Origin of the sequence: Frigidibacter sp. (genome assembly GCF_030695035.1) — a bacterium.
Lineage (GTDB): Bacteria > Pseudomonadota > Alphaproteobacteria > Rhodobacterales > Rhodobacteraceae > Frigidibacter.
In genome coordinates, this window is record NZ_JAUYTT010000001.1 from 167,862 (window position 1) to 218,833 (window position 50,972).

General features: G+C 68.0%; 43 protein-coding genes (1 of these 43 only partly in view). 14 read left to right on the plus strand and 29 right to left on the minus strand.

Translation table 11 applies throughout. The annotated features are described in order from the left end of the window. The 5 genes from fsa to Q8S30_RS00825 form a co-directional block, all read left to right on the plus strand. A protein-coding gene (gene fsa, locus Q8S30_RS00805) for a fructose-6-phosphate aldolase (protein WP_305664144.1) crosses the window boundary here: on the plus strand, positions 1-517 show its 3' portion. 137 nt of this gene lie to the left of the window's left edge; the window shows 517 of its 654 coding nt (coding positions 138-654); the start codon falls outside the window, past its left edge; the stop codon is at positions 515-517. 340 nt (positions 518-857) lie between these two features. Further along, a complete protein-coding gene (locus Q8S30_RS00810) occupies positions 858-1,565 on the plus strand; it encodes a DUF484 family protein (protein WP_305664145.1) in 708 nt (235 codons plus the stop codon). Beyond that, positions 1,562-2,485, plus strand: coding sequence for a tyrosine recombinase XerC (locus Q8S30_RS00815; RefSeq protein ID WP_305664146.1), 924 nt, complete (start codon positions 1,562-1,564; stop codon positions 2,483-2,485). Before Q8S30_RS00810 ends, Q8S30_RS00815 begins: the two co-directional genes overlap by 4 nt. 116 nt (positions 2,486-2,601) lie before the next feature. Further along, the gene (locus tag Q8S30_RS00820; RefSeq protein WP_305664147.1) at positions 2,602-2,901 is read left to right on the plus strand and encodes a hypothetical protein; all 300 of its coding nucleotides are present in this window, start codon (positions 2,602-2,604) and stop codon (positions 2,899-2,901) included. Positions 2,902-3,270: 369 nt separating this feature from the next. Further along, positions 3,271-3,963, plus strand: a complete 693-nt coding sequence (locus Q8S30_RS00825; protein WP_305664148.1) for a phosphatidylcholine/phosphatidylserine synthase — start codon at positions 3,271-3,273, stop codon at positions 3,961-3,963. A 7-nt stretch (positions 3,964-3,970) separates the two neighbouring features. Here Q8S30_RS00825 and Q8S30_RS00830 read toward each other — a convergent pair whose 3' ends face one another. Together Q8S30_RS00830 and ileS are read right to left on the minus strand one after the other, a co-directional pair. Further along, positions 3,971-4,420 carry a methylated-DNA--[protein]-cysteine S-methyltransferase gene (locus Q8S30_RS00830; protein ID WP_305664149.1) on the minus strand — a complete coding sequence of 150 codons (450 nt, stop codon included), beginning with the start codon at positions 4,418-4,420 and terminating at the stop codon, positions 3,971-3,973. Between the two features lie 4 nt (positions 4,421-4,424). Then, positions 4,425-7,433 (minus strand): isoleucine--tRNA ligase, encoded by a 3,009-nt coding sequence (gene ileS, locus Q8S30_RS00835; protein ID WP_305664150.1) that lies wholly within the window; start codon positions 7,431-7,433, stop codon positions 4,425-4,427. Between the two features lie 575 nt (positions 7,434-8,008). Here ileS and Q8S30_RS00840 point away from each other — a divergent pair. Continuing rightward, positions 8,009-8,413: a group III truncated hemoglobin gene (locus Q8S30_RS00840; protein ID WP_305664151.1), complete on the plus strand. Its 405-nt coding sequence runs from the start codon at positions 8,009-8,011 to the stop codon at positions 8,411-8,413. Here Q8S30_RS00840 and Q8S30_RS00845 read toward each other — a convergent pair. After that, on the minus strand, positions 8,410-9,426 hold the full coding sequence (locus Q8S30_RS00845) for a YcjF family protein (RefSeq protein ID WP_305664152.1): 1,017 nt from the start codon (positions 9,424-9,426) through the stop codon (positions 8,410-8,412). The genes Q8S30_RS00840 and Q8S30_RS00845 overlap by 4 nt on opposite strands. Continuing rightward, positions 9,423-10,838: a YcjX family protein gene (locus Q8S30_RS00850; protein ID WP_305664153.1), complete on the minus strand. Its 1,416-nt coding sequence runs from the start codon at positions 10,836-10,838 to the stop codon at positions 9,423-9,425. The genes Q8S30_RS00845 and Q8S30_RS00850 overlap by 4 nt, the downstream gene beginning before the upstream one ends. Before the next feature lie 109 nt (positions 10,839-10,947). Between Q8S30_RS00850 and truA the strand changes: the two genes are divergently transcribed. Further along, positions 10,948-11,715 (plus strand): tRNA pseudouridine(38-40) synthase TruA, encoded by a 768-nt coding sequence (gene truA, locus Q8S30_RS00855; protein ID WP_305664154.1) that lies wholly within the window; start codon positions 10,948-10,950, stop codon positions 11,713-11,715. Between the two features lie 150 nt (positions 11,716-11,865). Here truA and Q8S30_RS00860 read toward each other — a convergent pair whose 3' ends face one another. From Q8S30_RS00860 to Q8S30_RS00900, 9 genes are all read right to left on the minus strand, one after another. Further along, a complete protein-coding gene (locus tag Q8S30_RS00860) occupies positions 11,866-13,947 on the minus strand; it encodes an exonuclease domain-containing protein (RefSeq protein ID WP_305664155.1) in 2,082 nt (693 codons plus the stop codon). After that, on the minus strand, positions 13,947-14,339 hold the full coding sequence (locus Q8S30_RS00865; RefSeq protein WP_305664156.1) for a response regulator transcription factor: 393 nt from the start codon (positions 14,337-14,339) through the stop codon (positions 13,947-13,949). The genes Q8S30_RS00860 and Q8S30_RS00865 overlap by 1 nt, the downstream gene beginning before the upstream one ends. Positions 14,340-14,341: 2 nt before the next feature. Next, complete coding sequence (locus Q8S30_RS00870; RefSeq protein WP_305664157.1) at positions 14,342-14,863, minus strand: hypothetical protein; 522 nt, start codon at positions 14,861-14,863, stop codon at positions 14,342-14,344. A gap of 10 nt (positions 14,864-14,873) precedes the next feature. Beyond that, positions 14,874-16,712: a DUF294 nucleotidyltransferase-like domain-containing protein gene (locus Q8S30_RS00875; RefSeq protein ID WP_305664158.1), complete on the minus strand. Its 1,839-nt coding sequence runs from the start codon at positions 16,710-16,712 to the stop codon at positions 14,874-14,876. A 78-nt stretch (positions 16,713-16,790) separates the two neighbouring features. Further along, positions 16,791-18,593: a sodium:solute symporter family protein gene (locus Q8S30_RS00880; protein ID WP_305664159.1), complete on the minus strand. Its 1,803-nt coding sequence runs from the start codon at positions 18,591-18,593 to the stop codon at positions 16,791-16,793. 13 nt (positions 18,594-18,606) lie between these two features. Further along, complete coding sequence (locus Q8S30_RS00885) at positions 18,607-18,864, minus strand: DUF4212 domain-containing protein (protein WP_305664160.1); 258 nt, start codon at positions 18,862-18,864, stop codon at positions 18,607-18,609. Positions 18,865-18,930: 66 nt separating this feature from the next. Then, the gene (locus Q8S30_RS00890) at positions 18,931-19,623 is read right to left on the minus strand and encodes an adenylate kinase (protein ID WP_305664161.1); all 693 of its coding nucleotides are present in this window, start codon (positions 19,621-19,623) and stop codon (positions 18,931-18,933) included. Between the two features lie 7 nt (positions 19,624-19,630). Further along, positions 19,631-21,568 (minus strand): acetate--CoA ligase, encoded by a 1,938-nt coding sequence (gene acs / locus Q8S30_RS00895; protein WP_305664193.1) that lies wholly within the window; start codon positions 21,566-21,568, stop codon positions 19,631-19,633. A 372-nt stretch (positions 21,569-21,940) separates the two neighbouring features. Beyond that, positions 21,941-23,602 (minus strand): SulP family inorganic anion transporter, encoded by a 1,662-nt coding sequence (locus Q8S30_RS00900; protein WP_305664162.1) that lies wholly within the window; start codon positions 23,600-23,602, stop codon positions 21,941-21,943. Positions 23,603-23,704: 102 nt separating this feature from the next. Here Q8S30_RS00900 and Q8S30_RS00905 point away from each other — a divergent pair, with 102 nt between their 5' ends. Beyond that, complete coding sequence (locus tag Q8S30_RS00905; RefSeq protein WP_305664163.1) at positions 23,705-24,190, plus strand: HugZ family protein; 486 nt, start codon at positions 23,705-23,707, stop codon at positions 24,188-24,190. 50 nt (positions 24,191-24,240) lie between these two features. Here Q8S30_RS00905 and Q8S30_RS00910 read toward each other — a convergent pair whose 3' ends face one another. Beyond that, positions 24,241-26,535, minus strand: coding sequence for a glycosyl hydrolase family 28-related protein (locus Q8S30_RS00910; protein ID WP_305664164.1), 2,295 nt, complete (start codon positions 26,533-26,535; stop codon positions 24,241-24,243). Between the two features lie 191 nt (positions 26,536-26,726). Then, positions 26,727-27,155: a DUF4864 domain-containing protein gene (locus tag Q8S30_RS00915; RefSeq protein WP_305664165.1), complete on the minus strand. Its 429-nt coding sequence runs from the start codon at positions 27,153-27,155 to the stop codon at positions 26,727-26,729. Positions 27,156-27,307: 152 nt separating this feature from the next. On the opposite strand from Q8S30_RS00915, the gene Q8S30_RS00920 reads away from it, so the two are divergent. Continuing rightward, positions 27,308-28,195, plus strand: a complete 888-nt coding sequence (locus Q8S30_RS00920) for a CHAD domain-containing protein (protein ID WP_305664166.1) — start codon at positions 27,308-27,310, stop codon at positions 28,193-28,195. On the opposite strand, the gene Q8S30_RS00925 is transcribed toward Q8S30_RS00920, so the two are convergent. Beyond that, a complete protein-coding gene (locus tag Q8S30_RS00925; protein ID WP_305664167.1) occupies positions 28,192-29,769 on the minus strand; it encodes a lysine--tRNA ligase in 1,578 nt (525 codons plus the stop codon). The two genes, Q8S30_RS00920 and Q8S30_RS00925, sit on opposite strands and share 4 nt — an antisense overlap. 115 nt (positions 29,770-29,884) lie before the next feature. Between Q8S30_RS00925 and Q8S30_RS00930 the strand changes: the two genes are divergently transcribed. Both Q8S30_RS00930 and Q8S30_RS00935 read left to right on the plus strand, forming a co-directional pair. Further along, on the plus strand, positions 29,885-30,337 hold the full coding sequence (locus Q8S30_RS00930) for a tellurite resistance TerB family protein (RefSeq protein WP_305664168.1): 453 nt from the start codon (positions 29,885-29,887) through the stop codon (positions 30,335-30,337). Positions 30,338-30,427: 90 nt separating this feature from the next. Next, a complete protein-coding gene (locus Q8S30_RS00935; protein ID WP_305664169.1) occupies positions 30,428-32,047 on the plus strand; it encodes a glycosyl transferase family 90 in 1,620 nt (539 codons plus the stop codon). Here Q8S30_RS00935 and dacB read toward each other — a convergent pair. Continuing rightward, complete coding sequence (gene dacB, locus Q8S30_RS00940; protein WP_305664170.1) at positions 32,035-33,540, minus strand: D-alanyl-D-alanine carboxypeptidase/D-alanyl-D-alanine-endopeptidase; 1,506 nt, start codon at positions 33,538-33,540, stop codon at positions 32,035-32,037. The genes Q8S30_RS00935 and dacB overlap by 13 nt on opposite strands. A 58-nt stretch (positions 33,541-33,598) precedes the next feature. Next, positions 33,599-34,228 (minus strand): nicotinate-nucleotide adenylyltransferase, encoded by a 630-nt coding sequence (locus Q8S30_RS00945; RefSeq protein WP_305664171.1) that lies wholly within the window; start codon positions 34,226-34,228, stop codon positions 33,599-33,601. Positions 34,229-34,369: 141 nt separating this feature from the next. Here Q8S30_RS00945 and ettA point away from each other — a divergent pair, with 141 nt between their 5' ends. Further along, positions 34,370-36,025 (plus strand): energy-dependent translational throttle protein EttA, encoded by a 1,656-nt coding sequence (gene ettA, locus Q8S30_RS00950; protein WP_305664172.1) that lies wholly within the window; start codon positions 34,370-34,372, stop codon positions 36,023-36,025. Positions 36,026-36,490: 465 nt separating this feature from the next. Beyond that, positions 36,491-36,643, plus strand: a complete 153-nt coding sequence (locus tag Q8S30_RS00955) for a DUF3309 family protein (protein ID WP_371135413.1) — start codon at positions 36,491-36,493, stop codon at positions 36,641-36,643. Between the two features lie 139 nt (positions 36,644-36,782). Here the strand turns inward: Q8S30_RS00955 and Q8S30_RS00960 are convergent, their stop codons facing one another. The 10 genes from Q8S30_RS00960 to Q8S30_RS01005 form a co-directional block, all read right to left on the minus strand. After that, positions 36,783-37,352 carry an alkylphosphonate utilization protein gene (locus Q8S30_RS00960; protein WP_305664174.1) on the minus strand — a complete coding sequence of 190 codons (570 nt, stop codon included), beginning with the start codon at positions 37,350-37,352 and terminating at the stop codon, positions 36,783-36,785. A 210-nt stretch (positions 37,353-37,562) separates the two neighbouring features. Then, the gene (locus Q8S30_RS00965) at positions 37,563-39,737 is read right to left on the minus strand and encodes a hypothetical protein (RefSeq protein ID WP_305664175.1); all 2,175 of its coding nucleotides are present in this window, start codon (positions 39,735-39,737) and stop codon (positions 37,563-37,565) included. Between the two features lies 1 nt (position 39,738). Beyond that, positions 39,739-40,890 carry a hypothetical protein gene (locus Q8S30_RS00970; RefSeq protein ID WP_305664176.1) on the minus strand — a complete coding sequence of 384 codons (1,152 nt, stop codon included), beginning with the start codon at positions 40,888-40,890 and terminating at the stop codon, positions 39,739-39,741. Beyond that, positions 40,887-42,035, minus strand: coding sequence for a glycosyltransferase (locus Q8S30_RS00975; RefSeq protein ID WP_305664177.1), 1,149 nt, complete (start codon positions 42,033-42,035; stop codon positions 40,887-40,889). Before Q8S30_RS00975 ends, Q8S30_RS00970 begins: the two co-directional genes overlap by 4 nt. Then, positions 42,022-43,176, minus strand: coding sequence for a UDP-galactopyranose mutase (locus Q8S30_RS00980; protein WP_305664178.1), 1,155 nt, complete (start codon positions 43,174-43,176; stop codon positions 42,022-42,024). Before Q8S30_RS00980 ends, Q8S30_RS00975 begins: the two co-directional genes overlap by 14 nt. Positions 43,177-43,744: 568 nt before the next feature. After that, complete coding sequence (locus Q8S30_RS00985) at positions 43,745-45,694, minus strand: nucleoside-diphosphate sugar epimerase/dehydratase (RefSeq protein WP_305664179.1); 1,950 nt, start codon at positions 45,692-45,694, stop codon at positions 43,745-43,747. Between the two features lie 301 nt (positions 45,695-45,995). After that, entirely contained in the window at positions 45,996-46,640 is a 645-nt protein-coding gene (locus Q8S30_RS00990; protein ID WP_305664180.1) for a sugar transferase, read from the minus strand. Beyond that, positions 46,637-47,470 (minus strand): NAD(P)-dependent oxidoreductase, encoded by an 834-nt coding sequence (locus Q8S30_RS00995; protein WP_305664181.1) that lies wholly within the window; start codon positions 47,468-47,470, stop codon positions 46,637-46,639. Before Q8S30_RS00995 ends, Q8S30_RS00990 begins: the two co-directional genes overlap by 4 nt. After that, positions 47,467-48,147 (minus strand): ABC transporter ATP-binding protein, encoded by a 681-nt coding sequence (locus Q8S30_RS01000; RefSeq protein WP_305664182.1) that lies wholly within the window; start codon positions 48,145-48,147, stop codon positions 47,467-47,469. Before Q8S30_RS01000 ends, Q8S30_RS00995 begins: the two co-directional genes overlap by 4 nt. 2 nt (positions 48,148-48,149) lie before the next feature. Next, positions 48,150-49,418, minus strand: coding sequence for a sugar transporter (locus Q8S30_RS01005; RefSeq protein ID WP_305664183.1), 1,269 nt, complete (start codon positions 49,416-49,418; stop codon positions 48,150-48,152). 327 nt (positions 49,419-49,745) lie between these two features. On the opposite strand from Q8S30_RS01005, the gene Q8S30_RS01010 reads away from it, so the two are divergent. Beyond that, positions 49,746-50,489 carry an ABC transporter permease gene (locus Q8S30_RS01010; protein WP_371135410.1) on the plus strand — a complete coding sequence of 248 codons (744 nt, stop codon included), beginning with the start codon at positions 49,746-49,748 and terminating at the stop codon, positions 50,487-50,489. Positions 50,490-50,492: 3 nt separating this feature from the next. Here the strand turns inward: Q8S30_RS01010 and Q8S30_RS01015 are convergent. Then, the coding region (locus Q8S30_RS01015; RefSeq protein WP_371135411.1) for a calcium-binding protein at positions 50,493-50,972 on the minus strand (480 nt) is incomplete at its 5' end.

Below are 50,972 nucleotides of genomic sequence, written 5' to 3' on the forward strand. Positions count from 1 at the left end.
CTGCGACATGGTCGAAGGCCCGGTCTCGGCCGAGGTTGTGGCTCTGGAAGCCAAGGACATGATCGCCGAAGGTCTGAAACTCGCCAAGATCGCCCCCAACATCGCGATCAAGGTGCCGCTGACCTGGGCCGGCCTGACCGCCTGCAAGGCTTTCGCATCCGAAGGCCACATGGTCAATGTCACGCTGTGCTTCTCGGCCGCGCAGGCGATCCTGGCCGCCAAGGCCGGCGCGGCATTCATCTCGCCCTTTATCGGCCGTCTGGACGATATCAACCTCGACGGCGTGCAGCTGATCGACGATATCCGCACCATCTATGACAATTACGATTTCGATACCGAGATCCTGGCAGCCTCGATCCGCAACGTGAACCACATCACCGATGTGGCCCTGGTCGGCGCCGACGTGATCACCGCGCCGCCCGCCGTCATCAAGGCGATGGCGAACCATATCCTGACCGACAAGGGGCTGGAGCAGTTCACCGCTGATTGGGCGAAGACCGGGCAGAAGATCCTCTGACCTCTCGCGCTTCGTGAATGACAGGGCCCGTCGCATTGCTTGTGGCGGGCCTTTTGCTTTCTGCTCTTCGCCCGGAATCAAGGCGCTTCAGCGCCACCGGGCAGCGCCCGTCCGCCCCCGCGGGCGGGCGCTACTCAACCGTTCCGCGTAGAACTACGGTGGAGGTAGGCCGCACCATAAACCGCCTAGAACGAGCGTTGCAGCGCCCACCCGGCGGACCGGCGCCGCCCTCTGTCTGTGCAGGCCGAACCAACTTCCTCACGCAACCTTCACAGCATTGTTTCAACGCCCCCCTGCCTGTATGCTCCCCCCAGAAGCCCCGAACGGACGGACCCGAGCCATGGCCGAAAGCGCCCCCATCGACCAGCCGCTGCGCGACAGGATCATCTCGCAACCCGAGGTCATCCTCGAGGACCGCGACCTGATGCGTGCGCTGATCGCCGCCAACGAACGGGCGATGGGCGCCAATATCGTCGATCTGCGCGGCATCGCGATGGAACGGCTCGAGGCGCGGCTGGACCGGCTGGAGGATACCCACCGTTCCGTCATCGCCGCCGCCTACGAGAATCTCGCCGGCACCAACCAGATCCATCGCGCCGTCCTGCGGATGCTGGAGCCGCTGAAGTTCGAGGATTTCCTGCTGGCGCTTGGCACCGACCTGGCCGAGATCCTGCGGCTCGATGCGGTGCGGCTGGTGCTGGAAACCGTGCAGGCCGGCGATGATCCGGCGCTGGCGCGGGTGGGCGCGGTGCTCTGCGTGGCTGAGCCGGGCTTTGTCGAGGCCTACCTCCGCGGCCCCCGCAACGGCGTGATGCGGCCCGTGGTATTGCGCCAGACCCATCCCTCCGCCGACGGCGTCTATGGCGACAAGGCCGGCTGGATCCGCTCCGAAGCCGCGATCCGGCTGGATCTGGGCGACGGGCGCTTGCCGGCGATGCTGGTCCTCGGCTCGGAAGACCCGCACCATTTCAAGCCGACGCAGGGCACCGACCTGCTGGCCTTCTTCGCCGGCGCGTTCGAGCGTGCGATGCGGCGCTGGCTGGCGTGAGCCTGTCGCTGACGCCCGCAGTGCGCGATGCGCTGCAGGCCTGGCTGTCGCATCTGGCCGCGCTGGACGGGGCCGCGGAGAACACCGTCACAGCCTATCGTACCGATGTCGTCGGCTTCCTGAGCTTCCTCGGCCAGCACTGGGACACCGCCCCCGGCACCGCCGCCCTCGCCGCGATCACCCAAGCCGACCTGCGCGCCTGGATGGCGGCAGAGCGCAGCCGCGGCGTCGGCGCGCGCTCCCTCGCCCGCGCCCTCTCCTCGGTCCGCAGTTTCTACCGCTGGCTGTCCGACCGTGAGGGCTTTGACGCCACCGTCGTCCTCGGCGCCCGCAGCCCGCGTTTCAAGCGCCCGCTGCCACGCCCGTTGGCCGAGGATGCGGCCCGCGCCATGATCGGCATGGTCGAGGATCAGGCCCGCGAGCCTTGGACAGCCGCCCGCGACGCCGCGGTGCTGACGCTGCTCTGGGGCTGCGGGCTGCGGATATCGGAAGCGCTTGGCCTGACCGGCGCCGATGCGCCCTTGCCGCCCGTGCTGCGGATCATCGGCAAGGGCGGGCGAGAGCGGATCGTGCCAGTGCTGCCCGCCGCGCGGGATGCGGTCGCCGAATACCTGCGGCTCTGCCCCCATCCCGCCGCCCGCACCGCCGCCCTGTTCCGCGGCGTGCGCGGCGGCGCGCTGAACCCCCGGCAGGTGGCCCGCGCAATGGAACTGGCGCGCATGAGCCTCGGCCTGCCCGCCACCGCCACGCCCCACGCCCTGCGCCACAGCTTCGCGACGCATCTGCTGGCGGCGGGCGGCGATCTGCGGGCGATCCAGGAGCTTCTGGGCCATGCCTCGCTGTCCACGACGCAGGCCTACACGGCGGTGGATTCGGCGCGGCTGATGGAGGTCTATGCGGCGGCCCATCCACGGGCTTGATGGGGCGGGGACTCGGGGCAGCGACTCGGGGCAGCGACTCGGGGCGGGGGCAACGGCTTCTTAACGGGTCGCGATGCACAGTGCGGAGCATGTTCCCAAACCAGAAGGGTTTTCCGATGGACATGAACCAGATTTCCGGCGCCGCACCCAGCCTCGGCAGCGTCGCGCTGAAACGGTTGGACGACGATGCCTCGGGCGGCCTGACCCGCAAGGAAGTGGCCGGCCAACCCCAGTTCGAAGCTGCCTTCCGCCGCGCCGATACCGACAACAATCGCTCGCTCGACGCGGCAGAGATCGACGCGCAGGTTGAAACCCACCGCCGCCGCGACGCCCGCCCCGAGTCGATGAACCAGGCGATCTTCGCGGCCGTACTGGACGGGCGCCGCGATGGGTCCGGGAGGGCGACGCGGGCGTGACACCCGCGCAGGCGGCGCGCGGCGCAGCACGAGAGCTGGCAGGAAGGCAGCGTGCGAGAGCTCACGCCCGCCGCTCCCATCAGCACGGCGGCGCCCGGCGCTGCCGCGCGGCAGAGAGCCCCAGCGCGGTACAGGGGCCCCTGCGCCAAAGGAGGCTCACGCGACCAGAGGACTCATCTCCACAAAGGAGTGAGGACGACAGAAGGAGTCCGGCGCGGCAATGCGGCCACGCGCGACACGAAGACCCCCGCGACCGAAGACCCCGCGCGTGAATGAGTGGCAGCGCACCGCACCGAGCCCGCCCCCCACACACACCTTTCCGCGCCCGCCCCCGTTGCGCCCTTGCGCAAATTCCTTCATGACGGTTGGATGACTCTCCGCTTCAAAGCCCTCTTCGTCCATCTGCTCACCGCCACTGGCGCCGTGCTGTCCATGCTCGCCATGCTCGCCGCGGTCGAGGAGCAGTGGAGCCTGATGTTCCTGTGGCTGGTCGTGGCGTTGGTCGTGGACGGGATCGATGGCCCGCTGGCCCGGCGCTATCAGGTCACCGTCAACTGGCCCACCTATGACGGGGTGCTGCTGGACCTGATCATCGACTACCTGACCTATGTGTTCATCCCGGCCTATGCGCTGTTCAAGTCCGGCATCCTGCCCGGCTGGACCGGATGGATCGCCATCATCCTCATCGTCTATGGCTCGGTGATCTACTTCGCCGATACGCGGATGAAAACGAAGGACAATTCCTTCTCGGGCTTCCCCGCCTGCTGGAACATGGTGGTGCTGGTCCTGTTCGCGCTGAAGCCGAATTTCGAGCTGACGCTGGCGATCGTGGTCGCCTTGGCAGTGGCGATGTTCCTGAACATCAAGTTCATCCACCCGGTGCGCACCGACCGCTGGCGCGCGATTTCCCTGCCGATGGCACTGGCTTGGACCGGCTTTGCCGGCTGGGCCGCCTGGGTCGATTTCGATCCGCAAAGCTGGGCGCATTGGGGGCTGATCGTGACCTCGCTCTACCTGCTGCTGGCGGGTGTCGTGCAGCAGCTGATCCCGGCCCGGAACTGACGCGCAGCTAGATCAGCAGCCCCGCTGCGCCTTCCAGCCGCAGCAGTGCCACCTTCGTCTCCACCCCGCCCGGCGCGGAAAAGCCGCCAAGGCCGGCCGCGCCGAGAACCCGGTGGCAGGGCACGATCACCGGAATCGGGTTGGCGCCGCAGGCCTGACCAATCGCCTGCGCCGAGACCCCCAGCACCCCCGCCAGTTCGCCATAGCGCCGAGTCTCGCCAAAGGGGATGTCGCAGAGCGCTTGCAGGAACCGCCCGCGGAACCCATCGCCAAGCGCCAACGGCAGGTCGAACCTTGTCAGCCGGCCGGCAAAATAGGCGGCCAGCTGCGCCCCGGCTTCCGCCAGCAGCGGCGAGCCTGCGCCCGCCGCCTCCTCTCCCCATCGCAAACGGGTGATCGCGCCGGCCTCTTCGGTCAGCACCAGCCGGCCGAAGGGGCTGTCGAACCCCGCCTGCACGGGCCTACTGGCCCGCCGAGGTCAGCGCGGCATCGCAGCGCGCGCAGGTGCCAGCGTGCGCGTGTTCGCCCACATCGGGCAGGATCTGCCAGCAGCGCTGGCATTTCTCGCCCTCGGCCAGTTCGAACACCACGCCGACGCCCGGAACCTCGGGCAGGCGGAACGCCTCGGTCGGGGCCGGATCGCCGGTCAGCACCATGCCCGAGGTGATGCAGATCTCGGCGAAATCCACCGATTTCAGCGCCGCCAGCGCCGCCGCATCTTCGACATGCACCACCGGCGCGGCCTCAAGGCTCGCGCCGATCTCCTTGGCGGTGCGCTGCACCTCCAGCGCTGCCGTCACCACCCGGCGCACGCGGCGCAGGGCCTCCCATTTCGCTGCCAGCGGCTCGTCGCGCCAGTCGGCGGGGGTTTCGGGCATGTCCTGCAGGTGCACCGAGGAGGCATCCCCGGGGAAGCGGCAAAGCCAGACCTCCTCCATCGTGAACACCAGGATCGGCGCCAGCCAGGTCGTCAGCCGGTGGAACAGCAGGTCAAGCGTGCTGCGCGCCGCGCGCCGGCGCAGGCTATCTGCCGGATCGCAATAGAGCGCGTCCTTGCGGATGTCGAAATAGACCGCCGACAGATCGACCGTGCAGAAGGTGAACAGCGTCTGGAACACGCCCTGGAAGTCATACTCGCGGTAGCCCTTGCGCACGACATGGTCGAGCTCGGCCAGACGGTGCAGCACCCAGCGTTCCAGTTCCGGCATGTCGGCCGGTGCCACCCGCTCGGCCTCGCTGAACCCCTCGAGGTTGCCGAGCAAGAATCGCATGGTGTTGCGCAGGCGGCGATAGCTGTCGGCGGTGCCCTTCAGGATCTCTTTCCCGATGCGCTGGTCGGCGGTGTAATCCGCCTGCGCCACCCAGAGCCGCAGGATATCCGCGCCGTAATCCTTGACGATTTCCGCCGGGACGATGGTGTTGCCGAGCGATTTGGACATCTTCATGCCCTTCTCGTCCAGCGTGAAGCCGTGGGTCACCACGCCCCGATACGGTGCCCGCCCCTTGGTGCCGCAGGCTTGCAGCAGCGAGGAGTGGAACCAGCCGCGATGCTGGTCGGTGCCTTCCATATAGACGTCCGCGATGCCGTCGGCGGTGCCATCAGCCCGGTCGCGCAGCACGAAGGCATGGGTGGAGCCAGAATCAAACCACACGTCCAGCACGTCGAAGACCTGCTCATAGGCCTCGGCCTCATGCAGCCCGTCCAGCATCCGCGCCTTGAAGCCCGGCGCGTACCACACGTCCGCCCCCTCCGCCTCGAACGCCGCGGCGATGCGGGCGTTCACCGCCGGGTCGCGCAGCAGGAAGTCCGCATCGGTCGGTTTTGCGCCCCGCTTGGTGAAGCAGGTCAGCGGCACACCCCAGGCGCGCTGGCGGCTCAGCACCCAGTCGGGGCGGCTGTCCATCATCGCATGCAGGCGGTTGCGGCCCGAGGGCGGGGTGAACTTCACCAGCCGCTCGATGGAGGCCAGGGCCCGGGCGCGGATGGTGTCACCATACTCGCCCATCCCGTCCTCAAGCGGCTTGTCGATGGCGACGAACCATTGCGGGGTGTTGCGGTAGATCAGCGGCGCCTTTGACCGCCAGGAATGCGGGTAGGAGTGCTTGATCTTGCCCTTGGCAAACAGCGCCCCGGCCCCGTGAAGGGCCTTGATGTTCGACACGTTGGCCGGGCCTTCCTTGCCCTCGGCCGTCAGGATCGCCTGCCCGCCGAAGATCGGGAGGTCGGAGCGGTAGCTGCCATCCGCCTCGACATTGTAGGTCATCTTCAGATCAGGATAGTCAGGCCCCTGAAACTTCAAGAGCATCTGATAGTCGTCATCGCCGTGGGAGGGGGCGGTGTGGACGAAGCCGGTGCCGGCCTCGTCGGTGACATGGTCGCCGGGGAGGAGAGGGACGGGGAAGTTCCACTCGCCGTTGCCGCCTTCGATGTTGGCGTAGGGGTGGGCGAGGATAACGTGCATCAACTCATCGACAGTCACATCGGAGAGGCGGCGATACATGCTCTCTTCAAGCTTCGCTGCCGTCATCACCTGCACCGCCAACGCATCTGCCAGCACGAGGCGCTCGCCGATGACCGCCGTCGATTGCTCAGGTCGGCCCGTCACTTCGTAGAGGCCGTATGCGATGCCCGGCCCGTAAGAGACGGCACGGTTCTGCGGGATGGTCCAAGGCGTCGTCGTCCAGATGACAACTTTCGCCCCATCGAGATTGGATGCACGCGCGTTCACATCCGCGACGTCGCCGCCGGAGGCACCCGTCTGCACAATCGGGAACCGCACCCACACCGTATGGCTGGTCAGGTCGTGATACTCGACCTCCGCCTCGGCCAGTGCGGTCTTCTCCACCGGCGACCACATCACGGGCTTCGAGCCCTGATAGAGCGAGCCGTTCATCAGGAACTTCATGAACTCCTCGGCGATCACCGCCTCGGCGTGGAAGTCCATGGTCAGGTAGGGGTCGGCCCAGTTGCCGGTGATCCCCAGCCGCTTGAACTCCTCGCGCTGGATGTCGACCCAGCCTTCGGCGAACTTGCGGCATTCCTGCCGGAAGGCGACGACATCGACATCGTCCTTGTCGAGGCCCTTGGCGCGGTACTGCTCCTCGATCTTCCATTCGATCGGCAGGCCGTGGCAATCCCAGCCCGGCACATAGCGCGCATCGAAGCCCATCATCTGGTGGCTGCGCACGATCATGTCCTTGATGGTCTTGTTCAGCGCGTGGCCGATATGCAGGTGGCCGTTGGCGTAGGGAGGGCCGTCATGCAGCGTGAAAGGGGTGCGGCCCCCCTCTTGCTTGGCGGCTTTCTCGCGCAGGCGGTCATAGATGCCGATCTCTTCCCACCGCTCCAGCCAGCCCGGCTCGCGCGCGGGAAGACCGGCGCGCATCGGGAACGGGGTTTCGGGCAGGAAAACGGTGTCGCGGTAGTCAACATTGGGGGCGGCAGTCGGGTCAACGGTCTCGGCGCACATCGGAACGATCCTCGGGGGCGGGCCGCATGGGGGCCCTGACTATCTGGGAACGGCGGGCGCGGATCTCCGGCACCCCCCGGCAAGCATCATCCCGGCGGCCCTGACAGCGGTCAGAGCGCCGGGCCGGTAATTCGCAAAGCATGTGCGGCGGGCCGGGTCATGCGCGCCTTATAGGAAAGGGGCGGCGCGGCGTAAAGGGAGGGTGCGCGGGGGAGGGGTCGCCTCTGCAGCTGGCCCCACCCTTGAGCCGACCAGTCCGGGCGGGAAAAGGCGAGGCACTGCCTCGCCCCCGCCCGTGCGAGACCTGTCACCCAGAGCCGGTGGAGACACGAAACCGAATGAGGACAGCGCCCGACCTGGCGGGCGAGAAGCGCCCGCCGAGGGCGGGGCGGGCGCTGGCCGGGCCTTTGAGGCCCGTCCGGTGCAAATGGGCATGTCGCCTCGTGGCGAAGGCGATGGCCTTCGCCAACCCAAGCGCCGCAAAGGCAAACAGCGGCCCGTCCCCAACTGCGACACCCCCGCGCCTTGCACCTCCCCCGCCCCGCGCGCATATCGGCAGGGAAAGGGGCCGCCCGATGACCCACCTGCCGCCACGTTTCCCCATCACCGCCGCCCAGATCGACCGGGTGGTGACCGCCTTCTACGCCGCCGTGCGCCACGACGCACAGCTCGGCCCGATCTTCGCGCGCCACGTCACCGACTGGCCGGTACATGAGGCGAAGGTCGCGACCTTCTGGCGCAACGCGATCCTGCTGGAGCGGGGCTATGACGGCAGCCCGATGCGCGCCCATCTGCAGGCCGGGGACGTCAAGGCCGGGCATTTCCCGGGCTGGCTCGCCCTCTTCGACGCCACCCTGCAACGGGAACTCCCCGCAGACACCGCGGCGTCCTGGTCCGCCCTCGCCCACCGCATCGGCCAAGGCCTGCGCATGGGCGTGGCCGAAGTCGAAACGCGCGCAGGCGTTCCCGTCCTGCGTTAATCCTCCGAAGTGCCCTTGCCGGTCGGGAACAGCCCCGCCAGCGCCCGCCCAACGAGGTTCGATACCTTGGGCCGCGGCAGCGCCGCAAAGGGCAGCGGCCGGCAGACCTCGATGGCCGCGACCCCCACCCGCGCCGTCAGCGCGCCATTGACCACACCCTCGCCAAAGCGGCGCGAGACCTTGGCAAGGAGCCCGCCCCCCGCCACCGTCTCGATCATGTCGTCCCCCACCGCCACCGCGCCGGTGGCCACCAGATGCGTGAACACCGTGCGCAGCAGCCGCCAGCTGCCCAAGGTGCCCGCGCGCCCGCCATAGATCTCGGCCACGCGCCGCACCATCCGCAGGTTCGCCGCCAGCGCCGCCACCACATCGGCCAACGCGATCGGCACCAGCGCGGTGACGGTTGCCACCGTGCGCGCCGCCGCCTCCACCTCGCGCCGCGCCGCCTGATCGAGCGGCGCCAGCAGCTCCGCCTCGGCCAGTTGCAGCAGCGCGTCGGCATCCAGCAGCTCACCCTGCCGCTCCGCCAGCCGTTCACGCCCCCAGGCCGTCTCGGGCCGCCCGGCATAAAGCGCGATCAGCCGCGCCGACACCGCCCGCGCCGCCTTGAGGTCGCCCGCCAGCAGCGCATCGGTCGCCGCCTGATGCACCCGGTCCAGCCGCGCCAGCCGCGCATAGGCCGACAGTTCGCGCAGCGCGATCAGCAGCGCCGCCAGCACGAAGGCCCCGACCAGCACCACCGCCGCCCATCCCAGAACCGGGTTGCTGGCCAGCAGCGCGTTCACGAAATTCCACGCCGCCAAGGAGACCATGAAGGACAGCAGCGCCCCCGCACTGGCCCAGAAGAACCGCCCGAGGCGTGAGGGCGGCCGCGCCGCCACCCGCGCCGCGATCTGCATCGCGCGGCCATCGGGCATGAAATCGGGCACGGGCGGTGCGGATGCGGGGGTGAAATCCGCCGCCCCCTCGCGTTCCAGGATCACCGGGCCGCGGCGCTTGGGCTCAAGGGTCATCGCAACCTGTCTCCGATCAGAAATTCCGCCGCCCGGTCCAGCCGGATATGCGGCGGCCCCTCGCCAGGGCGCAGCGCCGCGGCGGCCGGCAGGAAGGCCATCGCCCCAAAATCGGCATCAAGCCAGCGCTCGGCCCCCTGCCGTGCCGGGACCAGCAGCTGCGCCGGATCGCCGGGCAACTCGCCCGCCCAGAACGCCGCCTGCCGCCCGCCCTGCAGGCGGCCGCGCACGGCATCCAAGGGCCCGCCGTCATGGCTGATGGTCTCCTCGACCGTCGCCCGCAGCGCCGCAATCGACATCGCCGCCGTCTTCGCCCCGGCGAAATCGGCGCGGTCCTTCGCCTCGCGCAGCAGCGCCTCCATGATCGCGGTCAGGCGCGGGTGCTGGCTGTGGTGCAGATGGTCGGCCTTGGTCGCGGCGAACAGGATGCGCTCCACCCGCCGCCCGCCCAGAAGCCCGGTCAGCCAGCCATTGCGGCCGGGTCGGAAGGCGGCGAGGATCTCGGCCATTGCCCGGCGCATATCCTCGACCGCGCGCGGGCCGGCATGGATCGCGCCAAGCGCATCGACCAGGACCACCTGCCGCTCGATCCGGGCGAAATGCTCGCGGAAGAATGGCTTCACGATCCGCGCCTTGTAGGCCTCGAAGCGCCGGTCCATCTCACGCCACAGGCTCGCGCGGCCGGGATCCGCCGGCTGCGGGATCGGCGCGAAGGTCAGCGCGGGGGATCCCGCCATCTCGCCGGGCAGCAGGAACCGCCCCGGCGTGCAATCGGACCAGCCAGCAGCACGGGCGCGGATCAGGTAGCCAGCGAAGCTGTCGGCTAGGCTGCGCGCATCCGCCTCATCCAGCCGGGCGGCGCCATCGGTCGCCCCCGCCAGCGCCAGAAACGCCGCCGCCTCGGGCCGGTCCGCGATCCGCGCCAGCGTCTCGGCCGACCAGTCGGCAAATGTCCGGTCCAGCAGGCCAAGGTCCAGAAGCCACTCGCCCGGATAATCCACGATATCCAGATGCACGGTGCGCAGCCCGCGAAGCCCCCCCAGCATCCCCTGCGGCTGCACCCGGAACGACAGGCGCAGCTCGCTGACCGCGCGGGTGCTGTCGGGCCAATGCGGGTCCGGCCCGGTCATCGCCGCCAGATGCTGCTCGAACTCGAAGCGCGGCACGGTCACGTCCGGCTGCGGCTGCAGGAAGACCGACCGGATCGCCCCATCCGCCACCGCCTTCAGCTGCGGCATCCGGCCCCGGTCGAGGAGGTTCGCCACCAGCGAGGTGATGAACACCGTCTTGCCGGCGCGCGACAGGCCGGTGACCCCCAGCCGGATCACCGGCTCGAAGAAGGCTTCGCTGACCGAGGCGCCAAGGCTCTCCACGCTGCGCGTCACGCTGTCCGCAATGTCACCGATGCCCAAGATCCGCCCCTTTGCTTTGCATTCAAGATAGGGAGCCGCAGGGGGAATGTGGAGGGCCGATCACGCAGCGAGATTGCCAAGCCCCGCGCCCCGCGCTAGGGCGGGCCCCATGCCAAGATTTGCACTGAAGATCGAGTATCACGGGGCCCCCTTCGCCGGCTGGCAGCGCCAGAGCGGCCAGCCCTCGGTGCAAGAGGCGATCGAGGTCGCGCTGCGGCGCCTGGAGGCAGAGGCACCGGGGATCGGCGCCGCGGGGCGCACCGATGCCGGGGTCCATGCCACGGGGCAAGTCGCGCATTGCGATCTGGTCAAGGACTGGGACCCGTTCCGCCTGGCCGAGGCCCTGAACTGGCACCTCAAGCCGCAGCCGGTGGCGATCCTCGCCGCCGCCCGCGTGGCCGATGACTTCCACGCCCGCTTCTCCGCCAACGAGCGCCGCTACCTCTTCCGCCTGATCCAGCGCCGCGCGCCGGTGACGCATGACAAGGGTCTCGTCTGGCAGGTGCTGAACCCGCTGGACCTTGCCGCGATGCAGGCCGGCGCCGCGCATCTGGTCGGGCATCACGACTTCACCACCTTCCGCTCCACCATGTGCCAATCCGCCTCGCCGGTGAAGACGCTGGACGAGATCGGCATCACGGCGCACCCGGTCCCGCAGGGCACCGAATACCGCTTCACCCTGCGCGCCCGTAGCTTCCTGCACAACCAGGTCCGCTCCATCGTCGGCACGCTGGAACGGGTCGGTGCCGGGGCGTGGCAGCCAGAGGACGTGCGCCGGGCGCTGGAGGCGAAAAGCCGCGCCGCCTGCGGCCCGGTCTGCCCGCCGCAGGGACTATATCTGACTGGGGTTGGGTACCCCGAAGACCCGTTCGCCTGAGCCGGCCCCTTCGCCTTTGCTTTTTCCCAAATATCCCACGGGGGTCCGGGGGTGTGAAACCCCCGGCGCGCGAGGCTGGCACCCGCGGAGGGGGGCTTTGCGCCCCCCACCCCGCACAGGATATTTGAGAAAGGCTAAGGCAGGGTGCCCTCAGCCGTTCAGGTCCTTCAGCAGCCGGCCATGCTTGCGCACCTCGGCCAGCACGTCGCCGAAGGTGACCATGCCCTTGGCGCGCAGCATCGGCAGCAGGCGCAGGAACGCATCGGCGGTGGCGACGGTATCACCGATGGCGGTGTGGCGCGCCTCCTCGGGGATGGTGATGCCAAGCCGGTGGGTCAGCGCGTCGAGGCTGTGGGTCTCGCCCTGCCCGAACACCACGGCGGACAGCAGCACCGTGTCGAGAATCGGGTTGTCGAAGCTGGCGCCGATCCCGGCCTCGTGGCGGCGCAGGAATTCCATGTCGAAGGGGGCGTTATGGGCGACCAGCACCGCGCCTTCCGCGAACTTGTGGAACAGGCGGCCGACCTCCTCGATCCGCGGCGCCTCGGCCACCATCGCGCCGGTGATGCCATGCACCTCGGTCGAGCCGGCGGGGATGGACCGGCCAGGGTTGACCAGCGTGTCGAACACCTCCTTCTCCACCCGCCTTCCATTGACGATGCGCACCGCGGCGATCTGCACGATCTCGTCGCCTTGGGCTGGGAGCAGTCCGGTGGTTTCGGTATCGAAGACCACATAGGTCAGGTCTTCCAGCCGCGAGTCCAGCACACCAGCGTTCCGCGCCTTCGACAGCAGGTCGAAATCATAGACCACCGCCCGCGTCACCGGGGGCGGGCGGCGATGGGCGCGGCGGGCCTCGCGGATCGGCAGGCAGATGCCGGCCATGCCCTGCGCATCATGGCCCGGCCAGCATTCCGTCGCATGGGTCAGCAGCACAGAGCGCCCGGTGACATCGGCCAGCCCCACCTCCAGCGGCTCGGCCAGCCAGCCGTCGAGCTGCCCCAGCGGCAGCGCCGGGCCGGCCCAGCCAAGGCGTACCATCGCGCCGGCGCCATCCTCGGCAATCTCCAGCGCGAAGCTGCGCGCCAGCCCCGCCGCCGCCACCCGTTCCGCCAGCACCGACACCAGCGCCACGATCTCGAACCCGTCGCAGCGCAGCAGGATCGGTGCGGGATCTGCAGCCACCTCCAGCCCTGCCACCTCGATCCGGGCGCGGATACCGTCGGCAAGGTCGCTGGCGCGGGTGAAGGCCAGCGGCCACCAGTCGCTGCGACTGTCATCATAGCGCGCCCCAAGCTCGGTGATCGCGCTGGCGAGGCTGCCAACCTCCTCCAGCATCGCGCCAGTCAGGGCGGGGGTCAGAGCGGGGCCCGCGCCGGCATCCTCGGCCAGCACGCCGATCACCGTCTGCAGGTTGGCGGCGGGCCGGCGCACCCGGTCGAACACCTCGGCCAGCAGCGCGCCGCGTTCGGCATGGGCGGCAAGGTCGGCAGTCACGTCGCGCAGGGTCAGCACATAGCCGGGGCCGTCGCGCCCCTGATCCAAGAGGCGCATCCGCCCCGCCAGCACCCGCGCCCCCGCCACCGTGGCGACCAGCAGGTCTGATGCCGCATCGGGGTCGCCCGCCTCCAGCAGCCGCGCATGGGCATGGGCCACCGGCGCCTGCCGCAAGTAGTCGAACAGCCGCCGGTCGAGCCCCGGGGCCGCGCCGCCGCCCAGAAGATCCACCGCCTGCCCGTTGTAGAACACCAGCTGATGATCGCCGGTGCACAGCAGCACCCCCACCGGCACGTCGGACAGCAGCGCCTCCAGCCGGTCCTTCTCCGCCTGCAGCCTTGTCGTTTCCCGCGCGACCGCCTCGGCCAGCGCATTGCGGGTCTCGGCCAGCGTCAGGGTTACGGCGGCGGCGGCGGGGGCGAGGTCACCCAGATAGCGCGCGGGCGCCGCATCCAGTTCGCCCGCGACCGCGGCATGGGTGCGGGCGCGCATCCCGCCCGCCAGCCGCTCGATGGCGCGGGCGACGTTCTCATCGAACAGATACCAGATCCCGGCCGTCAGCCCCAGGATCGCAAAGCCCGCCAGCAGCCCGGCCTGCACGAAGGCCGGCAGTACCGACGGATCGCCCAGCCGGTGATACCCGGCCCAAAGCCCCGCCCCAAGCGCGCCCCAGCTTGCCGCAGCCAGCGCCGCGAACATCAGGAACACCCGCAGGCGAAGGCTCCAGCGTTCCATCACACGGGCCCGGAGCCAAGCAGGCGCCGCACCTCGGCCCGCAGCTCCTTCAGCTCGAACGGCTTGGCGATGAACCCGTCGGCGCCAAGCGCGAGGCCCTTGCGCCGCTCCATCGCCGAGCCGCGGGCGGTCATCATCAGGATCTTCACATCCGCCAGCCCCGGGTCCATCCGCACATCCTGGCAGATCTCATAGCCCGAGACGCCCGGCAGCATCACGTCCAGCAGCACAAGGTCGGGATGGGTGGCACGGATCCGGGCCATCGCCTCGGCACCACTTGACACCCGGTCATGGGCATAGCCCTCGCGGGTGATCAGATAGTCGAGGGCGATGGCGATGTTGTCCTCGTCCTCGACCACCAGTACCCGCGGTTGTCTCCCCGCTTCGGCCATCGCTACCCCCCTTGGCAGGCCGCCAACATGAATGGATCATCGGCCGGCAACTCGATCCACGCGCCGCCCGTCAACGTGCCGTCCGCCGCCAGCTGCGCCCCGCCCGCCAGATCGGCGCGGCGCGTGCCGGGGCAGTCAAAGGCCACCGGCACCCGCTGCGTCGCCATCCAGCGCTGCACCAGGATCGCATCCGTCCGCACCAACCCCGGCGCCTCCGCCGACCGTTGCACCGCCGCCTGATCCACCGCGATGAACCGCGTGACCATCGGCACCGCATAGGACCAGGGTCGCCAGAAGCTGCTTTCCTTCACCGGCAGCACCACTTCCACACTCTCCGGCAGCGCCGCCTTCACACGGCTGAACCAGGTGTATTCGTTCCACACCGCGAAGGTGATCATCGCGAACCCCAGCGAAGCGGGCAGCAGCCAGCGCGGCAGGCGCCGCCCGGTCATCCGGTTCACCGCCACATAGGTGCCGGCGAGGGCGACGCCGATGGCGATCAGGGAGACGATGTCGATCAGCATGGATATTCCTTCAACTCATCGCGCCTTTTCCGTGCCCGATGGCAGATTGCATGGTGCGCACAACGACGAAGGCATCGCGCAGGTGGCTGCGCTCGAAATCCGACAGGTCCGACGGCGCGAGATAGTTATCCGGCTTGCGCCCCGACTTGACCAGCAGCGCCTGGCTTTCCAGCCGCATCGTGGCAATCAGGTCATAGGCCTCGACCAGATCGCGCGCGCCGCTGGCCGAGATCACGCCCGCATCCTCGGCCGCCATCAGCCGGGCGCGGGTGTTCACCTCGGTCAGATGGCCGATCAACGCATAGATCCGCCCCAGATCGACCACCGGCACCACGCCGTTCATCTTCAGGTCGATATGGTGGCGATGCTCGCCCGACCGGATCGTGGCAAAGCCGCGGATCAGCCCCAAAGGCGGCGTGTGCTTGAGGCTGTTGGACACCATATGCGCCACGAAGATCGAGTTCTTGCCGGCCTCGGCCAGCGTCTCTCCCTGCAGCTCCTGGAACAGGCTGGCGGCGCCGCCGATGGGGCGCAGGTCGAACATCACGCTGGACAGCATCTGTGCCATCGGGTCGGGGCGGGCGATCCAGCCGCGGAAATACTCGCGCCACACCCGCAGCGGCTGGCACCAGCGATCGGCGGTCGCCATCATGTCGCCGGGGCAATAGACATAGCCGCAGGCGTTGAGCCCGTCGCAGACGATCTTCGCCAGCGCATGGAAATAGGCCATGTCCCCGGGCGTCGCCGCATCGGACAGCATCATGCAATTGTCCTGATCGGACACGCCCGCCTGCTCTTGACGGCCCTGGCTGCCACAGGCGAGCCACAGGTAGGGCACCGGCGGCGCGCCCAGTTCGGCCTCGGCCATCGCCAGCAGCCGGCGGGTGACGGCGTCGGCAATGTCGGTGATCAGCCGCGTGACGACCTCATGGCTGTGATGCCCGCCCACCAGCTGCACCAGCAGCCGCGGGATCCGCGCCGTCACCGCGGCAAGGTCCGCCACCGTCTCGGCATTGGCCACATCGCGGATCAGCACGGCAGAGCTGACGGCCTGAAACCGCGTCAAGTCGGTCTGGGTGATCATGCCCGTGAAGCGGCCCTGATCGACGATGGGCAGATGCCCGATCCGCCGCTCCAGCATGATGTGCAGAAGATCAGACCCAAGCGCGGTGGAGGGCAGCGAGATCGGGTCCGCCGTCATCACCCCCGACACCGGCCCCGCAGGGTCGCGGCCCTCGGCCAGCACCTTGTTGGACAGGTCGCGCACCGTCACGATCCCCAGCAGCCGCTCGCCGCCCGTGGGCAGCGGCTCGGTCACCCCAAGGCTCGACACATGGGCATCGCGCATGATCCGCGCCGCCTCGGCCACCGGCGTTTCGGGCGGGCAGGACAGCGGGCGCCGGGCGATCAGTTCCGAAATCTTCATGGTGGCGATATCGGCGCCGCGCGGTTCCGACCCGCGGCTGCGGTTGAAGAACCGCTCGAAGGCCGGGGACAGTGCCACCAGCCGCCGGAACTCTGCCGCCGGCAGCATCAGCAGCACGCTCGGCTCTGTCGTCCGCACCGTCGTCGCGGCCAGCCCGTCCCGCACCAGCCCGCGCTCGCCAAAGCTGTTGCGGGTGGTCAGCAGCGACACCAGCCCGCCATTGCGGTCCAGCACCTCGACCGCGCCGCGCTTGACCAGATAGAGCCCGTCCAGCGGGTCGCCCAGGGCATAGACCAGCGCCTCGGCGGGGTATTCCCTGCGGCTGAAGGAACCGGCGACACGCACCAGCTCGTCCCTCTGCAGGCTGTCATAGGGATGCACCGTCTCCAGAAAGCTGGCAATCGCCTGAACGTGGTCGTCCATCCTGCCCATCTTCCTCGGCCGCGCTCGATAAGGGGGTGCCGCGCCCCAACGAAGGGGCGCGGCGAGTGTCAGTTGGGCTCAGTGCCCGGTGGCCACGCCCGCACCGCGCGGGATACGGATCGACTCGACCAGCTCCTGCACGTGCTGCGGCGGTTCCTTGGTCATGTTCGACACGATGTAGGCCGAGGCGAAGTTCAGCACTGCCCCCACCGCACCGATCGACAGCGGCGAGATGCCGAACACGTAGTTCGCGGCAACATCTTCCAGCATGTTGGTGCCGGGGATGAAGAACCAGCCCTTGTAGGTGAAGATGTAGACAGCCGTGAAGATCAGGCCGACCAGCATCCCCGCGATGGCGCCTTCCTTGTTGATGCGCTTCGAGAAGATGCCCATCATCAGAACCGGGAAGATCGTCGCCGCCGCCAGGCCGAAGGCCAGCGCCACAACCTGCGCCGCAAAGCCCGGAGGGTTGAGGCCCAGATAGGTCGCCACCACGATGGCAAAGCCCATCGAGACGCGTGCCGCCAGAAGTTCGCCCTTCTCCGAGATGTTCGGATTGATCGAACCCTTGATCAGGTCGTGGCTGATGGCGGAAGAAATCGCCAGCAGCAGGCCCGCAGCGGTGGACAGGGCAGCAGCCAGCGCACCGGCAGCCACGAGGGCAATGACCCAGCCCGGAAGGGCCGCGATCTCGGGATTGGCAAGCACCATGATGTCGTTGTCGATCTTGGTGACTTCGTTGCCGGTCCAGCCACGTTCCGCAGCGATCACGTTCATCGCTTCGGACTTGTCGTTGTAGTACTGGATCATCCCGTCGCCGTTCTTGTCTTCCATCACCAGCAGCCCGGTTTTCTCCCAGGTGCGGATCCAGCTCAGATCGGGATTGGAGTCGATCTCGGCGCGGGTGATCGCGTCGCCGTCAAGGGCGTTGCCCTGCTCGGCGCCCGGCCACATCGTGGTGGTCAGGTTCAGACGCGCCATGGACCCGACCGCCGGAGCCACGGTGTAGAGAAGCGCGATGAACACCAGCGCCCAACCGGCGGAGGACCGCGCGTCAGACACTTTGGGCACCGTGAAGAAGCGGATGATGACATGCGGCAGACCCGCGGTGCCGATCATCAGCGACATGGTGAACAGGAACATGTTCAGCATGTTGGCGGTCTCGCCGGTATAGGCCTTGAAGCCCAGCTCGGTCACGACCTGATCCAGCTTGGTCAGGAACTCGACACCCGAAGCGGTGTGGGTGCCGATCAGCCCCAGCTGCGGCAGGAACGCGCCGGTCAGCTGCAGCGAGATGAAGATCGCCGGAATGGTATAGGCGATGATCAACACAACATACTGCGCCACCTGAGTGTAGGTGATGCCCTTCATGCCGCCGAACACGGCGTAGGCGAACACGATGGCAGCGCCGATATACAGGCCCTGGTCGGTCGAGATTTCCAGGAAGCGCCCGAAGGTCACGCCCACACCGCGCATCTGACCGATAACATAGGTGACCGAGATCACGATCAGGCAGACAACGGCCAGCAGACGCGCGCCGCCCGAGTAGAAACGGTCGCCGATGAACTCGGGCACCGTGAACTTGCCGAACTTGCGCAGGTAGGGGGCAAGCAGCAGCGCCAGCAGCACATAGCCGCCGGTCCAGCCCATCAGGTAGGCAGAGGTTTCATAGCCACCAAAGGCGATGATCCCGGCCATCGAGATGAACGAGGCGGCCGACATCCAGTCCGCGCCCGTCGCCATGCCGTTCAGCACCGGGTTGACGCCCTGGCCTGCGGCATAGAACTCTGCGGTGGTGCCGGCACGCGCCCAGATGGCGATCCCGATATAGAGCGCGAATGTGGCGCCCACGAAGATGAGGTTGAGGGTAAACTGATCCATCTGTCCCGGTCCCTTATTCTTCTACGCCGTGTTCACGGTCGAGCTTGTTCATGCGCCAGGCGTAAACAAAGATCAGGACCAGAAACACATAGATGGACCCGTTCTGGGCGAACCAGAAACCAAGGTCGGCGCCACCCACGCTGATGCCCTCGAGGGCGGGGCGCAGGATGATGCCAAGACCGAACGAGCAGACGAACCAGACCACCAGCGAGATGCCGATGATCCGCAGGTTCGCTGCCCAGTAGGCGTTGGACGATGATTTGTCCGACATTCGCGTTACTCCCTGAGTTTTTTTCTCCACCCGCCGTCCCGAGGGTCGGGGCGGCGGCCTCCCTTCTCACGCCGAGACGCGCCCTACGACCTGGCCAAGCGCCCCGGCAATCGCGTCGATGTCACCCATCGCGTCGATCCGTTCCAGAACGCCGGCCCGCTCGTAATGTGCGATCAGCGGAGCCGTCTGGGCGTGATAGGCCTCCAGCCGGGCCTTTGCCGTTTCGGCATTGTCGTCGGACCGGCGCTTGAACGCCGTCCCGCCGCATTTGTCGCAGACCCCCTCCGCATGGGGCTGCTTAAACTCGTCATGATACCCCTCGCCGCACCCTGCACAGGTGTAGCGGCCGGCGACGCGGGCGATCATCGCCGCGTCATCGACTTCCAGGCTGATCGCCGCGGTCACCCGCTGCCCCGCCTCGGCCAGCAGCGCGTCGAGCGCGCTCGCCTGCCCGTCGGTGCGCGGAAAGCCGTCAAGGATGATGCCGCGAGCCACATCGGGCTCTGCCATCCGGTCCTTGAGGATCGCCAGCACGATCTCGTCGCTGACGAGGCCACCCGCCTCCATCACCGCCTTGGCGGCAAGGCCCGCCGGCGTGCCCGCGCCGACCGCTGCGCGCAGCAGATCGCCCGTCGACAGCTGCACCATGCCAAAGCGCTCTTCCAACATCCTCGCCTGCGTGCCCTTGCCGGCGCCCGGGGGCCCCAGCAAGATCAGCACGGCGGGCGAGGTTTCGCTGCTCAGGGACCCGTTGCTCACCATCGGCTCAGCTCCGGTTCATGCGGTTTTCGATCAGCTCCTCGACGACCGCCGGATCGGCCAGCGTCGAGATATCGCCAAGCGCGCCGAAATCGTTCTCGGCGATCTTGCGCAGGATGCGGCGCATGATCTTGCCGGACCGGGTTTTCGGCAGGCCCGGCGCCCATTGGATCAGGTCCGGGCTGGCAATCGGGCCGATCTCGGTCCGCACCCATTTCACCAGATCCTTGCGCAGCTCGTCGCTCGGCTCCTCGCCGTTCATCAGGGTGATGTAGGCATAGATGCCCTGACCCTTGATCTCGTGCGGGTAGCCGACCACCGCCGCCTCGGCGACCTTCGGATGCGCCACCAGCGCCGATTCCACCTCGGCCGTGCCCATCCGGTGGCCCGAGACGTTGATTACGTCATCGACGCGCCCGGTGATCCAGTAGTAGCCGTCCTTGTCGCGCCGGCAGCCGTCGCCGGTGAAGTAATAGCCGCGATACTGGCTGAAATAGGCTTCCTGGAACCGCTCATGGTCGCCCCACAGCGTCCGCATCTGCCCCGGCCAGCTGTCGGAAATGCACAGCACGCCCTCGCATTCCGTCTCGCCGATCCGCACCGCCGTCTGTGGGTCGAGCACGACCGGCTTCACGCCGAAGAACGGGTTGGTGGCCGAGCCGGGCTTGGTCGCCGTCGCGCCCGGCAGCGGGGTCAGCATGTGCCCGCCCGTCTCAGTCTGCCAGAACGTATCGACGATCGGGCAATTCCCCTTGCCGACCAGCTTGTCATACCAGTGCCAGGCCTCGGGGTTGATCGGCTCACCGACCGATCCCAGCACCCGCAGGCTCGACAGGTCATATTTCTCCACCCATTCCGGACCCTGCCCCATCAGGCTGCGGATCGCGGTCGGCGCGGTGTAGAACTGGGTGACCTTGTGCTTTTCGCAGACCTCCCAGAACCGCCCGGCATCGGGGAAGGTCGGCACGCCCTCGAACATGATCGTGGTCGCACCATTCGCCAGCGGGCCATAGATGATGTAGCTGTGCCCGGTGACCCAACCCACATCCGCAGTGCACCAGAACACGTCGCCGTCCTGATAGTCGAAGGTGTACTGGTGGGTCATCGCGGCATAGACCAGATAGCCGCCGGTGGTATGCACCACGCCCTTCGGCTTGCCGGTGGACCCCGAGGTATAGAGGATGAACAGCGGATCCTCGGCCCCCATCGGGCGCGGCGGGCATTCCGGGCTCACCTGATCCATCAGCGATTTCACATCGACATCGCGGCCATCGACCCAGCTGGTCTGATCGCCGGTGTGCTTGACCACAAGGCAGCGCACCTTGTCGGAACAGTGCAGCAGCGCCGCATCGGTATTGGCCTTCAGCGGCGTGCGCCGGCCGCCGCGCGGGGCGGTGTCGGCGGTGATCACCAGCTTGGCGCCGCAATCGTTGATCCGGTTCGCCAGCGCATCGGGCGAGAAACCCGCAAAGACGATGGAGTGGATCGCCCCGATCCGCGCGCAGGCCAGCATCGCATAGGCCGCCTCGGGGATCATCGGCAGGTAGATCACCACCCGGTCGCCGCGCATCACGCCCTGGCTCAGCAGCACGTTGGCCATCTGGTTCACCTTCCGCGACAGCTCGCGATAGGTGATGTGCTGCGCAGGGGTCTTCGGATCATCGGGCTCGAAGATAATCGCGGTCTGCAGCGCCCGGTCCTTCAGGTGCCGGTCCACGCAATTGACCGAGGCGTTCAGAACCCCGTCCTCGTACCACTTGATATTGACCTTGCCGAAGGTGAAGTCGGTATCCTTCACCTTGGTATAGGGCTTGATCCATTCCAGCCGCTGACCCTCGCGGCCCCAGAACGCATCCGGGTCGCTGATCGATTCGGCATACATCTTCTGGTATTTCGCGGCATCGGCATGGGCGCCGGTGAAGTGCGCCGGCACCTCGCGCACCACTTCCGCCTCGCCCTGGATCTGGTTTTGCACGGTCACGTCGGCATCCTCCCCTAACCCGTCCGCCGCAAGGCTTCGCGGCGGCGCCCTTCCCGCAGATGCGGGCGCAGGCTGTCCATTTGCGGGCATTGTAAACCAATACAGGAAAAATTCGTAACCCCTTTTATTCGAATAGTTTTTTTGTAAACGTATTCACAAGCAAATAGGTAATACTGTAAACAACGTGAGCGGCGACGCAGTTTGGCATGGGAAAACAACCGATTGCCCGTTCACGGTCCGGTGAAGCCGCAGCGCAGCATGTGACGCTGCGTCACAGCACTGCCCGAGTTTGCAAACTTCCCGCAAAGCGTGTGCGATTCGGTATGCGAATCGGCTTCACCCCGTCGCCTGCGCCGCCTCCAGCGCCGCGTCGATGTCGGGCAGGTAGCGCGCCAAGGGTTCGCGCACCCCTTGCGCCAGCAGCGCCCGGCGCACCTCGGCGCTGGTGCCGGTCAGATACAGCACCGCGCCGCGCCGGTGCAGCTTGTGCGCCAGCGTCTCGAAGGAATGCGCGCCGGAACTGTCCAGGAACGGCACCTCGGTGAAATCCACCACAAAGGCCCGGGGGCGCGCCGCGATCCGGTCCAGCACCGATCCCAGCGTCGCCGCCGCCCCGAAGAAGAACGCCCCGTGCAGCCGGTAGACCACCACGCCGGGGTCATGACTCTCGCCGCCCTCCGGCGCGGCATCGGGGGCGTGCCGCTCGATCCGCGCCGCCTCGGACATGCGGTGGATGAACACGAGCCCGCCAAGCGCGAAGCCCACCACGATCCCCTCGGTCAAGTCGCGGAACACCACCAGCAGGAAGGTCACGATCACCACCGCCGCATCGCCGCGGCTGGCGCGGACCAGCCCCGCGAACTCTTCCTTCTCGGCCATGTTCCACGCCACGATGGCCAGCAATCCCGCCAGCGCCGCCAGCGGGATATAGGCTGCCAGCGGCGCCGCCACGATCATGAAGACCAGCAGGAACAACGCATGCAGCATCCCCGACACCGGACCCCGGCTGCCCGACCGCACATTGGTGGCGGTGCGGGCAATGGTCCCGGTCACGCAGAACCCGCCGAACAGCGCCGATCCGATATTCGCCACCCCCTGCGCCATCAGCTCGGCATTGGACCTGTGCTGGCGCCCGCTCATCCCGTCGGCCACCACCGCCGACAGCAGCGATTCAATCGCCCCCAGCAGCGCGAAGCTGGCCGCATAGGGCAGCGCCGCCATCAGAGCCTCGGTCGACAGGTCCGGCAAGCTTGGCACCGGCAGCACCCGCGGCAGCTCGCCAAACCGGCTGCCGATGGTCTCCACCGGCAGCCCCAGAACCGCCGCCAGCACCGAGGCCGCAACGATCCCGATCAGCAGGCTGGGCCAGCGCGGCCGCCAGCGCTTCACCACCTCGATCAGCGCGATGGTCCCCGCCGCCAGCGCCATCGCGGCAACGGACACCGTTCCCCGCGCCGCCCACAGCGCCTCGATCTTGTGGACAATCTCCGCCGGCTCTGGCTCTCCCAGCGTCAGCCCCAGCAGATCCTTGATCTGGCTGGCAAAGATGATCACCGCGATCCCGGCGGTGAAGCCCACCGTCACGGGATAAGGGATGAACTTGATGTAGCTCCCCAGCCGCAGCGCCCCGGCGCCGATCAGCACGAACCCCGAAAGAAACGTCGCCAGCAGCAGCCCGCCCACACCGATATCGGCCACGCAGGCTGCCACCAGCACGATGAACGCCCCCGCCGGCCCGCCGATCTGGAACCGGCTGCCCCCCAGCAGCGACACCAGGAACCCGCCGACAATCGCGGTATAAAGCCCCCGTTCCGGCCCCACCCCACTGGCAATCGCAATTGCCATCGACAGCGGCAGCGCCACGATCGCCACCGTCAGCCCCGCCAGCGCATCGGCCTTCAGCGCGGCGGGCCCATAGCCCTCGCGCAGCACCGTCACCAGTTTCGGAAGATACTGCTCACTGAAGGATGCGGCTTTGCGCCGGCTTGCCTCGTCCATTCCTGCACGCTAGCCAGAGGAGCCGCAAAATGCGGTTGTAATCAAAGCCAGACTGTCCGCCGCCGCCGTGACTTGTCAAGCCGCACCCGCAAAGGACAAAGCATGGACGAACCTTCCCCCATCCGCCCGACAGATGACGAGGCCCGCGCCCTCGCCCGCGGCCTGATCGCCGGTGCCCGCTTCGCCGCGCTCGCAGTGCTGACGCCGGGCAGCGGCGCCCCCGCCGTCACCCGCATCGCCCTCGGGCTCGACGCCGCCGGCCTGCCGCTGACGCTCATCTCCACCCTCTCGGCCCACACCAAGGCGCTCCACGCCACCCCCCGCGCCGGCCTGCTGGTCGGAGAGCCCGGCCCCAAAGGCGACCCCCTCACCCACCCGCGCCTGTCCCTCGACACGCTGGCCAGCTTCGTCGACCGCGCCGCCCCCGACCACGCCGCCCTGCGCACCCTCTGGCTCGCCAGCCACCCCAAGTCCAAGCTCTACATCGACTTCGCCGATTTCAGCTTCGTGCGCTTCACCCCCCTCGGCGCCGCCCTCAACGGCGGCTTCGGCCGGGCCTTCGTGCTGACGCCGCAAGACCTCGCCTGACAAGACCTCGCCTGAATGGCAAAGGGCGGTGCCGCAGCACCGCCCCCCCGTCAGTTCGGGTTGTCCACCCGCACCTTGATCTGCATCCGTCCTTTGCACGCCGCCGACCAGTTCACCCGCACCTCCTGTTTCGACGTGCCCTGCTCCACCTGAACGAACGGCATCTCGCTCACCCGCGCCCCGCTCGCCGTAGTGATCATCCCCTCCGCCACCACGCTCTCCACATTCCGCGCCCAGCCTCCGAAGGGCAGATACGCCCCCGGCGCCACCGTCCACGTCGCAGCCTCCGTCGCCTGATCGTGCTGCAAGAACACCGGCGAGGCAGTGACCTGATCCACCCCGGTAAAGGTGTTGTTCTCGACAATCACGTTGCGCATCCGGGCCATGTCGAGGCCCGCGAAGGTGGTATCCACACCCTCCACCCGGGTGATCGTCCCGTTCAGCGTCTTGAACACATTGCCCGTCATCGTCAGGCCCTGCACGAAATGCCCGGTGCCATAGGGCTTGATCACCAGCCAGTTGAACCAGGGCGCCACATCATTGGCGGTAAAGATATTGCCGGTGATGGTCAGCCCGCCGAAGGAGTACTGGCTCACGAAATTCGGCGTCGCCTCATACTCGTTGGTCCATTCGATCACCGAGTTGTCGATGTAATTCCCCACGATCAGGACTTTCAGGTTGGTCTCGGCCAGCACCAGCCCGGCCACCCGCAGCCCCGCCGTCTCCTCATCGCCCTGAAACCAGTGGTTGCCCTGCAGGATGTGACCATTCCCCGCCGCCACCAGGAAATGCCGGAACCGTACCACCCGGTTGTCGCGGATCTTGCAGTCATTGGCATTGATGTTCACTGCAATGCTGGTGCGGTCCTGCGCCCGCAGCGGCATCTCGTTGGACAGGAACTGGCAGCGGTCGATCAGCAGCGATTGGCAACCCGTCCCGATCGAGGTGATCGCCCGGTCCCGCGGCCGCGCCATCGAGCAATCGCGCAGCTGGAACGTGTCGCCGGTCTGCGCCAGCATGATCCCGCTGGCAAAACCGTTGCACAGGAACTCCACGTCATCGATGTTGAACCGGCTCAGCTGCGCGAAACCCGAGAAATCCAGCACATACTTGAACCGGGTGAAGGTGAACACCTGCGTGCCCGACCCGCCATAAAGCGGATGGCTGATGGTCAGCGTCCCCGCGCCCACATTCTTCGCGGTCACATAGACCTCGCGGCCCACCCCATTGCCCGTGACGCGCGCGCCCACCGGCACATTGGCGATATCGGCCACAGCGCTCAGCACCACCGGATTGGCGCTGTTATAGGTGGCCTGGCTGGTCATCACCGTCGGCGCCCAGGCCGGCCCGTCCACCACGTTGAACTGGCCGTTGCGCAGCACCCGCCGCACCGCAAAGGTCTCCTTGTTGCCCACGGCCGCATACATGTCGATCGGCGCCGACAGCTCGACCCGCCGCCCCTTCATGTCCAGCGAGTCATGGTCGGTAAAGTTCAGCAGCGCCTGAAACGCCTTCTTGAACCCCAACACCTCGTCGCCGCCGAAGGCATCGATATAGGTCGGCAGGTCAAAGCTGCGGGCGAGCTGCAGCCGCGCCGAATCCGGCATCGTCACCTGCCCCTCGAACCGGATGGGTGAGTTGATGGTGATGGTCGATCCCAGATAGTAATTTCCCGCCGGCACCAGCACCGTGCGCCCCGCCGCCGCCGCATCGGCCGCCGCAAAGGCCGGCTGGTCATTGCTGACCCCGTCGCCCTTGGCGCCAAAGTCGCGCACATCGACCACGGCGATCATGTCGCGCAGAAAAGCCGCGGTGATATCCTCGATCTCGATATCGTCGATCCGCACCACGCCGCCATTGCTGCCGGTCAGATCGAGGCCAAAATGCCCATAGATCGGCGCCGTGCCCCAGGGCATATCCACCCCGCCGCGGGAACCCGACCCGACGATGGCCTGCACCGTCACCACCTCGCCATACTCGGTCAGCGTCACTTCGGGCGCGGTCTCATCCAGCCCGGTCACATGCAGCTCGCCCGCGCCCATCGCCCAGCCCGCAATCCGCACCGAAGGCAGGTTGCCACTGATCACCTTCACCCGCGCAGTGATGCGCAAGTAGCATCCGGGCAACAGCGGCGTCTGGCCCATGTAGCGCAGCTTCTGCGTTGTCGATGTCTTCAGAAGTTCCAGACAATTCCCGAAATCCTGATCCGCCGGCACAAGGGCGGCATTGCTCGCCCCCGCATAGGTGGCCGATCCGGCGGTGCCGTTCTCGCTCGACCAGACGCCCAGCCCCGCCTCGAATGCGGGCGGCATCAGCAGCAGCCCGTCGGTGATCGCCTTGTTCATGCAACAACCCCTGTCCTTGACCCCGCGCCCGGGAAACCCTTTCGACCTTCCGGACAAGCCTGCGGCAGCGGCTGTCGCCGCACGTCGCGCCCTCGCTTTCGGAAAATCGCAGGGCTCATCCGCCCCGACGCAGACAGGGATAAGGGGAAAGGGTTAAGACCCATTAACCGGACCGCGCGCTACTTGGCGCCTCAGGCGCCGGTCTCGCCCTCGACCGGGAACACCCCGTTGATCCGCCAGACACCGCCGCTCTCGGTCATCTCGTAGTCGAACAAGTGCAGCGCCCCGCCGGAATCCTTCAGCATGATCCGCTGCATCGGCACCCCTCGCTCCTGCCGCAACCCAAGGAACCGCACGTCCCCCGGCTGCCAGATCATCGGGTATTGCCCCGACACCATCCGCCCGAACCCGTCCACCCCGCCAAACATCCGCTGGATCATGGGCGAGGCGTGCGAGAATGCCGCCCCGGTATCGCCAGCGCGAAACGCCTGCATCTGCGCCTCGATCACGGCGCGGATGCCGGCATCTGCAGTGGCGGCCCTTTCCGGGGAACTCTCCTGCGCCACAGCGGGCGCCCAGCAAAACAAGGCAAGTCCAAAGGCCAGAACGGTGCGGCGCATGTCACGGTCCTTTCATGGGCATATCGGAACGATACGCAAAGCGGCGACGTTTGGTTCACCGACGCGGCAAATAATCCCGCAGCCTGTCACCCCTTTGCCCGATATGCTTCCCGCGCCGGGTACGCTAGCCTGACCGCCAAAAGGATCCCGCCATGGCCTATGCCTTCGACCTTGCCGATCTCGACACCGCCGCCGCCGTGCGCCGCATCGCCGCCGAGGAACTCACGGCCGCGCTGTCGGAAATGGACGATCCCGCGATCCCCGAGGCGAAGCTGGTCCACGGGCTGCGCAAGCATGTGAAGATGATCCGCGGCCTGATCCGCCTCGTGCGCCCCAACTTCCCCGGCTACGACCTCGAGAACGCCACCCTGCGCGACGCCGCCCGCGGCATCTCTGGCCTGCGCGACGCCGAGGTGCTGCGCGCCACCCTCGAACGCATCGCCGCCAAGGCCCCGCCCGAAGCGACGGGCGCGCTGGACCACCTCCGCGCGGCCCTCGAAAGCCATCAGGAAGACACCCGCGAAGGCGGCGCGGCGGAGGCGCTGGCGGCGTTTCGGTTGGCGGTTCAGGAGTCCCTGCTGCGGGTGCCGGATTGGAAGTTACGGGGCAAAGCTCTCAATCTACTTGAAGATGGCCTCGCAACCACTTGGGAGAAGGCAAAAAAACGCCAGAAACAGGCCCTGCGCGATCCCGGCACCGATACCATCCACGATTGGCGCAAACGGGTAAAAGACCATTGGTATCAATCACGTCTGCTGATCCCGATCTGGCCCGAGATGATGCAGCCCCATGTCGACACCGCCGACGACATCGGCGAATGGCTGGGCGAGCATCACGACATCGCCGTGTTCCTTGAACGGCTGGACTCCGAGGCGCTCTCGACCTCCGACCATAATACGCTTTCCGGCCTCGCCCGTAAACGTCAGGAAAAGCTGGAGAAAAAGGCGCATGCCGCCGCCACGCGCCTCTTCGCCGGCAGCGACCGCGCTCTCTTGGACCGCTGGGGCAGCTGGTGGACCGTCTGGCAGGCCGGGCGTTAGCCCAGCTCGCCCGCCAGCCCCTTGCCGATCAGCGCGATGGTTTCCTCAACGCCATAAAGCGCGATGAACCCGCCAAAGCGCGGCCCTTGGCTCGCGCCAAGCAGCACCTCGTAAAGCGCGGTGAACCAGTCGCGCAGCGGCTCGAACCCGTGGTCTTTTCCGACAGCGAAAACAAGGCTTTGCAGCGCCTCGGCATCCAGCCCGCCCTGCCATTCCCCCAGCCGCGCCGCCAGATCCTGCATCGCCGCCCTCTCCACCTCACTCGGCGCGCGGAACACCCGCGTCGGCGCCACGAAGTCGCGGAAGTAGCGCAGCGCATAATCCGCCGCCGCATCCAGATCCGGGTTCCCCTCCGCCGACGCCTCGGGCGCATAGCGCTGAATGAACCCCCACAGCCCCGCCTTGTCCTTCGCCCCCGCCACGCTGGCAAGGTTCAGCAGCATCGCAAACGGCACCACCATGTGACTCTCCGGCGGGGTGCCGCCATGGATATGCCAGACCGGATTGGCCAGCTGCGCCCCTACATCTTGTGTCGGATAGGCCTTCAGCTGCTGGTGATATTCATCCACCGCCTTCGGAATCACGTCGAAATACATGCGCTTGGCCGTTTTCGGCTTCTGGTACATGTAATAGCCAAGGCTTTCCGTCGCGGCATAGGTCAGCCATTCGTCGATGGTCAGCCCGTTGCCTTTCGACTTCGAAATCTTCTGGCCGTTCTCATCCAGGAACAGCTCATAGGTGAAGTGCTCCGGCGCGCGGCCCCCCAGCACCCGGCAGATCCCGTCATAGATCGGGGTGTTGGTGCTGTGATCCTTGCCATACATCTCGAAATCGACATCCAGCGCCGCCCAACGCATCCCGAAATCGGGCTTCCATTGCAGTTTGACGTTGCCGCCCGTCACCGGCAGCGTCCATTCGCGCCCGGTCTCATCATCAAAGGTGATCGTGCCTTCCCGTGCATCGACATTCTTCATCGGCACATAGAGCACGCGCCCCGTTTCGGGATGGATCGGCAGGAAGCACGAATAGGTCTGCTGCCGCTCTTCGCGCAAGGAGGCGAGCATGATCTCCATGATCGCGTCATAGCGCTCGCAGCACATCATCAGCATGTGGTCGAACTTGCCGGCCTTGTAATACTCGGTCGCGCTGGCGAATTCATAATCGAAGCCGAACGTGTCCAGGAACCGCCGCAGCATGGCGTTGTTGTGGTCGCCGAAGCTGGGATACTCGCCAAACGGGTCCGGCACCGCGGTCAGCGGCCGTTGCAGATGCTCGCGCAGCATATCGCCGTCCGGCACGTTCTCCGGCACCTTGCGCATCCCGTCCATGTCGTCGGAAAAGCACAGCAACCGCGTCGGGATGTCGGAAATGATCTCGAACGCGCGGCGGATCATCGTCGTGCGCTGAACCTCGCCAAAGGTGCCGATATGCGGCAGGCCCGAGGGGCCATAGCCGGTCTCGAACAGCACATGGCCCTTTTCCGGCGCCTTCTTCTCATACCGTTTCAGCACGCGGCGCGCTTCCTCGAAAGGCCAGGCTTTGGAGTTCATGGCGGCATCGCGCAACGTCGTCATTTTCGGTATACCTTCGTCAAAGGCGCGGCACCCCTTGCGCCGCATTCGGGACTTTGACCCGCCCCACCTATTGAACGGGTCCGGAATCGTCAATAATCTGCACAAGTGCCCCCGGATGCGGGCCACCCATCACAGGACCACCCCAGTGAGCAAACCCCTGCCCTCGTTTTCCCCCCAGGACGCGCTGATCGCCGTCATGGTGGCGGTGTCGGTGTCGGACGAAACCATCCGCACCGCCGAGCTTCTGGCCATCGAGCGCATGGTCGACAGCCTGCCGGTCTTCGGCAATTACGACGCCGACCGCATCCGCGTGATTGCAGAGACGGTCTATACGCTGATGGAAGAGGAAGACGGGCTCGACGCGCTCTTCGGCCTTGTGCGCGACGGGCTGACGGAGCGGCTGCATGAAACCGCCTATGCGCTGGCCTGCGATGTCGCCGCCTCGGACGTGAAGATCGGTCAGGCCGAACTGCGGTTGCTGGAGGAGCTGCGGCACGAGCTGAACATCGACCGCCTGCACGCCGCCGCCATCGAGCGCGGCTCGCGCGCCCGCCACATGACGCTGTAGGCGGCGATCATCTCGCCGCGCGTCTTCGTCATCGGGTTCGACCGCTGCGGCACCGGCGCCATCGCGCGGCTGTTCGAGGACGCTGGCCATGTGACGCGGATCTGGCTGGGCGGGCGGCTGGCCGAGGATCTGGCCTATGCCCGCGCCACCGGCGGCGTGCCGCTGGAGACATGGCCGCGCGCCGTGCTGTTCGGCGCCATGCACCGCCTGCACAAGCCGCATTTGCCGCCCTTGGAGCCGTTCCGCGACCCGGCCTTCCTGCGCCGGCATTTCCCGGACTGCTGGCTGCTGCTGCCCCGGCGCGACCGCGAGGCTTGGGTGGCCTCGCGCTGGCACCATGACGGGGGGCGCTCGCATAAGCTTTGGGCGCTGCATCTGGGCTGCGGCGAGGCCGCGCTGCCGGAGATCTGGCGCCGCGACTGGGACGACCACCATGCGCTGTGCGGGCGGCTGTTCGCGGGCGACCCGCGGTTCCGGGTGTTGGATATGGACGGGGATTGGGCGGGGGATTTGGCGCGCGCTCTGCCGGAGTTGGGGTTGGCGGGGGTTGCGCCGGATGCTCCGCCACGACGGCCCGCGCCCCTAACGGCCCCCGCGCAGATCGCCGCCGCAGCGCCGGATCTCGCCTTTGCCCAGTCCATTGCCGACTTCTGCACCCGCTCTGACGCAGCGATCCAGAAGCGGCACGGCCCGCAACGGTTCAGCGCGCTCTTTGCCCGCTGGGATGGCGCGGGCCGCATCCTAGGCAGCGAGAAACTGCCGCTGCCAATCGTGGCCGAGGATCTGCCGGGCGGCGCGCGGCAGTATCTGGCGCAGCCGGGCCTCCCCAAGCTGGAGAGGGTGGAGGGCGCGGTGAACGAACTGTGGGCGCTCGGCCACCGCCGCCCGCTGCGGATGGATCTTGAGGACCGGCGCGGTTTTGGCACCGAGGCAACCGGCGCTCCGCGCCAGCCTCTGCTGGTGTACAACCGGCCGGCGGACGGCACCTCCAACATGCTGCTCTGGCCGCTGCCGGGCTATCACACGCCGGGGGCGGTGCCCTATGTGACGGCGCAGAGCGCTGATGGTGTGGCATGGCAGGACAAGGCAGATGTGGCGGCCTGGCGCGGCAACCTGTCGGGGCGGCCGGTTGCGGCGCTTGGCCCGGGGCCGGGGCGCGGCGCGCATCAGGTGCTCGCCGATCTGGCGCGGGGGCCGGGCGCGGCCGATGCGGCACTGGAGCGGGAGCTGCTGGCGACGACCCGGTATAGCGTGGTGCGGCGGTTTGCGGGGAAGCCGGGCTTTGATCTGGGTCTCGCCCTGCCCGCCCATCACGCGGCGGCAGCGCGGCATCCCTTGCTGGCGCCCTATTGCGGCCCTCGGATGCCGCCGGCGTGGTTCCACGGGTTCCGCTATCTGCTGAGCCTCGCAGGCCGCGATGGCGGGTCGAACTTCCTGTCCGCAGCGCAGAGCCGCGGCGTGGTGTTGAAAGAGGATGACGGCTGGGATCTGTTCTATTCCGGCGCATTCCGCTCTTGGGAGCATTTCATTCCGCTGGCCCCGGGGGCGGTGGATCTGGAGGAGCGGCTGGACTGGGCGCGGGGCAACCCCTTGCGGTGCCAGAAGATTTCGGCGGCCGCCCGCAATGTCTGCGCGCGGATCGCCAACCTCGAGACCCGCCGCGCCTGGCTGCGGATGGTGGCCGAGGCGGCTTCCGTTCAGGCGCCGTAGACTGCCGCCCACCGCTCTATCAGCTGCTGCTGAAGGCGCTTTGACCGCCGCACCCACTCCGCCCCGCCGGGGGGCTGTTCCTTCTGCGCGTCGGGGATCGCGTCGCGTCGCGCCACGTCGCCGGTGAAAATGGCGAAGACCAGATCGGTGCCGTCGGGCGCGGTCATCCAGCCCGCAAGAGTGGAGACAAAGTTGAGCGTGCCGGTCTTGGCATCGACCTGCACCGGATGGTTCTGCATCACCTTGCCATTCGCGTCGCGCAGGGTGAACTCCTTGAGGATCCCGCGCAGCGCGTGGCCCGGTCCCAGCCGCGCCAACGCCGAGACCATGTCCATCGCCGAAATCCGCGAGGCGCCGCCAAGCCCCGAATGGTCCACGAACCGTGCCGTGCCCGCCCCCGCGCGCTCCTTCAGCCAGGCGGCCATCGCCGGCCCCGATTGCGCATGGCGCCCGACCCCGCCGCGCCGCATCGAGGCGGACATGCCCACCGCCTCGGCCGTGAGGTTGTTGGAAAAGCGCAGCATGTCATGCAGCACCGGGCGCAGGCTGTCGCTGGCGCGCTCCACCAGCACGGTGCCGCGCGGCGCGGCCTTGGCGACCTGCGGCGCGGGCAGGGCCACACCTTGCGCGCGAGCGAGCGTCTGGAACACGTCGGCGGCGTAAAGCTCGGGCCGGCGCACCGGCAGCCAGCGGCTGCCGCCCTTGCCAAGCGCGGTGCGGGCGACCGTCCATTCCTCGACCTCGCCGCGGTCGGAATAGGTATAGACTGGGCGGTCCCGCTCGGCGACGGCGATGCGCGTGGTATAGACCTTCGGCACGAAACGCTCGGCCCGTGCATCCATCGACACCTGATAGCCGTTCTGCGCGCGCTTCCATTCGAAATGCACGCGGTTGAAGTTGAGGTTCAGGCCCGACACGGCGGGGTTGTAGCCGAGGTAATCCGGCTGCGTGGTGTCGATGGCCCGCACGAAGGGCAGCGCCCCGCCCCAGACCACGAAGCGCCCGGCGACCGAGGTGATCCCCGCCGCGCGCAGGGCCGCGGCCATGTCCCCCAGCGTATCGGTCGACAGCGTCGGATCGCCGCCCCCCGCCAGCACCAGATCTCCCGCGAGCCTTCCGCCCTGTACCGGACCAGTCGCGATCAGCCGCGTGGCAAAGCGGTGGCCGGCGCCCAGATGCTCCAGCGCGTACAGCGCGGTAATCGCCTTCGACACGCTGGCGGGCGGCATCGGCTCGGCGCCGTTCATCGCCTCCAGCACCAGCCCAGTGCGGGCATCGGCGACGACAAAGCCGACCTTGCCGCCAAGCTGCGCCGCCGCCACCAGCGCCTCGGCCGAGGCGGCCGTGCGGGTCGCGGTCGGCGCTGACACGGCAACCGGGGCGCCCGCCCGCGGCATCGGGCGCAGCGAGGTCAGCGGAGCTTCGGCCAGCGCGGCGCCTGCCGCACCGGACAGCAGCCCGCCCAGAACGAAACGCCGCGAAAATCCGGTCATATGTCAGCCCTTACCCACATGCGGCGAATTTAACCCGTCCGGCGCCCCGCGGGCAACCCTAGCGGCGCCATGCACCGCTGGCGCGGATGGCACTTGACGAGATGTTGACCATCGGCACGTTCACCAGGCACCAGACCGGCGGCGGCAGCCGGGCCAGCAGCCCCGCCGACTCGGCCGGGATCCGCGCGCGCTCGAACCGCTCGGCGGCCTTCGACACCCGTGCCGACATCCGGCTGGCGGGGCGGGCGATCACCCCCACCGCCACATGCTGCATGATCCACTCCCACCGCTGCCAGCGGTCGAACTGCGCCAGATTGTCGGCGCCCATCAGCCACACGAAGCGCACGCCCGGATAGAGCGCGATCAGCCGCTCCAGCGTTTCCGCAGTATAGCGCGTGCCAAGCCGCGCCTCGATGTCGGTGACCACCACCCGCGGATGCTGCATCACCTGCCGCGCCTGCGCCATCCGCCGGGCCATCGGCGCCGGGCCTTCGGATTTCAGCGGGTTGCCCGGGCTCACCAGCCACCAGACCCGGTCCAGCCCGAACCGCTTCAGCGCCTCGCGGGTGATATGGGCATGGCCGTCATGCGCAGGGTCGAACGATCCACCCAACAGGCCGACCGCCATCCCCGGCTGCGCCACCGGCAGCCCCGCGCGGACAAGTCCGGCCCGTTCCCTGCGATCCACCCTGCGCCCCTCCCGGCCGTCCCCCGCGCCGTCACCCGGCCGTCATATACCTTGGCCCTCGCGCGGTCCAAGCACGGATTGCCCTTTCGGCCTTCATTCACTAGATGAAGGGCAACGAATTCCCTCCTAAGGAGATGTCTTATGGCGTCCTATCAGTATGTCTATCACATGGAAGGCGTGTCCAAGACCTATCCGGGCGGCAAGAAGTGTTTCGAGAACATCCACCTGAACTTCCTGCCCGGCGTGAAGATCGGTGTGGTCGGGGTCAACGGCTCGGGTAAGTCCACGCTGCTGCGGATCATGGCCGGCATGGACAAGGACTTTCAGGGCGAGGCCTGGCACGCCAAGGGCGCCAAGGTCGGCTACCTGCCGCAGGAGCCGCAGTTGGACGAAACGCTGGACGTGCGCGGCAACGTGATGCTGGGCGTGGCGGAAAAGCAGGGCATCCTCGACCGCTATAACGAACTCGCCATGAACTATTCCGACGAGACGGCGGATGAGATGGCCTCGCTTCAGGACATCATCGACGCGCAGAACCTGTGGGATCTCGACAGCCAGGTCGACGTCGCGCTGGAGGCCCTGCGCTGCCCGCCGGACGAGGCCGATGTCAGCACGCTTTCGGGCGGTGAGCGGCGCCGGGTGGCGCTGTGCAAGCTGCTTCTGGAAGCGCCTGACATGCTGCTGCTCGACGAACCGACCAACCACCTTGATGCCGAGACAATCGCCTGGCTGCAAAAGCACCTGATCGAGTATCGCGGCACCATCCTCTGCGTCACGCACGACCGGTATTTCCTCGACGACATCACCTCGTGGATCCTGGAACTGGAGCGCGGGCGGGGCATTCCGTGGGAGGGCAACTATTCCAGCTGGCTGGAGCAGAAGGCCAAGCGCATGTCGCAGGACGCGCGCGAGGACAAGGCCAAGCAGAAGGTGCTGGAGAAGGAGCTGGAATGGATCCGCTCGGGCGCCAAGGCCCGGCAGACCAAGTCCAAGGCTCGGATCGCGGCCTATAACAAGCTGGCGGACGAGTCGGTCAAGGACCGGGTGGGCAAGGCCCAGATCGTCATCCCGAACGGCCCGCGCCTTGGCAACAAGGTGATCGAGGTCGAGGGGCTGAAGAAGGCGATGGGCGACAAGCTGTTGATCGAGAACCTCAGCTTCACCCTGCCGCCGGGCGGGATCATCGGCGTGATCGGCCCGAACGGCGCCGGCAAATCGACGCTGTTCCGGATGCTGACCGGCCACGAGCAGCCCGACGAGGGCAGCGTGGTGCTGGGGGATACGGTGAAGATGTCCTATGTCGACCAGTCGCGCGACTCGCTCGACCCGGATGCGACGGTGTGGCAGGAAATCTCGGGCGGGGCAGAGATGATCCAGCTCGGCGATGCCGCGATTGCCAGCCGCAGCTATGTCGGCGCCTTCAACTTCAAGGGCTCCGACCAGCAGAAGAAGGTCGGCCTGCTGTCGGGCGGTGAGCGCAACCGCGTGCATATGGCCAAGCTGCTGAAAGAGGGTGGGAACCTCCTGCTCCTCGACGAGCCGACCAACGATCTCGACGTCGAAACCCTGCAGGCGCTGGAAGCGGCGATCGAGGATTTCGCGGGCTGCGCGGTCATCATCTCGCACGACCGTTTCTTCCTGGACCGGCTCTGCACCCATATCCTCGCCTTCGAGGGCGATGCGCATGTGGAGTTCTTCGAGGGCAACTTCGAGGATTACGAGCAGGACAAGATCCGCCGGCTTGGGCCGGATTCGGTGGAGCCCAAGCGGGTGAAGTACAAGAAGTTCTCGCGCTGAGTGTGGCCGGCGCTGCCCAAAGGGTGGCGCCGGGCTTTTTGCGGGGGCCGGGCGGCGGTCCTGACCTGCGCTGCCTAAAGACGTGGAGGCGGATTACCGTTCTGTCGCGCTGACGGGTCTGGGCGGAGGCGGGTTGGGCGGAGGCGGGTCTGGGCCTTCGCGAAAAATGCGTAGTGCCGGATGACAGCGGTTGCCATGCAAGCACCGGGCGGGAGGTTGCACTGTGAAGCAACCCGGGCAGGCTGGCGAGCCGCCACTTCAGCCGGTCGTGCGCCCGGTCACTCGTCTGGCAGCTTTGCTCCGCGCCCCAGCGGCAAGGAACGCCAGCATCCTCCCGGGCGATCTTGCCACACTCCGCCCCCTCGCCAGCATCACCGTTGAGCCGAAGGGAACCTTTCGCCCGCACACGGGCTTGTGACAGGACGGCCATTCCCGGCCCATCCTTGAAAGGGCTCTTCGATGACAATCGGCACCATTCTTCTTATCATCCTGATCCTGGCCCTCGTCGGCGCGCTGCCCAGCTGGGGCCATTCGCGCTCCTGGGGCTACGGGCCGGCCGGCGGCCTTGGCCTTGTCGTTGTGGTTCTGCTGATCCTGGTCCTGATGGGCCGGATCTGACGGCCTCAGCGTGACGGGCCCCAGCTTGGCGGGCCTGATCTGACAAAAGGGATCTGACGCGCGCGGGCGGCCAAGATGGCTTCCCGCGCGCGACTGCTTTTGAGACCGCCGCCTGCCGGGGCGGCAGGCCCGGGCGAGGCTATTTCTTCTTCACAAATTCGGTCAGGATCACGATGCGCTGGCCCTCGACGCGGCCCTCGATCTGGGCGGCATTGTCGGCCACAAGGCTGATGCCGCGCACCGCGGTACCGCGCTTGGCGGTGAAGCCCGCGCCCTTGACCTGCAGGTCCTTGACCAGCACCACGGTATCGCCCTGCGCCAGCAGCGCGCCATTGGCATCGCGGTGCTCGATCCCGGCCAGCGGCTGGCCGGTGTCGGCCCAGGCGAGCGTGGCGGCGTCCAGTACCATCCCCTCCAGCGCTTCCCGCGCCCAAGGCTCATCGAGCGCCGAAAGTCGACGGTGGACCAGCACCTGCACCGCCTGAACACCCGACCACATCGCGCCCTCAAGGCAGCGCCAGTGCCCGGCCGGCGCCTCTGCCTCACCCCGGCAGACCGGGCAGAGCAGCACCGCTTCCTCGGAGGGCGGAACCTCAACAGCGGCCAGGTCGCCGGATGCCGGATCGCCCTCAGCCGAAAGCTGCCCGGTACCCCCGCAAATTTCACAAACCCCGCCAGCGCGGGCCTTCAAGTCGTCGATCTGTGCCATTCTCTACCTTCCGCGCACCCCCGCGCTACGCGACCCTAGGCCGCTGCCCCGGGAAAGAACATGGGGCGTGTTCGCCCCGCAATGACACAGACACGACGATGACTGCGTAGGCTGCAGGCTTCTGCGCTGCCGTCAGACCGCGTATCGCAGATTCACCGCAGAGTGGCGGCCGGTCTGGCGCGCCGCACCACGCCGCCGCGAACCCAGCACTCAGCGCGCCGCGCGTGACCCGCGAGGCACCGGCGCCGTGTCGCTTGCGGCCGATCCGGGGCGGCTCGGTAGGCGCGCAGGCGACGCCGCCACCGCATGAAGGGCTGTCTGGACTGGTTGAGCGGCAGTCGGGGCCCAAGCATCCTCCCGCGGCCTGTAGCTTGCCTGTTCTGGCGCTGGCGCCGCGACTTGCGCGGGCCGGGTGTCGGCAGGCACCGTGTCGGCTGGCGCGATGTCTGCTACCACCGTCTGGACGGGCACGGTCTGGACGGGGACGGTCTGGGCGGGCACGGTCTGGGCGGGCATCGCGCCAGCGGGTGTACTCTGCCCCCCTGCACCGCTGTCGGGCGGGGCCAGTTCCAGCGCGGCAGCCGCGGGCCCGGCGAAGGGCGTGAAGCTCTGCTGCCAGAACTCGGCCGAGGTCATCGCCGGATAGGCCGCCAGATAGCGTTTGCGCAGCGTCGCATGGCCGTGCAGGAAGGCCAGCGTCGTCACCCCGATCTGCCAGATCAGCGACAGGAACCGCCTGTCAGAGCGGCGCACCGTATAGGCCTTGTCCTGCCCGGGCTGGTGATAGCTGATCTGCCGGCAGCCGCGCACCGCCTGCAGATCTGCCCGCGCACCGCCGGGCAAGACCGCCTTTCCAGCCCAGAGCCGCGACAGCGGCAGCAAGTGCCCGTTCAGCGTCAATCGCAGCAGGGCCAAGGCCCTGCGGCTTCGCAGTTTCGGGCTGCGCCACGCCAGATCGGCACCGGACCGAGGGCCCCAGACCTCAGTCTTGGCGATGGTCCCCAGCGTCAGCCGCCGCACCGACATATCGGCATTGGCCGCAAAGAACTCCGGCCCCTGCATCACGTCGCGCCAGGCCAGCAGCTCTGCCGCGGCGGTTTCATAATGAAAGCGGGCCAGGCTGCGCGCCAAAAACCGCAGCGGGATCTTCGCCGTGGCCCAGGCCCCCTGCCCCAGCCGCTCCACCGCAAGGTGGTGGACGACATGGCTGCGCAGGTCGAGGTAATGGGTCATCACCGACTCCTTCTCGGTGAAGTCGTCCTGGAAGGAGACCACACCGTTGAGGGTAACGGTCCGGAAGCCGTTCGCCAGCGAGAAGCTGACATCATCGCCGCGCACGAAGAAGGGGAAGGGCCGGGCGCGGACGGCAGCGATCGGGAAGGCAAAGAACCAGAAGCCGCCGTAGAAATTGGGATCGGCGGGGGCAGAGGTCTGGAACTCCATGTCCAGCACCTCGTCGCGGCGGCGCAGGTCGCGCCCGCCCTGCTGGGGGCGGCAATGCTGATTGAAGGTCGCCCCCGCCTCCCACATCGCCCATTTATGGGTGTTGGAGATCATCGCGCCGGCCACCGCCGTGCGCGGATCTTGCGCCCGCGACAGGAAAGCGACGGTGCGGTGGATGCTTTCCATGTGGAAGGCAGCGTCGTCATCCATGAACAGACAATGATCGAAGCCCCGGGCCTCGGCCTCGGCCATTCCGCGGGCAAAGCCGCCGGCGCCGCCCAGATTGCGGTTCGCCACCCGGTCGACATGGGTCAGATTTCCCAGCTCGGCAGAGCCGCCATTGTCGACGACGAAGGCGTGCATCTGCCCCCCGAACTCTGACCCCGCAATGAAGGCATCAAGCCGGGCCGCGGTGCGTGCCACCTCGGCCTCGCGCCGGAAGGTGGTGATGCAGATGCCGAGCCGCGGCTGGCGCAGCACCGGATCATGGGTGACAAAACGGGCCGCCCTGAGCACGGTATCGTCCATCGCCCGCAGTTCGAAGAAGATCACCCCCGCCGCGGCGTTGAGGGTGAAATGCGACAGGTCGACCGCGAGCCGGCCCAGCTTCGGCAGGTCTTGCAAGGCACAGGCGAGGAGTTCCCACGAGCGGCCGGGGATGGCGTGATAGACCCGCAGCTCGAACCTCCCCTGCGCCTCGAGTTCAAGCGAGAGCGAGGCGAATGGCGCCGCAGCCTGCCACTTGCCGATCGAAAGGAGGTTGAAATAGCTGTCGAAACAGGCCACGCCGCCGCTGCCCAGCCAGATCGTGCCATCCCCGAGGTTGACGCCAGAGGCGCCTTGCAGGTGGACGTAAAGTTCCATTTCGGTGCAGATTCCCTGCTCTGGCAGGATCATGTGCTGCAGCGTCAGCGGGCCGGGCGGCGATGGGATGGTCGACATTTCAGGCAATCTCCAGGCTCTGGACAAAGGGAATGAAGGTTTCGGCAAGGCCAGGTTCAAACTCGGCGGAGGCAAGCGGTCCGGACGGGCGGGGCGAGGCGCGGCTGGCCCCTCGCATTCGCGCCAGCAGCGGGGTTCGCACGGAACGGGCGGCCTCGACCTCGGGCACGGGGCGGGGTGTCGCCGCGCGGTCCAGCTGCGCGAAGAACGGCTTGCCGGACAGGGCGGTCAGGAACGCCTCGGAGGGCGCGAAAGCCCCGAGCAACGCCGCGCGGTTGGCGGCGCCGAACAGCTCGACCTCCTCGCGCGGCGGCGCGCCGACCCGGTCGGACACCGCGATCAAGAAATCGCAAAACCGCTCCACCTCCGGCTGGGGGAACAAGGGGGCGGCACAACGGGCATATTCCAGCAGCGCCGGGTGGATCGAGGGGTTGACCCGCCGCTCTGGCGCGAGGCCGGGCGGGAAGGCAAGGCCCGATTGCGCGACGAAATCCGCGACCGACCCGCCCGCCGCCACCACATCGGCATAGTTGCGCAGCGACAGCCGCGCCGAGGGAAACGCCCTCAGCCAGGGCGCCAGCAGCAGTTCATAATCCAGATGGATCGTGCCGCAATACTCCTCCAGCCCCTGGGCGCGCAGCGGGTCCACCCGGTCCCCAAAGCGGATCCGCTGTGCGTGCCAGGCAGACAGGTACTGGTCCGGCCGGCGCAACGTGCAGTGCAGCGATACCTCTGCCCCCTCGAACAGCCGACCAAGCTGACCGATCAGCCCCGGCGCCCAGGCCCCGAAATTGGCGAAAACCTCAGAGCACAGGATGACCGCCTGCGGCTGATGCACCTTGATCTGGTTGCGGATCGAGGTTTCCATCTGGTGAACAGAGGGCAGATCCGGATGCCAGGGGGGCACCGGATACTGCACCGCCTCAAACAACATGCGGAAGGCGAGGGCATTGTGCGATTCACGCGCATTCCAGGGCTGCGGCTCGGGGTCAGGGCCGACCAACGCCTGACGCAGCAGCCGGGCATGGCCATCGCTTTCCACCGGCGGGTAGAGGATGCCGGCCCGCAGCAGGGTGGCCGCGTTGCGCCACAGGAAGTCCTGCAGCGAGGTCGAGCCGACCTTGTGATGGCCGATGAACACCAGCAGCTTCATGCCGCATCCTCCTGCGCAGCGGTACGGGCCTTGGGTCCACCCCGGGCCGGGACCTGCGGTGGCACATGGCGGGAGGGGGGCCGGCGGGAGCCGGCGGCGAGCGCCAGTACCTCCTCATGCGGGCGGTCCAGCCGCCCCCGAAGCCCGTCCAGCAGCGCAAGGCGCAGCAGCCGCAGATAGACCGGCCGCTCCACGCGCCGGTAGTGGCGCGCCCGCAGCCCCCAGCGCAGCAGATGCATCAGCGCCATCGGCGCGAACAGCCAGCGCCCGGCCGCGGCACGAAACACAAGCAGCAGGTTGCGATGGTGGTAATAGGCCTTCCACAGTGGCCGGTAGATCCAGGCGCTACCCTGCAGGGTGCTGCAATCATGCTCGAACCGGATCCGGGGATCGAAGCCGATCCGCAGCCCAAGGGCGCGCATGTGCAGCGAATGCAGCACATCATCGCCATAGATGAACAACCGCGCATCTGGCAGGCCGGCCAGGTGCCGCGCCCGGCGAGACAGGAACAGGCCGACGAACGAGGCGATGTCGATCTCGGCCAGGGTGTCGGCCAGGTAATCGGCATCGGCCAGGTGGAAGGCGGGGCGACCGCGGAACAGCGCGGCGGCAAAGCGGGTGAGGCTCGCGAAGGGGTTGCGGGCCGGCCGGTTCATCTCGGCGATGCGGCCCGAAGGGTCGCGCACGGCTGCCGCTACCGCATCCCATCCGGGCGGGGGCGCGGCGCGGAACTGCGAAATCGCCCCGGGCGCGGGGCGGGCGTCATCGTCCATCACCACGATCCAGTCGGGATCGTCGCGCGCCTCCAGCTCTGCGAGCCCGAGCGCGAAACCACCGGCACCGCCGAGGTTGCGCGGCGGCGTCAGCACGATCAGCCGCGGGTCGGCCTGTGCGGCAAGCCAGGCCGCGGTACCGTCCGGGGTGCCGCTGGAGGCGCCATTGTCGATGATGCAGATCCGCTCCAGCGGCGCGGCCAGAAGCGCCAGCACCGTGGCGCGCAGCTGCGCCGGGCGATTGCAGGTGACGACGACCGCCGCGACGGTCGGGGACCGTCGGGGGACCCGAACCTTCTGTGGATCGGGGGCTGGATCGAGAGCGCGGCGGGGGGCTATGTCGCGGGCCATCGCACCCTCACAGCGGGGCATGGACAAAGGCGGGCACCCGCTTGCGCGCGGTCCGGGCGGCCAGAAAGGCCGCCGCGGTATCCATCGCCTCGCGGATCGTCACGTCCATGTCGAGATAGCGGTAGGTGCCCAGCCGGCCGACGAAGGTGACCCGCTCTGCCTCCGCCGCGCGGGCGGCGTAGTCTCCCAGCAGCGCCTTTTCCGCTACCAGCCGCACCGGGTAGTAGGGCACATCCCCGGGACCCGCCGCGCGGCTGTATTCGCGGTAGCAGACGGTTTCGTCATGCCGCTCCCAGGGGGCGAAATACTTGTGCTCGGTGATCCGGGTCCAGGGCACGGTGACATCGCCGTAATTCATCACCGCGCAGCCTTGCCAGTCGCCCCTCTCGCAGAACCGCTCGAAATCCAGCGTGCGATAGCCAAGACGGCCGGCGTCGTAGCCGAACCAGCCATCCAGCGGCCCGGCATAGAAGACATGGTCGAAATCCTGCGCCATCCCCGGCTCGAAGGGCGTGTCCAGCAGCACGCAGATCCCCGGATGGTCGAGGATCCGGGTGATCATCGCGGTATAGCCGTCTTCGGGCATCCCCTGGAAACGATGGAAGAAATAGTTGTCGTCATAGGTGAAGCGCACCGGCAGGCGTTTGAGGATCGAGGCCGGGAGTTCGGAGGGCGCGCAGCCCCATTGCTTCATCGTGTAGCCCTTCAGGAACGCCTCGTAGAGGTCGCGCCCGACGAAGCGCAGCGCCTGTTCCTCAAAGCTTTCCGGCACCTCGATGCTGGTATCGGCCTGATCCTCGATGAAGGCCGCGGCCTCCTCGGGGCGCAGGGTGCGGCCGAAGAACTGGTTGATCGTGTGCAGATTGATCGGCAGCGAATAGACAGAGCCGCGCGTGGTGGTCTTGACCTGGTTCTTGTAGGGCAGGAACCGGGCATAGCGGTTCACATAGTCCCAGACGCCGGCATCATCGGTGTGGAAGATATGCGGGCCGTAGACATGCACCATCACCCCGCTCGCCGGATCACGCTCTGTGTGGCAATTGCCGCCGATATGGCTGCGCTTGTCGATCACCGTAACGCTGTGCCCCGCTTCGGCCAGCGTTCGCCCGATCACCGCGCCCGAGAGGCCGGCCCCCACCAGCAAAAGCTTTTCAGATCTCATCTCCGTCCCTTTCTGGCAGACCCGGCGCCGGCGAGTCACCCGGCGCCTTGCAGTTCCGAATCCTTCCCACGGCAGGGTTAATGGCGACTTACCCGTTTTGTTCTTTTCGAGAGCAGGGCGGGTCCGTGGCAAATCGCGGAGGCGCGGGGCGCAGGGGCACGGCACCCGGCACGGCGCCCGGCATGGCGCGCCCCGCCAGGGGTATGAACCGGGCTATCATCGCGCTGTCAGACACCTCGGTCTGCGCAGTATGAGCCCGACGGGGAGATGGAACCTTGGGCCGCCGTATCGGGCCAAAATCTCGGGCCAAAATCTCGGGCCAACAACGCCTCGAGTTGGAGCGTTGACCTGTGCCGGGGCACAGGAAAGACGAAGCGGCTGGGGCTTCGGGATGGCCAGAGTCCCCGCCGCGCTACACCGCCTTTTCCCAGCCCCGGGGTGCGCTCCCCCTGTCGGCCCTGCGCAGCGCTGTCACCGGGGCGAAGTGGGCGGGTGCCAGCCCCGCGGGCCGACGACTGTTCCACCGAATGCCATTTCCCGGCGGCCATGTCCTGCAATCGAGGGCCGCTCAGGTTCCGCTCAGTCGCAACTCCGGCGGTGGGTCGCCTGTCGCCTCATAGCCCTCGACCCAGCGGGCGACGACCTGCAGGGCGCGGGGCCGCGACTCCTCCTCGATAGCCTCGCGCAGGCCACGCAGCAGCGCCGCAACCTCAACCTCCGAGGGGAAACGTTCCTGTGCGGCAAAGATCTTGGGATGGCCCGCGGGGCGCGCATTGCCGCCAATCAGCAGCTCTTCATGGCGTTTCTCGCCGGGGCGCAGGCCGATTTCGAGGATCTCGATCTCGCCCTCCGGGTTCGCTGCATCGCGGGGGATGCCGCCCATCGCCTCGATCACCTGCCGGGCCAGATCGCCGATCCGCACCGGCGCACCCATGTCCAGCAAGAAGACCTCGCCGCCCTTGGCCAGCGATCCGGCGCGCAGCACCAGCGCGACCGCCTCCTCCACCGTCATGAAGAAGCGGGTCACGTCATGCCCGGTCACGGTGACCGGCCCGCCGCGGGCCACCTGTTCCTGGAACAGCGGGATCACCGAGCCGGAGCTGCCGAGCACATTGCCGAAGCGCACCATGGAAAACACCGTGCCCCCGCCCTTACCTTGAGCACCGCTGCGTGCCGCCAGATCCTGGACAACGATCTCCGCCAGCCGCTTCGAAGCGCCCATGATATTGGTCGGCCGCACTGCCTTGTCAGAAGAGATCATCACGAAGCGCTTTACGCCCGCCGCCCGGGCAGCGCGGGCCAGAACCTCGGTCCCCAGCACGTTGTTCGCCAGCCCCGCCAGCGGATTGGCCTCCACCAGCGGCACATGCTTGTAGGCGGCGGCGTGCAGCACGATGTCGATGCGCTGTGCAGCGAACAGCCGGCGCAGCAGCGCCGCCTGCCCCACCGAGCCAAGCACCGGGACAAGCACAACTCCGGCCTCCTCGGCCAGCGGCCGCAGCTCTCGCTCAATGGCATAAAGCGCGTATTCGGCATGGTCGAGCAGCACCAGCCGAGCCGGGCGCAACGACAGGATCTGCCGGCAGAGCTCCGCCCCGATGGTGCCGCCGGCGCCGGTGACCAGCACCGTGTGCCCGGCGTAAACCGCGGCCAGCCCCTCCAACGCATCCGCCACCGCGGCGCGCCCCAGAAAGGCGCCGGGCAGCACCGGCTGCAGACGGTCCGGCGCGGCCTCGGTCCCGATCATCTGCGCGAAGGAGGGGACCGACTGCACCTCCACTCCCAGCGGCTGCAGGGCGCGCGCGATGCCCGCCTGCCGCGCCCGTGGCAGCGCCGGCATCGCCAGCACCACGCGGCTGATGTGCTGGCGCGCGATGATCTCAGGCAGGCGCGCGGGGCGATGCACCGGCAGGCCCGCCACCGTCAGCCCCTGCAGGCCCGGGTTGTCATCGACAAATCCAACGGGCCTTATCGCGGCATGGCGCTTGAGCGCCGAGACCAACTGGATCCCCGTCATCCCCGCGCCGTAGATCAACACCCGTGTCACTGGTGTCTCGGAGCGATAGAGCGCCTCGAGCGCCCGCAGCATCCCCAGCCGCAGGCCAGCCGCAAGCAGCACGAAGAGCAGCGTGAACACCGCCCAGAGCCCCGGTGGGAGGGGCAGGCCCGCGGCCAGCGCCAGCGCCGCGCCAAGGCCGGCCAGAGCCGCACCATGCAGGGCGGTGCGCGCGAGGCCGGCCCCGTCATAGGATTTCAACCGGGCCCGCGGAATACCCAACGCCAGCGCCAGCGCCGCAGCCGCCAGCGACAGCACCGGCCCGAAGAGCCAGAGGCCCTGCAGCGCGCCGGTCCCCGCCAGGCTGCTGTCCTGCGCGATCATCGCCAGCCACAGCGCCAGCGGCGCCAGCGCCCCGTCGATGAACACCAGCACCGCCATCTTCTGGCCCCGGCCAAGCGACCGGGCCAGATGCAGCAGCGGGGGAAGGACCGAAGCGAAGACCATGAGGCAGCCTTGCATGAAGGGGGTTAACGGCGGGTTGTGACGGCCAGGTTGGCACGGCGGTCGGCGGGCGCGTTCAGCGGTCCTGTTCACGGCTGCTCGGGGGAGCGGGACCGCGAGTTTCCCGCGGGCGGGCTCCGGCTTGCCCTTGGGGCTGCCCGGGCGCGTTACAGGTTTGGTAGAGATCGCCGCTTGCCTCGGAGGCGAGTGCGCGGGGGAAGGATGCCACCGACCACAGTCCCAGAAACCAGCACGATTGCCGCCACGGCGTGTCGCACGGTCGGGGGCGTGGCGCAGCGCCTTTTTATGCTGCGCCCGCTTAGGTCGACCCTCGCCGCGCGCGGGGCCGATCCCGCCGCCGCCCCGCGACAGCGGCCAGCGTGCGCGCCAGAATCGCCAGATCGGCACAGGGGCAGCGGCGGGCCTGATGGATCAGGTCGATCCGCGCCTTGCGGGGCACGCAGCGGTTCTTGTAGGCGGCCTCGGTCTCGTCCGGCGTGCGGCAGGCCGCCAGAATGCGCTCCTCATGCCGGTGAAACACGAGGGTGGCGAGGCCGGTCACCCCCGGCCGGTCGCGCAACACACGGGCGTAAAGGTCGGGAAACTGCTCGACATAGCGGCGCAGCGGCGGGCGCGGGCCGACGAAGCTCATGTCGCCGCGCAGGATGTTCCAAAGCTGTGGCAACTCATCCAGTCGGCTGCTGCGTAGAACCGCGCCCAGCCGGGTGATCCGGGCGGCCTTGTCGCCGCCCGACACGCCGGCATCGTCCGGATCGGGGGCCATGCTGCGGAACTTGACCAGCTGGAAGGACCGGTCGGGGGCGCGCATCCGCTCGGACAGGTAAAACACCGGCCAGCCCTGCAGCGCCAGCGCCAGCAGCGCGAGGGTCAGGATCAGCGGCGCCAGCAGCAGCACCAGCAGCGCCGCGAGGCAGATATCGAAAGCGCGGCGGCCGGGCGTCATGGCAGGCCCCCCGCAGCGCGCCATTCGGCGATCAGGGCGGCGGGGTCTGCGGCGGCAAGCGGCACCAGCGCCTGCACCGCGCCGGTGTCCAGCGCGGCCAGCGGCAGCGGTGCTGGCCGCGCCACCCGCCAGACAAAGCTGCGCCCCGCCGCCGCGCACAGCGCCTCCATCGCCATGGGGCCGGGCTGCGCGAGGTTCAGGATCGGCGGCAGCCCCGCCCCGGACTGTGCCTGCGCCGCCAGCGCCAGCAATGCCCGCGCCAAGGTCAACGGGCCGATCACAGAGCGCCGCGGGCTGCTGCCATCTGGACAGCGGTCGAGCTTGATCGCCTGCCCCCCCGCAATCGCGGCCGAGATAGCATCGGCGCCGACCACATTGCCAAGGCGCAGCAGGCAGATCTTCGGGCCGCCCCGGGCCGCATGGGCCAGCAGCGCCGCCTCCATATGGACCTTGGCGCGGCCATAGGCATCGCGCGGGCGCAGCCGCGCATCCTCGCGCCAGGGTGCGCCCCTTGCGCCATAGACGGCAATGCTGGAGGCGACCAGAACATGGCCGATCCCGGCGGCGGCGGCAGCCCCGGCCGCCGCAAGCGCAAGGCTGCGGTTATCCGAAAGCCCGGCCCCCTGGACAGCGCCGGCGAGGCAGATCAGCACCTCGGCGCCCTGCAACGCCTGCGGCGGCGCGTCCGCCAGCAGATCCCAGGCCCGCACCCCCTCGCCTCCCCGGCGCGAGAACCACATCACCCCCGGCATCCCACCCGAGGCGCGCAGCAGGGTGCCGACCCGGCCACCGGCGCCCAGAACCGCCAGCCGTGGCGCGGCGCCGGTCATGCCCGCCGCTCCATCGCCATCGTCTCGTGCATGTTGCGCTCATGGTGGCGGATCGCCTCCTCGACATCGTCGTAAAAGGTCAGCTGGCCGTTCTCCAGCACCGCCCCCGCATCGCAGATCCGCCGGATCATTCCCATGAAATGCGACACAACGATGGCCGAGGATTGCCCCAGCCTTTCCATCAGCAACGCCTCGCTGCGGGCCTTGAAGGCGGCATCGCCAACGGACGTGACCTCATCCACCAGATAGGTGTCGAACCGGATGCCCATCGAGGCGCCGAAGGCGAGACGCGAGCGCATGCCCGAGGAATAGGTGCGGAACGGCAGGCGGAAATGCGCGCCCAGCCCGGCGAAATCCTCGACGAAATCGCACAGCTCGCCGGTATCGACGCCGTAGATCCGGGCGATGAAGCGCACATTCTGCGCGCCGGTCAGATCGGGGTGGAACGAGCCGGCAAAGCCCACCGGCCATGAAATCGTGCCATCGGTCAGCACCTCGCCCGCATCCGGGTCCATCGTGCCGGCGATCATGCGCAGCAGGCTCGACTTGCCGGCGCCGTTGCGGCCCAGCAGGGCAACGGAGCGCCCCGTGGGGAACTCCGCCGTCAGCCGGTCGGCAACCAGCTTGCGCGCGCCGTTCAGCCGGTAGGTCTTGGACAGGTCCTGCAGCCGGATCATCGCTACCTCCGGTCGCGGATCGACCAGGCGATCAGGGTCAGCACCGACCAGCCCAGCAGCAGGAACAGTCCCGCCAGCGCCGCGATCCGCAGCCGCTGCGGATATTCCGCGGTCTGGGCCAGCGTCGGGCGCACATGTGCGGCCAGATAGCGGTTCTGGCGCTGCGCCTCGGCCCGCGCCATGTCATGCGCGGCGAGGGCCGAGAGGTAGCTTTGCTCGGCGAACTCCCGCTCCACCGTCAGCCGCTCGAACTCGCCCACCACCGTGGCATATGCCTCGCCGCCACTGCCAGCGCCGAACTTGCCGCGCTCGGCTGCGATCCGCGCCTCGATCACCGCGATCTTGTCGCGGCGCAGGCGCACCCGGGGGTCCGCAGCACTCGTCGCCTGAAGCAGCATGTCGAGCTCGATCAGCGCCTCGGCCAGTTGGGTGTTCAGCGTGTTGATCACCCCCATCTGACTTTGCAGATCCGCCTCGGGATCGACGATCTGATGCAGGCTGCGAAAGCCGGTCAGCGCCCCCCGCGCCGCCTGCAGCCGGGCCATTGCCCGGTCCAGCTCGTCCTGCGCATGGCGGGTCGCATCGGCGCGAGCGGTGGCGGAGAGATCGTTGATCATCGCCGTGCTCTCCTCAAGGATCGCACTCGCCAGCTGCTGCGCGCCCTGCGGCGTGAAGGCCAGCGCGGTCAGCTCGATGATGCCGTCGCCCTGGTCGTAGGAGATCCGCACCATCCGCTGCCAGTGATCGCGAAGATCCTCGACCGTGGCCTCGGCAGGTAGGGTGAAGATGGGGTCCATCCCCGGCCGCCCATACATGGCGCGCAGGTCCAGCCGGGCGTCGATGCGCGCGACCATGTCCTGGCTGCGGATGAACTCGTAAAGGATGTCGGTATCGGAGGAACTCCCCGTCGATAGCCCGGCAAAGCCCCCCAGCATTTCCATCGGCGAGGCCTGATCCTCACGCCGGACCGAGAAGGAGGTGACCGATGCATATTGATCCTCTGCCACCGCCCACAGATACCAGACCAGCGCCGCGAAGGGCAGCAGCACCAGCAGGGCAAAGGCCGCCAGCGCGCCGCGGTGGCGCGGCTGCAGCCGGGCAGAGCCGGGGGCCGCTGCGGCCGGCGGCAGTGAGGGGGCAGCCGGGCGCGGGGCAGGCAGCATCTGTGGCGCGGTCTGGGGCAGCTTATGCGGGCCCTGCGCCACCAGCGCCTTGCCACGGTGGCCCACCGCCGGCCCGCCGCGCGGCGGGTTCGGGCGCTGCGGCTGCACCTGCGCCGGCCGAGTCGCCTCGGGCGGGCGGGGGGCGGGGGGTTTGGGCGCCCCAAGGGACACCACATTCTGCGCGGCGCGCTGCGGCGCGGCAGGGCCCTGTCCGACGCCTTCGCCTGCGGCGTGCCTGTTGTCCCCCGCAGCTGCGGGCCTGTTCAGCGTGCCTTCTGTCACATCGCCCCCCGGCGCCCGGCGCCCGTTTGCGTTTCGGAAACCAATCTCGCGCCAGATGGCAGCGCGGGTCGGCTAGGCCCGGCATACAGCAGGGATGGTCAACCGATGCTTAAGGCGGCCCGGAAAATCCGGCGGGGAAAGACGGTGCGCGCCGTGGCCGCGCTGATCCTGCGCGAGATGGAAACCACCTTCGGGCGCTCGCCCGGCGGCTATCTCTGGGCAGTGGCCGAGCCCGTGGCAGCGATCGCGCTGCTGTCCGTGGCGTTCTCCATCGCGCTGCGGGCGCCGGCGCTTGGTTCCAGCTTCGCGCTGTTCTACGCGACGGGGTACCTGCCCTTCACGATGGCGCTCGACACTGCAAACAAGGTGGCAAACGCGATCCGCTTCTCGCGCCCTTTGCTGACCTATCCGGCGGTGACCTTCCTCGATGCGCTACTGGCACGCTTCACGCTGAACCTGCTGACCCATGCGCTGGTCTTCTGCCTGGTGATCGCCGGGATCGCGGTCCTGCTTGGCGCCGATATCACGCTGAACCTGCCGCGGATCCTGTCGGCGATGGCGATGGCTTCGGTTCTGGGGCTGGGGGTCGGCACGCTGAACTGCCTGCTGTTCAACATCTGGCCGCTCTGGGAGCGGATCTGGCAAATCGTCACCCGGCCCCTCTTCATCGTGTCGGGCGTGTTCTTCCTGCCCGAGGAGATTCCCGTGCCCTATGACTTCTGGCTCGCGCTGAATCCGGTCGTGCATGTCGTGGGCGAGATGCGCCGCGGGCTCTATGCGGGGTATGAGGCACCGGGGGTGTCGCATGTCTTTGTCTATGGGCTCGGCCTTGGCTGCCTCGCGCTTGGCCTTGTGCTGCTGGGGCGGCACCACCGCGCCATTCTGGGCGAGGGCTGACGCTCAGGAAAAGGCGAAGTCATCCGCCCCGAGGCTGCCCGCCGCCACCCCCTCCAGCGTGATCGAGCCGTTGCCGTAATCGACCAGCGCATTCCCGGCGCTGTAAGTGATGGTCAGGTCCGAATAGGCCTTCCCCGTCCCTTCGAGCCGTATCACGTCAAGCCCATCCTCGAACCCGATGATCCGGTCAGCCCCGTCGCCGGGGCGAAACACAAAAGTATCTGCCCCGCTGCCACCCGACAGGAAATCATTGCCCGTACCGCCGATGATCCAGTCGCTGCCCGCGCCGCCATAGAGCGAGTCGTTTCCGGCGCCGCCCTCCAGCCGGTCATTCCCATCCTCGCCGTAGAAGATGTCATCCCCGGCGCCGCCCTTGATGATGTCATTGCCGAGCCACCCCCAGACGGTATCGCCCGGCCCCGGCGCGGTCTGCGCGCTGTCGTCGAAGACATCATCGCCCTCGCCCAGCATCACCGTATCGCT

Excerpts from the sequence above, each read along its gene's own strand:
- Q8S30_RS00810 (WP_305664145.1), top strand. The coding sequence starts at position 858 with ATGGCCGAAAGCGCCCCCATCGACCAGCCGCTGCGCGACAGGATCATC.
- Q8S30_RS00820 (WP_305664147.1), top strand. The coding sequence starts at position 2,602 with ATGGACATGAACCAGATTTCCGGCGCCGCACCCAGCCTCGGCAGCGTC.
- Q8S30_RS00825 (WP_305664148.1), top strand. The coding sequence starts at position 3,271 with ATGACTCTCCGCTTCAAAGCCCTCTTCGTCCATCTGCTCACCGCCACT.
- ileS (WP_305664150.1), bottom strand. The coding sequence starts at position 7,433 with ATGTGCGCCGAGACCGTTGACCCGACTGCCGCCCCCAATGTTGACTAC.
- Q8S30_RS00840 (WP_305664151.1), top strand. The coding sequence starts at position 8,009 with ATGACCCACCTGCCGCCACGTTTCCCCATCACCGCCGCCCAGATCGAC.
- Q8S30_RS00845 (WP_305664152.1), bottom strand. The coding sequence starts at position 9,426 with ATGACCCTTGAGCCCAAGCGCCGCGGCCCGGTGATCCTGGAACGCGAG.
- truA (WP_305664154.1), top strand. The coding sequence starts at position 10,948 with ATGCCAAGATTTGCACTGAAGATCGAGTATCACGGGGCCCCCTTCGCC.
- Q8S30_RS00860 (WP_305664155.1), bottom strand. The coding sequence starts at position 13,947 with ATGGAACGCTGGAGCCTTCGCCTGCGGGTGTTCCTGATGTTCGCGGCG.
- Q8S30_RS00865 (WP_305664156.1), bottom strand. The coding sequence starts at position 14,339 with ATGGCCGAAGCGGGGAGACAACCGCGGGTACTGGTGGTCGAGGACGAG.
- Q8S30_RS00870 (WP_305664157.1), bottom strand. The coding sequence starts at position 14,863 with ATGCTGATCGACATCGTCTCCCTGATCGCCATCGGCGTCGCCCTCGCC.
- Q8S30_RS00875 (WP_305664158.1), bottom strand. The coding sequence starts at position 16,712 with ATGGACGACCACGTTCAGGCGATTGCCAGCTTTCTGGAGACGGTGCAT.
- Q8S30_RS00880 (WP_305664159.1), bottom strand. The coding sequence starts at position 18,593 with ATGGATCAGTTTACCCTCAACCTCATCTTCGTGGGCGCCACATTCGCG.
- Q8S30_RS00885 (WP_305664160.1), bottom strand. The coding sequence starts at position 18,864 with ATGTCGGACAAATCATCGTCCAACGCCTACTGGGCAGCGAACCTGCGG.
- Q8S30_RS00900 (WP_305664162.1), bottom strand. The coding sequence starts at position 23,602 with ATGGACGAGGCAAGCCGGCGCAAAGCCGCATCCTTCAGTGAGCAGTAT.
- Q8S30_RS00905 (WP_305664163.1), top strand. The coding sequence starts at position 23,705 with ATGGACGAACCTTCCCCCATCCGCCCGACAGATGACGAGGCCCGCGCC.
- Q8S30_RS00910 (WP_305664164.1), bottom strand. The coding sequence starts at position 26,535 with ATGAACAAGGCGATCACCGACGGGCTGCTGCTGATGCCGCCCGCATTC.
- Q8S30_RS00915 (WP_305664165.1), bottom strand. The coding sequence starts at position 27,155 with ATGCGCCGCACCGTTCTGGCCTTTGGACTTGCCTTGTTTTGCTGGGCG.
- Q8S30_RS00920 (WP_305664166.1), top strand. The coding sequence starts at position 27,308 with ATGGCCTATGCCTTCGACCTTGCCGATCTCGACACCGCCGCCGCCGTG.
- Q8S30_RS00925 (WP_305664167.1), bottom strand. The coding sequence starts at position 29,769 with ATGACGACGTTGCGCGATGCCGCCATGAACTCCAAAGCCTGGCCTTTC.
- Q8S30_RS00930 (WP_305664168.1), top strand. The coding sequence starts at position 29,885 with ATGCGGGCCACCCATCACAGGACCACCCCAGTGAGCAAACCCCTGCCC.
- dacB (WP_305664170.1), bottom strand. The coding sequence starts at position 33,540 with ATGACCGGATTTTCGCGGCGTTTCGTTCTGGGCGGGCTGCTGTCCGGT.
- ettA (WP_305664172.1), top strand. The coding sequence starts at position 34,370 with ATGGCGTCCTATCAGTATGTCTATCACATGGAAGGCGTGTCCAAGACC.
- Q8S30_RS00960 (WP_305664174.1), bottom strand. The coding sequence starts at position 37,352 with ATGGCACAGATCGACGACTTGAAGGCCCGCGCTGGCGGGGTTTGTGAA.
- Q8S30_RS00965 (WP_305664175.1), bottom strand. The coding sequence starts at position 39,737 with ATGTCGACCATCCCATCGCCGCCCGGCCCGCTGACGCTGCAGCACATG.
- Q8S30_RS00970 (WP_305664176.1), bottom strand. The coding sequence starts at position 40,890 with ATGAAGCTGCTGGTGTTCATCGGCCATCACAAGGTCGGCTCGACCTCG.
- Q8S30_RS00975 (WP_305664177.1), bottom strand. The coding sequence starts at position 42,035 with ATGCCCCGCTGTGAGGGTGCGATGGCCCGCGACATAGCCCCCCGCCGC.
- Q8S30_RS00980 (WP_305664178.1), bottom strand. The coding sequence starts at position 43,176 with ATGAGATCTGAAAAGCTTTTGCTGGTGGGGGCCGGCCTCTCGGGCGCG.
- Q8S30_RS00985 (WP_305664179.1), bottom strand. The coding sequence starts at position 45,694 with ATGCAAGGCTGCCTCATGGTCTTCGCTTCGGTCCTTCCCCCGCTGCTG.
- Q8S30_RS00990 (WP_305664180.1), bottom strand. The coding sequence starts at position 46,640 with ATGACGCCCGGCCGCCGCGCTTTCGATATCTGCCTCGCGGCGCTGCTG.
- Q8S30_RS00995 (WP_305664181.1), bottom strand. The coding sequence starts at position 47,470 with ATGACCGGCGCCGCGCCACGGCTGGCGGTTCTGGGCGCCGGTGGCCGG.
- Q8S30_RS01000 (WP_305664182.1), bottom strand. The coding sequence starts at position 48,147 with ATGATCCGGCTGCAGGACCTGTCCAAGACCTACCGGCTGAACGGCGCG.